Here is a 57671-nt window from a genome sequence, read left to right on the forward strand (position 1 = left end):
GCTCCCCCGACCGGAGTGGAGGCGGAGCCGCGCCCGCGACGGCGCAGGGGGCCTCCCGTCCGGGGGTCACGCCGGAGGGGTTCACCGCCCCCACGGGGAACGCGCCCCGTGCCCGGACCCCGTTCCTCCGTCCGAGCCGGTCCGAACCCCGCCCGGCGAAACCGGGCGGGGCGCGCGTGGAAGGGGTCGTGCCGGCTAGCCACGGGGTCCCGTGCGCCACCGGCCCGTCCGGTCCCCGCCGGTTCCGCCACGGCTCCGCTGCGCCGGGTCGGCCCCCGCCACGGTCCCGGCCCCCTTCCCCGCGGTCGGCCGCAGGCGGGCGCGGACGGCCGTCGCCGCGCAGGCGACCACCGCCACCCCTCCGAGGACCGTGGGCCAGGTGAGCTGTTCGTGCAGGAGCAGGGCGGCCCAGCCGATGGTCATGACCGGCTGGACGAGTTGGACCTGGCTGACCTGCGCCATCGGGCCGATCGCCAGTCCCCGGTACCAGGCGAAGAAGCCGAGGAACATGCTCACCACCGCCAGGTAGGCGAAGGCCGCCCACTCGGCGGGGGAGCCGCTCGGCGGCCGGTCGGCCACCGCCACCCCCGTGAGGACGGCCATCAGGGGGAAGGACAGGACGAGGGCCCAGGAGACGGTCTGCCACGCGCCGAGTTCGCGCGCCAGGAGCCCGCCCTCCGCGTAGCCGACCGCGGCCGATGCCACGGCGCCGAACAGCAGGAGGTCGGACAGGTACGGTCCGCCGGGCCCGCCGCCCTGCAGCGAGGCGAACACGACGGCGGCCACCGCGCCGACGGCCGCCGTGGTCCAGAAGCGGGCCGGGGGCCTCTCGCGCCCGCGGAGCGCCGCCGTCACCGCCGTCGCCGCGGGCAGGAGGGCGATCACGACGGCACTGTGGCCCGCCGAGGCGGAGGTGAGGGCGAAGGAGGTGAGCACCGGGAAACCGACGACCACGCCTCCGGCGACGACGGCCAGGCGGCCCCACTGACTGCCGCGCGGCAGGCTCTGCCCCGTGAACGCCAGGGCGGCGGCCGCCAGGAGCGCGGCGACGACCGCACGGCCGGAGCCGGTGAACAGCGGTGACATCCCGCCGCCCTCGACGGCCACGCGCGTGAAGGGGACGGTCAGGGAGAACGCCGTGACCCCGAGCAGGCCCCACAGCAACCCGGCCCGGGAGGATAGCGCTGGTCGCGTCATCTGAGTAGCGCTACTGTTGTTCTTCATGAACAACGATAGCAGTTCGCGTATCGTCGCAGGGCTCCGCGCGTGGATCGCCACGGCCCCGCCGGGGGCGAGGCTGCCGTCCACGCGGGCCCTGGTGGCGCAGTACGGGGCGAGCCCGGTCACGGTGCAGAAGGCGCTGCGGACACTGGTCTCCCAGGGTGCCGTGGAGAGCCGCCCCGGGGTGGGGACCTTCGTCCGCGCGGCCCGGGCCGCGCGTCCGCACGACTACGGGTGGCAGACCGCCGCGCTCGGCCCGACGGACCGGCTCGCGCCCCGGTCGGCCGCCGCGCTGCGCACCGCCCCCGACGGCGCCGTCGCCCTGCACTCGGGCTACCCCGACCGCGAACTCCTCCCCGAGCGCCTGGTGCGCGGAGCGTTCACACGGGCCGCACGCGGCGCGTCGGCCGTCGCGCGGCCTCCGGCCGCCGGCCTCCCGGACCTCCGGGCGTGGTTCGCGACCGAGTTGGGGGCGGACTCCCCCGCCGGGGTCGCGCCGCCCGCCCCCGGCGACGCCGTCGTCCTGCCGGGGAGCCAGAGCGGGCTCAGCACCGCCTTCCGCGCCCTGGTCGGCGCGGGCCGCCCGCTGCTGGTGGAGTCGCCCACCTACTGGGGGGCGCTCCTGGCCGCCGCGCAGGCGGGAGCACGGGTCGTGCCGGTGCCCAGCGGCGCCGGGGGACCGGACCCGGACTCCCTGGCCCGCGCGTTCGAGCGCACCGGGGCGAGCGCCTTCTACGCCCAGCCGAACTTCGCCAACCCCACCGGGGCGCGCTGGTCCCCGGACCTGGCCGACCGGGTGCTGGACACCGTGCGCCGCTTCGGCGCGTTCCTGATCGAGGACGACTGGGCGCACGACTTCGGGATCGAGGACGGGCCGGCGCCCGTGGCCGCGCGCGACGACGGCGGGCACGTGGTGTACCTGCGCTCGCTGACCAAGAGCGTGTCCCCGGCCGTGCGCGTCGCCGGGGTGGTCGCCCGCGGCCCCGCCCGGGAGCGGATCCTCGCCGACGCCCGGGCGGGGTCCCTGTACGTCAGCGGCGTGCTGCAGGCCGTCGCGCTCGACGTCGTCACCCAGCCCGCCTGGCGCACCCACCTGCGGGGGCTGCGCCACCAGCTGGCCGCCCGGCGCGACCTCCTCGCCGGCGCCCTGCGCGAGCACGTCCCCGCCGCGCACCTGGAGACGCTGCCCCGGGGCGGGCTGAACCTCTGGGCCCGGCTCCCCGACAGCACCGACCTGCCGCGGCTCGTCGCGGACTGCGAGGACCTCGGGGTCGTGGTCGCCCCGGGCGACGAGTGGTTCCCCGCCGAACCCACCGGCCCCCACCTGCGGCTCAACTACGCCGGACCGGACCCCGGGTCCTTCCCCGACGGGGTGCGCGCGCTCGGCCGGGCGCTCGCGCGCCAGGAGCCGCGCTGATCCCGCGCCGAGGGCGCGGGGCCCACGCCTTCGGCCGCGCCCGCGGTCCCCGGTGACGCTCGCCGGTCCGGCCGGGGTTCTGCCGACCGCCGCGCCCGGGGCCGCGGCCCCGCCTGTCAGGCCCGCAGCCCCCGGTAGTGGGCGCGCCGGTCCGGCGGGAGCTTCTCGACCGCCGCGCGGAGCAGCGGCCGCGGCGCACCGGCCGCGTGGGCGTCCAGGAAGCCCAGGAGGCGGTCGCGGTCCACGTCACCGGCCGCACGCAGCATCCACCCGACCGCCTTCTGCACCAGCTCGTGGTCGTCGTGGACGAGGATCCCGGAGAGCGCGAAGGTGTCGTCCAGGTCCCGGTGGCGGATGAAGTGCGCGGTCGCCACGATCGCGGTCCGCCGCTCCCACGGGTTGTCCGAACGTGCCAGGTCGTACAGCACGTCGCGCGGGCGGCCGTTCAGGTGGCGGCCGAGGACGTGGTGCGCGGCCAGGTCGACCAGGTCCCAGTTGTCGACCCGGTCGTGGCGCCGCAGGTACAGCTCCGCCAGGGCCCCGATCTGCTCGGGGGTGGCGCCGCGGTGCCGGGCCTTCTTCTCCATGATGCTCATCGCCCCGGCGCGGGCCTCGTGGACGGGGCTCTCCATGAGCACCTCGATCTGGTCGAGGTCCATGGCCGTGAACTCCTTCGCGAGGGAGAACACGGTGCCCATGCGCACGCCCACGAAGTAGTCGTTCGGGTCCTGGTCGTCGGCGTCGAAGCGGAAGTAGCGCTGGTACTTGCGGAGTTCCCCGTCGTCGCGGTGCTCGTCCAGCCGCTTCAGGAACGCCGCCGCGGTCGGTTCGGAAGCCATGGGCGACAAGATAGCCGACGCCGTGCGCCCGGTCACGGGTCGGTCCTCCGTCCCGGACGGACCGGGTCCGTTACGGCGAGTCGCCGGTGCGGGAACGGACCGCCGCCCCGGATCCGGGGGCTCCCCGCGCCCGGCCTCAAGGGGCCAGGCGGGCGAGGCTCCCGTTCTCCAGGGCGGCCCACACCGCGCCGTCCGCGGTGACCGCGATCCCGTGGGGTTCGCTGCGGGGGGTCGGCAGGTCGACCAGGTCGATCTCCCCCTCGGCGGTGACGTGCCCGATCCGGTTCGCGCCCCACTCCGTGAACCAGCACCCCCCGGCGGGGTCGGCGGTGATCGCGTGGGGCCGCGAGTCGCGCCGGGGCAGGGGGAACTCCCGGACGTCGCCGTCCGGCGTGAGGCGTCCGACCTGTCCGGCTCCGATCTCCACGAACCACAGGGCCCCGTCGGCGCCCGCGGTGATGCCCACGGGCGCCGCGCCGCGGGTGGGGAGGGCGTGGACGGTGACGTGCCCGCCGACGGTGATCCGGCCGACCGCGTCGGCCTGGTTGAGGGTGAAGTACAGGGCCCCGTCCGGCCCCGCGGTGACGAACGACGGGAAGCCGCCCCGGGTCGGCAGGGAGAACCCGGTGATCTCCCCGTCCGGGGTGATGCGCCCGATGCGGTCGGTGTTCATCTCGGTGAACCACAGCGCCCCGTCGGGTCCCGCCGCGATGCCGAAGGGGCGTGCGCCGGGGACGGGCAGCGCGAAGGACCCCGCCTCGCCCTCCGCTGTGATGCGGCCGATCCTGTCGTCCTGGGTGCGGGTGAACCAGAGCGCGCCGTCGGGGCCCGGGGTGATGAGCGAGGGGCCGCAGGTCGCGGAGTCCAGCGGGTACAGGGTCGCCGCGCCGTCCGGCGTCAGGCGGGCGATCTGCCCGTGGTGGACGAGTGTGGCCCAGAGGGAGCCGTCGTCCGCTCCGGTGACGCCGTAGGGGCCGGCGCCCGGCGCTGCCAGCGGGCGCTCACTGAGGGTGTGGACGTGTGCGTGGTGGGTCATGTGGGGCCTCCTGTCCGGCGGACCATCGTGGTCGCGGGGCGGGGCGCGCGCAACCGCTTTTCCGCGCGCGTGCGCGCCGCGGGCCCTGGCCGCCGGTGCCGGCTCACCCGAGCGCCTTTTGCGCGCGCGTGCGCGCGCCGCAAGCGCGCGGTGGGCCGCCCCCGGTGACGCCGGGCGGGCGTGCGGCGGCCGTCGGCCCCTGGGCGCGGCAGGGCCCGTGTCACGTTGGGGAGCCGGCGCCCGTCAGAAGGGACGAGACACACCGGAGCGACACTTCCCGGAGGTGGAAGGACATGACCCCTCGAACGACCCGTTCCGACACGGGCGCTACCACGGACGCGCGGGATCGCGGCCCCCGGCCCCCGGCCGCCACGGCACCGGCGGCGGGCAGGAGGCCGTCATGACCGCCGCCTACATCGCGGTGACCGTGCTCACCGCCGCCGCGAACGGCTTCTTCGCCGTGGCGGACCTCCTCCGCGCCCGGTTCGTCCTCGCCAACTCGGCCGCCGTGGGGGTGCCCGAGTCCTGGCTGACCGCGCTGGGTCTGCTCAAGGGGGCCGGGGCCCTGGGCCTGCTCCTCGGGCTGGCCGGGGTTCCGCTCGTGGGGACGGCGGCCGCGCTCGGCCTGGTCCTGTTCTTCGTCGGCGCGGTGGCCGTGCACCTGAGGGCGCCGGACCTGTCCCTCCTCGTGCCCCTCGGATTCCTCGGAGCGGCGGCCGGCGCCCTGTTCCTGTCCCTCGCCGTGTGAGGGCGACGGGCCGCGTGCGTCCCCGGGTCCCGGGCCCCGCCGGGCGGGGTCAGGGGCTCTCCCCGTCCGGCGTCCGCTCCGGCTCCGCTTCCGGAGCCGGAGCGGGGGCGCTCCCGCGGTGGCGCAGCGACAGCAGGTAGCCCAGACCGAGCACGATGGCCGTGCCGATCGCCGTGTACCACGTGAACCCGACCAGGCCCGGCGCGAAGAGGAAGAGGCAGGCCATCGTCGCGACGGCCGCCGCGAAGGCGACGGCGGCGTCGGCCTGGCGGGCCCGGTGGACCCACAGGCCAAGGAAGAACGCGCCCAGGAGGCCGCCGTAGGTGATGCTGGCCACGGACAGGCCCAGTTCGACGACGGGGGTGTCCGTCCCGGTGAACATCGCCCCCGCGCCGACGAACACCAGCCCCCACCCGAGGGTGAACAGGCGCCCGAGCCGCAGCCCCTGGACGTCGGTGAGGGGGCGGCGGGCGAACCGCTCGTAGAGGTCGGCCATGGTGGAGGACGACAGCGCCGACAGGGACGAGGACAGGGTGCTCATCGCGGCCGCCATGATGCCGGCGAGCAGGAGCCCCGACAGGCCCGTGGGCAGCCCCTCGACGATGAACACCGGGAACAGCTCGTCGGAGTTGGCGAGGCCGAGCCGCTCGGTCGAGGCGCCCTCGAAGTAGGAGTACAGGGCCAGGCCGACCGTGAGGAACAGGGCGAACTGGAGGAAGACCACGACCGCGCTGCCGATCACCGCCTTCTGCGCGTCGCGGAGGCTGCGGCAGCCCAGCAGCCGCTGCACGATGATCTGGTCCGCGCCGTGCGAGGCGGTGGAGAGCAGGGCCCCTCCCAGTACCGCGGTGACCGTGGCGTACGGCGAGGAGACCGGGTTCGACGTGAAGTCGAGGAACCGGGTCTTGCCCTCCTCCGCGGCGACCGCGAGGAAGTTCACGTCGAGGCTCTCGACGATGACGACGAGGGCGACGACGCCTCCGAGCACGTACAGCGCCATCTGGAGGACGTCCACCCACACCACCGCCCTGATGCCGCCGATGAGGGTGTAGAGGACGGTGACCCCGCCGAGCAGGGCGATGATCGTGAAGTAGGGCAGTTCGATCCCGTAGGAGTCCAGGACGATCTTCATGGGGATGGCGGCGGCGAACATCCGCACACCGTCCGCGAGGAGCCGGGTGAACAGGAACGTCACCGAGGCCGTGCTCTGCAGGCCCCGGCCGAAGCGCAGGCCGAGGTAGGCGTAGGCCGTGGTCATCTCGCCCTGGTAGTACCGGGGCAGCAGCACGAACGCGACGACGACGCGCCCGATGAGGTAGCCGACCGCCACCTGGAGGAAGGTCACGTCCCCCAGGTAGGCCACGCCGGGGAGGCTGATGACGGTCAGGGCGCTGGTCTCGGTGGCCACGACGGACAGGCAGACCGCCCACCAGGGCAGGTTGCGGCCGCCGATGAAGTAGTCGCGTGTGTTGCGCTGGCGGCCGGACAGCCTCAGGCCGAGCCATGCCGAGCACAGCAGGTACACCACGATGACCGCGAGATCGACGGCGTGCACGGGGCGGCTCCGGGAGGTGGGGGGCGGGTGCGGGCGGGGCGGGCGGGTCACGGCGCCGGGGTCGGTGCGGCATGTGCGGGGCGGGGGCGGGCTCAGGGCGCCGGCGCGTCGACCCTCAGGCGCGCGGGTGCGACGGCCGCCGGTTCGGGCAGCCGGAGCGGTCCGGCCCCCGGGGTGAGGCGGCCGGCGAGCGACGGGCGGCGCGCGCCCGTGCAGCCGGGGAGGGACCCGGCGATCCCGTGCCAGGTGAGGAAGCCGATCAGCGCGAACAGGTAGGCCTCCTTGGCGTCGCTGTCCAGCCCGAGGGCGTCGAACGGCCGGAGCCGCGCCGGTGCGAGCCGGGCGGCGATCCGGTCCATCAGCACCGGGTTGCGCGTGCCGCCGCCGGACGCGAACACGTCGGCGGTCCCGTAGGGCCGCAGCGCGTCCGCGACGGTGACGGCGGTGAGCTCGGCCAGGGTGGCCAGCAGGTCGGCGGCCTCCGGTGTTCCCGAGCGCCGCAGCGCCGCGTCGAGGTGGCCGGGGCCGAACAGCTCCGGACCGGTGGACTTGGGCGGGGCCAGCCCGTAGTACGGCTCGGCGAGCAGGAGTTCGAGCAGGGCGGGGTCGGGGCGGCCGGCCCCGGCCAGGGCGCCGTCGGCGTCGAGGTCGGCGCGCCCGCCGGTCACCCGGCGCACCGCGGCGTCCATCAGGGCGTTGCCCGGACCGGTGTCGAAGGCCACGGGCGGGGTCCCGTCCCGGACGACGGTGACGTTGGCGATGCCGCCGAGGTTCAGTGCGGCCGCGGGTTCGGCGCGCCCGCCGAGGAGGAGGACGTCCAGCAGTGCGGCCAGCGGCGCGCCCTGGCCCCCGGCCGCCACGTCGGCCGTGCGCAGGTCCGACACGACCGGCAGGCCGGTGGCCCCGGCGATCCACGCGGGCTGGCCGAGTTGGAGGGTCCCGTGCACCGAGGCCCCCTCGGCCCAGTGGAAGAGGGTCTGGCCGTGCGAGGCCACCAGGTCCGCGCGTCCTCCGGCGAGCTCGTCCGCGCCCAGGCGCGCGGCCTCGGCGAACGCCTGCCCGATGCGGGTGTCGAGCCGGCACACGGCCTGCATGGTGGTCGCCGCGGGCGGGAGGGCGTCGCGGAGCTCCTTGCGCAGGTCGGCCGGGTAGGGGACGATGCGGTGGCCCAGCGGCGCCAGGCGGACCAGGTCCGCGTCCAGTTCCAGGCGTGCGGCGGCGACGTCGATCCCGTCGGCCGAGGTTCCGGAGGACAGCCCGAGGACGATCACGGGGCCTCCGCTCCGGGGACGGCGGTGCCCCGGCGGCGCCTCCCGGGCTCCGCCCGGCGCGTTCGGACACGTCCGGCTACCATCCGCACCTCCGGTCGCTGTCTGCCCACCAGGCTTATACCGTGTGTGACGCCCGCGTCAATCCCCCTTGTCCGTCCTGTGGAAGCGGCCGGGGGCAGCCGACCGCGTCGCGCGACCGGGACGCCCGGCGCTCAGGTGGGGGTGGGCGGCGGCGGGGTCCAGGGGTGGACCCGGGGGGCGGTGGAGGTGACCCCGTACTCGCCCTTGAGGCGCTCGGGTATCGCGTACTGCATGATCCGGCCGCGGGTGAGGGAGCTGAGCTCCAGGTGGGTGGTGAGGTGGCCGAGGCGGTCCAGGGCCCACGCGCCCAGGGGTGAGCGGTCCTCGATGCGCTCGAGGATCCCGAGCAGGGCGGGCGAGGCCTTGACGGCCGTGTCCCAGCCGGTGCGCGGGACCTGGAGCCAGTCGGCGCAGGTGTCGCCCATGAGGTAGCGGATGAGGGCGGCGACGACCGGGTCCAGGACGGTCCCCGGGACGACCTCCTCGTAGAGCTCGATGAGCCTGCGGGTCAGCAGGGCCCCCTCCTCGGAGGGGCCCATGTGCCGGGTCATGTAGAGGTCGGAGAACCGGCGGCCGGCCGCCGCGTCGGCCGGGGCGTGTTCGGGGCTGATGCCGAGCATCGCGCCGACGACGCGCCAGGCGTAGAAGTAGGACTCCGCGCCGTCGGTGGACATGTGGATGCCCAGCCGGTGGAGCGCGTCCAGGACCTGGATGGAGAACATCATCTGGCCGCCGATCATGTCCTCCTGGCAGATCGGCGTGCCGAGGGCCGCCTCGTCCCAGCGCCCCTCGCGGCGCATGTGGTGGCGGATCGAGGCGTGCAGCAGGCGCACCTTCTGCGCGGCGGGGACGAACCGGCTCCCCGCCTCGAACGCGTCGGGCTGCATGAGGTAGACGGTGAACTGCCCCGTCTCCGCCATCCTCCGGGAGGGGTACTCCAGGGCATGGGTCGCGCTGAGCAGCCTGGCCACGTGCGGCACGACGTAGCAGGCGGGCATCGAGGCGAAGGCCAGGGCGGTCGAGATGTGCACGTTGTTGTCGATGAAGAACAGCCGGGCCTTCTCCATCTCGCCCCAGTCGACCCAGTCCGGCGGTGCGGCGGTGGTGTGCAGGTACTCGCGGGCGACGTCGGGGAGCCCGTCGGGGAGCTCCTGGCCGACCGTGGTGAAGTAGCGCATGAGGGTGTTGAACTTGCCGACCTCGCCGCGCTCGAAGAGCGCGGCCACCGTCGCGTCCGCGAGTTCGTCCCCCATGAGCCGCATCGCGTCCATGGTTTCGTGGGTGTAGGGCATGGGGGCCTTGCCTTTCGACGGTTCAGGACTGGCGGGCCGCGGCCGAGGCGACCATCAGGGACAGGGCCTCGGCGGCCCCGTGCGGGAGGTCCGCGCGGGCGAGGGCGTCGTTCGCGGCCCGCACGCGCAGGGTGATCATCTCCTCGATCCGCTCGGGGGCCCCGGTGCGCAGCATGATCGTCCGCACCCTCTCCAGGCCCTCGCCGTCCAGGCCGCGGCGGCCGAGCAGGCCGCGCAGCTCCCGGCGCTCGGCCGCGGTGGAGGCCGACCAGGTCTCGGCGAGCAGGACGGTCGGCCGGTTGCCCCGGACGTCGTCGAGGTTCGACTTGCCCGTGCGCTCCGGGTCGCCGAACAGCCCGAGCAGGTCGTCGCGCAGCTGGAACGCCTCGCCCAGGGGGAGGCCGTAGGAGGTGAAGGCCTCCATCAGCGTCCCCGGCGCGCCGGCCAGGGCGCCGCCGATGTGCAGCGGGTGCTCGACCGTGTACTTGGCCGTCTTGTACCGGATCACCTGGAGCGAGCGGGCCGTGTCGGGCGGGGCCCCCGTGCGCAGGACCTCCAGGCACTCCCCGGCGATCAGCTCCCGGGCCATGACCGCCCACAGGTCGCGGGCACGGGACAGGTAGGCGGAGGGCAGGCCGCAGGAGAGGAACATCTGCGCCGCCCAGCCGATCAGCAGGTCCCCGGTCAGCATGGCGAGGGCGCGGCCGCCCGCCTGGGGGCGCGCCCGGCCGCCGAGGGCGGCCCCCAGTGCGGCGTGGGCGCTCGGCACGCCGTGCCGCGTCGGGCTCTCGTCGATCAGGTCGTCGTGGACGACGGCCGCGGCGTGCAGCAGCTCCATCGCGGCGGCGGCGCGGACGAGCGCGTCGCTGTCCGGCTGGCCGGCCGCGCGCCACCCCCAGTAGCAGAACGCGGCGCGCAGGCGCTTGCCGCCGGCCACCGCCACGGACAACTGCTCGGCCACCGGCAGCAGGTCGGCGTCGACGGCGGCGAACCGGTCCGCCTCCTCCCGCACGAACTCCCGGAGCACCGCGTCCACCCTGGTCCGGAGCAGTGCCTGCTCCGGGGTCTCAGGCATCGCCCTGTCCGGTGCGGGAGGCGACCCGCCGTGCGAGCACCTCCATGTGGCACTCGGGCGTCCGCCCGTACCTTCGCAGGGCGAGCCGTCCCCGCTCCCGCAGGTCGTCCCGGCCGTCCCGGGCGAGGTCGGCCAGGTCGGACCGGCCCAGCAGCGATTTCGCCTGCCGCAGGGCCGCGCCCATGCGGTCGAGCGCGAGGTCGGCCACCCCTGCCGCGACGAGCAGCGGCTCGCCCACGTCCCGGGTCTCCCCGCCGTCACCGGTGCGCGCCACGGTGCTCCCCCATCTCCAGACGACACGAAAGGGACGAGGGACCGCAATGGAGAACGTACCGGAAATCCAGGGAAAGAGGAGTCCGGACGGACGGATATCAAATGCGCTTCCCTTGTCGAGCGATCATCTTCCGCCATCGTCGACTTTGTCAACACAATGGTGTTTCCGGACCGAGTACAAGGCGACCGAAACAAGAAGAGAGACCCTGATCAGTCGGGATGGCCTGGAATCCAACAAACACACCCGGAACCCGGCACCGCCCCACCGGCCCCCTTGATGCCATTGACGGAGCCCGCGTCGCTTTTATGCGAAATAAGATAAATGTGAATTACGGGGATCATCGCTGTCCGGCGGAGAAACCCCGTGGGCCGCCCGGCGCGTCACACGGGAAGCGGTGCGACCGGCTCCGGCCCGGGAGCGCCCCCACCGCTCACGACAGGACCCTGTCCAGTTCGGCCCGCAGGGCCTCCTCGGCCTCCGACGCGGAGAGGCCGCCGATCAGCACGCGCATGGACAGGCCGTCGGCGGTGGCGATCAGCGAGCGGGCCGCCGCGCGGGGGTCGGCGAGGCCGGGGGCGATCCCGGCGAGCAGCCGGGCCGCCTCGGCCTCCGCCCCGTCCTTGGCCCCGGCCAGGACTCGGGCCAGCTCCGGGTGGTGGAAACCGGCGGCGACGTACTGGTGGAACACCGAGACCCCGACCCGGTCCGTCTCCGCCCGGGGAACGGCATGGCCGACCAGCCGCCACAGCGCCTCGCGGTCGTCGGCGCCGCGGGTGGCCTCGGCGTGGAGTCGCGCGGCCTCCGAGAGCATCTCCTCCAGGCCGGCCCGCAGGAGCTCGTCCTTGCTCGGGAACCAGTACTGGATCCGCCCGACCGACGCCCCGGCGGCCGAGGCCACGTTGCGGATGGACACCGCGCCCATGCCGCCCTCCGCCATCACCCGCCACACCGCCCGGAGGATGGCGGTCCTTCGTTCGTCCGGCCCGGAGCTGTCCATGCCGCCATCATAACCAAGGACAATACGAACGTATTGCCGGGGTGTACACTCGGAGCACGGTCCAATACGACTGTATTTCCGGGGGTTCCCATGAGTGACAGGCCCGAGCGCCGGACCCGGCGCCGCCGCGTGCTGCAGGTCCTGGCGGCACTGGTGGTGGCGTGGCTGGTGGTGGACAAGGCCGCCTCCGTCGCGGCGCCCGAACCGAAGGTGGGCCACTGGCTCAGCCGCGAGGGGTTCGAGTCCTACCGGGCCGCCTACGACGACGTGATGGCGGCCCTGCCCGTGCCGACCCGCACCCACGACGTCGCCACCGGGTACGGCGCCGTGCGGGTGTACGAGTGGGCCGCCCCGGGGGACGGGGCGGAGGGCGGGCTGCCGGTGGTGCTCCTGCCGGGGACCCGCTCCGGCGCACCGATGTGGGGCGAGAACCTCACCCACTGGATCGGCCGGCGCACCGTCTACGCCATGGACGCGGTCGGCGACGCGGGCATGTCGACCCAGTCGGTGCCCTTCTCCTCCTTCGACGAGCAGGCCGCGTGGGTGGAGCAGACCCTCGCGGGACTCGGCCTCGAACGGGCGCACGTGGTCGGGCACTCCTTCGGCGGGGCGATCGCGGCCACCCACGCGCTCGCCCACCCCGGCCGCGTGGCCTCCCTGACCCTGCTCGAACCGGTGATGGTGCTGCACGGGCTGCCCGCCTCGACCTACCTGTGGTCGGTCCTGCTCTTCCTGCCGGGGCCGCAGTCGTGGAAGGACCGCGCGCTGGCGGGGATCGGGGGCGTCTCGGTCGAGGAGGTCCGCGAGCGCACGCCGATGTCGGTGATGATCGACGAGGGGTCGCGGCACTACTCCGCCGTCTCCCTGACGCCCCGGACGCTCACCGACGGGGAGTGGCGGTCGCTGTCCGTGCCGGTGCGGGTCGACCTGGCCGCCGACAAGTCCCTGGCGGGCGGCCGGGAGGCCGCGGACCGCGCCCGGGCCCTGGGCCTGGAACCGGTCACCGTCTGGCCGGACACCACCCACTCCCTCCCCATGCAGGCCGCCGAACGGCTCGGCACGGAGCTGGAGGGGCACTGGGCCGCCCACGACCGGTGATGAGGGCGTGGCCGCGGCCCCCGGCGGCAGGGGCGGTCAGAGCACCTTCCGGGCGCCCGCGGTCCCCTTGCGGTCGTGGGATCCGGGGACGAAGAGCCCCGAGACGAGGAAGAAGGTCCCCATGAAGAACGCCTGGTTGAGCAGGAGCAGGACGTCCAGGAGCGTTCCCGACGGGTCGGCCGCCGTCTCCACGTAGTACCAGCGCGGGATGTTGCTGTAGGCGATGGCGGCGTGGTGGAGCACCACGAGCAGTGTCAGCGCGGTGCGCAGGTTGTCGACGTAGAGGAGCCGCGGACGGGCGGTGGGCGGCACGGCGGCCGCCCTGTCCATGGGCCGGGTCACCGGTTCGCCCCTTCTCCGGGGTGCCCGGCGCGGGTGGCGTGCTCGAACAGGTCGGCCAGCTCCTCGGCGTGCGCTTCCAGGTCGTGCTCCGGGCGTTTCACCCAGTAGCCGAACATGCCGTCGATCGCGGACTGCACGGTGACGCCCATGACGCGGGGGTCGAACGCGCGGAACTCCCCGGCCTCCTGGCCGCGGCGGAATATCGCCTCCCGCCCCTCGTAGACCTGTTCGTCGAAGGGGGCGTCGTAGCGCCGCTCGCCCTCGGAGCCGCGGAGGTTCCTGAGGACCTCCCCGAGGGCGAGCAGTTGGGCGCGGTGGTCCCGCATGTACTCGGCGACCGAGCGGATGCTCGCCCGCAGCGCGCCGGTCGCCGTGGGCTCCTCCTCGGTCCGCGGCAGGACGAACCGGGCGATGTCGAGGTAGACCTCCTCGACGATCTGCTCCATCAGCTCGGTCTTCCCGGCGAAGTGGTAGGAGATCACGCTCTTGCTGATGCCGGCGCGTTCGGCGACGCGCGCCAGCGAGGTGTTGGCGTAGCCCAGCTCCGAGAGGCTCTCGACGGCGCTCTCGACGATCTGTGCGCGGCGGGCCTCCTCGATGAAGGACGCCCTTTTCTGAACGACCGGCCTGTTTTTCGGCTGAATCGCCTGAAAGTAGCACAAGCGGCCTATGGTGATGGTGCTGAAGTTTCGTGAGGGAAAGAAGTTGTCCGCGATGACGGCCCGGTGGGGCGGCGGACCGGTCCGGGCACAGAGGGGCCGGGTGGCGCACCCGGCGGGGTTCCGCGCCTGCGGCCCGGCCCGGGCCCCGAGGGAAGGCCCGCGCCGCCGCGAAACCCGGTACCGGCGGGGGCGGGGGGTTTGCTACCGTCGGCGCGGGCGGGCCGTGGGACTTGACCGCGACTTCCGAGAACTGCCTTTCAAGCACCCTTCACGCCGATCGCGCCGCCGCTCCCCGGCCCGTCCTCCCCCCTGCCGCGCCGGAGACCCCATGACCGACACCTACGCCGACCTGCTCGCCTGCGAGGACCTGCTGCTGTTCGCGAGCGCGGCGATCTCCTCGACGGGGCAGCGCGAGTTCCACTCGGGCGCGGCGGAGCAGCGGCTGTCCCTGGAGTTCCTGCACGAGTACGTCCACGGGACCCACCCGGACCTGTACGCGCTGGCGCTGGCGCTGCACGTCAACGATCACAACGCCGCCGCCATCGTCCACCGGCTGCTGTCGAACCCGCGCACCGGCGCGTCCGCCGGGGAGCGGGCGCGGGAGAACGCCCTGATCCGGCGCCGCCTCGCGGAGATGCCGCCCCAGCGCGTGTACCGCCTGTTCGCCCGCCTGGCCCGGGAGCGGGTCAACAACCGGCGCACCCGGGCCACGATGCGCGCGTGGATCGCCGCACGCCCGAACCTGGACCTGGACGCGGTCAAGTACCGGCCGGGGCTGCGCGCTGCGGCCCGGCACGCCCGTGTCGCCCTGCCCGAGGAGGTGGGCGTGTTCCTGTTCTCCCCGCCCGGGGAGCGCAGGCGGCACCGCTACGGCTCCCCGCTGCTGCGGGCGCACGGGAGGGCCCACTACTCGGCGTCGGACCTGTACGACCTGCCGTACACGGTGGCCGAGGGGTTCGCGGCCCGCCACCGGGTGCCCCGGGGCGTGTTCCTGGAGGGCGTGCGCGAGCGCGCCACCCGTGCGGAGCGGCTGCGGCTGGCGGGGACCGCGCGGCGCCACGGCGTCGGCGCGGGACCGGACCCGGCCGCCGCCCCGCTGCTGCGCCTGTGCGTGTACGTGCTCTCCCTGCCGACGGCCGAGCGCCGCGACCGCCGCGCGGAACTGGAGGGCGCGCTGGCCGCGTCGGCGCTCCGCGCCGCCGGTCCGGCGGCGGGGACGTGGCCCCGCACGGCCGCGGTGCTGGACGACAGCTACTCCTCGATCGGTTCCCCGGTGCGGCGCCACCACCCGCTGGCGGCGGCCCTGGCCTGCCACCACCTGATCCGGGCCCTGGCCCCGGACAGCACCTCCCACTGGGTGTCGGGGCACACCGACCCCCTGACGGTGCGCCCGGCGGGACCCACCCACCTGGCGGAGCGGATCCTGGACGCGCTCGACACGGGCCCCGCGCGGGTGGTCGTGGTGTCCGACGGGCACGACAGCACCCCGCCGCTGCTCGCCGACACCCTCACACTGTGGCGGCGGTACGTGGACCCGGACCGCGCCACCGCGATGGTGCACCTCAACCCGGTGTTCGACGCCGACGGGCTGGGGATGCGGCCGCTCTCCCCCGCCGTGCCCACGATCGGTCTGCGCGATCCGCGTACGCTGCCGTCCCTGGTGGAGCTGGCACGGTTCGGCGAGGGCCGCCTCGGCCTGTCCGACCTGCGCGAACACCTGCGTGCCACCGCCGACGCCTATCTGGAGGCCCCGTGAGCGAGAGGTTCCCGGGGCTGGCCCTGGGCGAGGGCGTGCGCACCGGCCCGGCCCAGCAGTGGGGGAACGTCCGGCTGGTCCCGCTGCTCCGGTCCGCGCCGGTCCCGCGGCTGCGGCTGCACCCCCTGGTGGCCGGCGACCTGGTGGACGACCCCGCCTCCCAGGACGACGGGACGTGCTGCCTCGTCCCCCACGCGTACGTGCTGACCTGGGAGGGCGACACCGCGCCCAGCGCCTCCTACGGGACCCAGATCCTCCCGCCCCGCTCCCCGGCCCCGCGCCGCGCGCACCTGGACCTGCGGTCGCGGAAGGCGCGCACGGCCGTCCGCGGCAGGGCCCGGTTCCTGCCGCTGGACCTGGCGGTGGACGGGCTGCTGTCCCTGCACGCGGGCGGCCCCTCCGTCGCCTGGGCGGAGTGGTCCCGCGCCACCGTCCACCGCGGCCTGTCCTCCCCCGCGCTGACCACGTACCTGGGCGGGGAGATCGAGGGCCTGGCCGAGGCGCTGCGGGTCTTCGAGATCCATCCGGACCAGTGCGGCGTCGTGGTCCACCTGGCCGACGTCCTGGCGTCGGCGCACCTGTACCCGCACCCGGAGGACTACCGGGCCCTGCACGCCGGCCTGCTCATGGACATGTTCGGGGAGAGCCTGTACATGTACGGGCTGCTGGCGGGCGAGGCCCGGCCGCTGTACACACCGATCCGGGAACGCGGCGTCCGCACCCTGGCGGACCTGCGCGAGCGGGTGGAGCGGAGCCGGAGCGACACGCTGCGCGCCCACGACGACCTGATGCTGTCCTCGCTGACGGGCGGCCTGCACACGTCGGGCGGCTCGCGTGACTTCGGCGGCGCCGGCGCGCCGGACCCCCGGGAGCGCCCGTTCACGGTGAGGTGGCTCGTCCCGGCCTTCGCCCACGGGGGCGTCGACCATGTCGGGGAGGTCGTCGCGGACCGGCACGGCCGCGTCGCCTACCTCAAGTCGCTCCGGCTCTCCCCCGCCCAGAGCCGCCGCGGCCGACTGCTCCGGGTGCTCGGGGAGGCCGGCTGGGAGCTGGACCGGGCGGCCCTCTCGCTGGGTACCACGCGCTCGGGCCTGGTCGACCGGTTGGAACGGGCGCGCCTGTCCCACCTGCTCTCCCCCGGCCTGCTGGCGGAGCACCGCGCGGCTACCCGGCGGCGCGCTCCCTGATCCCCTGCGCGACGCCGTCCAGGAGCCAGGCGAGCCCCGCCTCGAACACCTCCTCGGTACCGGGGGCGCCGGTGAGGCGCTCGATCGCCGGGTAGCGGCCGGGCTCCGCGTGCGCCTCCAGGAAGGCGTCCTGCACCGTGTCCCACGTGCGTCCGTCGGGGGTGGTCCACCGCGCGGCCCGGTCGGCCTCGACCGCCTTCGCGACGTGGCCGCGGGTGTAGCCGTCGACGGCCTCGACGACCGTGAGCGCCTCGTGGCCGGTCAGGCCGGTGCCGTCGAAGACGCGGAGCGCGGAGTCGGTCCAGGCGAAGGCGTGGGGGCCGACGGGCTGCGCGGCGCCCATCAGCCGGACGAGCCAGGGGTGTTCGCGGTACGCGCGCAGGTTCTCGCGCGCCCACGCCTCGACGCGCTCCCGCCAGTCCCCCGGGCGGGTGTGCGGCAGCGGCGCCTCGCCGATCATCGTGTCCACCATGAGGGCGATCAGGGCCGACTTGTCGGGGACGTAGGTGTACAGGGTGGCCGCTCCCACGCCGAGCCTGGCCGCGAGACCGCGCATGGACAGGGCGTCGACGCCCTCCTGCTCCGCGATCTCCAGGGCGGCTCCGACGAGGGCGTCGACGGTGAGGTGGTGCCGGGGCCCGCGCCGGGGCCGCGACGGCCCGTCCCACAGCAGTCCGAGGGTGGTCGTGGGGTCGTCGGCGGTCGCCACCGTTGTCTCCTCCCGAGAACTCCGTACACTGTTCGATGAGTCGAACAGTGTACGGAGTTTATCTCGGGGAGGCCCCCATGCCCGAACAGACACCCCCGCCGGAGCGGGGAGCCCGGCCCGGGCAGGAGCCCCCCGCCGAGGGAGTTGCGGCCCCCGCCCCGTCGGCGCCCCCGCCGCGGGCGGCGCCCCTGCTGAGGACGGCTGCCGTCGCGGCGGCCGCGACCGGGATCGGGGCCCTCGCCGCCGCCTCCACCGTCCTGTTCCCGGGCCCGGACGCCTCGGCGGAGGCGCCGCTCACCCTGGCCGTGCGCGCCGTCTTCACCGTGGCCGGGACCGTGCCCCTGGTGTGGGCCGCCGCCCGCTTCCTGGACCGCCGCCCCCTGGCCGCGTTCGGCCTGGGCCGGTACCCGAAGGGTTGGGCCATGCCCCTGGCCGCCCTGCTGGCGACGCTGCTCGCCACCGCGCTGTTCCTGGTGGCCGCGGTGGCGGTGGGCGCGGCCTCCGTCGACCCCGGTGCCGCGGCCGGCGCCGCCCCGGCCCTGGCCGTCGTGCTCCCGCTGCTCGTGCTGGCACAGCTGCTGCCCGAGGAACTGGTGTTCCGCGGCTACGCGCAGGGGGTCCTGGGCGAGCGGTTCTCCCCCTGGGCGGCCCTCCTGCTCCAGGCCGCGCTGTTCGCCGTGTCGGCCGTGCTGGTCGCCGGCACGTACGCGAACGCGGTCCACCTGTTCCTCCTGGGGGTGTTCACCGGCGTCCTGCGCATGACCACCGGCGAGGTGTGGACGGTGCTCGCGACACGCACGGCCCTGGCCGCCGGAGGCCTCGTGTACACCGCGCTCGACCTGCGCCTGCTCCAGGCGGTCGGGCTGTGGGAGGTGCTGCTGGTGTTCGGGCCCGCGCTGGCCGCCGTCTGGGCCGTGACCTCGCTCCGGAGCCGGCGCCCCGACCTCGCCGCGGCCACCCCGGACGCCCTGCCCGGGCCCCGCCGCGAGCTCGGGCAGAAGGGCGTCCTGTACGACGTCGGTTCCAGTTACCTGCCGGGGCAGCACTCGCGCCCCCGGTGGCGTCCCGACGTGGTGGACGAGGAGATGCGGGTGATCCGCGAGGACCTGCACTGCACGGCGGTGACCGTCTTCGGGGAGGACCTGGGGCGGCTGGAGGAGGCCGCCCGCCTCGCCCTGGCCCGCGGGCTGTACGTGTGGGTCCAGCCCCGGTTGGTCGACGGCGGCCGGGAGGAGGCCGTCGCCCGCCTCGCGCGGACGGCGGAGTTCTCCGAGCGGCTGCGCGAGAAGCACCCGGAGCGGGTCGGCGTCAACGTGGGCTGCGAGCTCAGCATGTTCGTGCGGGGCATCGTCCCCGGCCGCGACTTCGACGCGCGCACCAGGTCGCTCGGCCTGCTGTCCCCGCTGTTCCCGCTGTTCAACCACCGCCTCAACCGCCTCCTGGGCGAGCTGGCGACCACCGCCCGGGCCCGGTTCGGCGGACCGCTCACCTACGGCTCGGGAACCTGGGAGAGCGTGGACTGGACCCCGTTCGACGTCATCGGGGTGGACTACTACCTGGACCTCTTGACCCGCGCCACCTACCGGCAGGGGCTGCGGCGGCTGCGGGCGACGGGCAAACCGGTCCTGGTCACCGAGTTCGGCTGCTGCTCCTACGAGGCGGCGCGGTACCAGGGCGGGTCGGGCGGCGACATCATGGACTGGGACGACCTGGACGACCGCCGGGTCACGGGCGGCCACGTCCGGGACGAACGCGTCCAGGCCGAGGTCATCGGCGAACTGCTGGACGTGTACGAGACCGAGGACGTGATGGGCGCGTTCGTGTGCATGTTCGTCGAGGGGGACTGCCGCTACTCCCCCGACCCCGCCCGCGACCTGGACATGGCGAGCTTCGGGATCGTGCGCCCACCGCCGCTGGAGTCGGGACTGTCCCCCGACGACGGCCACTGGGAGCCGAAGGAGGCCTTCCGCACCCTCGCCGCCCGCTACGCCGCGACGGTCCCGGCCGAGGGCTCCTGAGCCTCCCCGCCCCGGTCCGGACGGGCTCACGAGCGGCCTCGGGGACGGCCGGGGCGGCGGCCGAGCGCGCCGGCCCCCGGCGGGCCGGGCCGTCAGGCGTGCGGGGCCCAGAAGCCGGACAGCCTCGCGGCTCCGTGCTCCACGCCCTTCCAGCTCCCGGTGAAGCTCAGCACCACGATCGCGGACGTCGGGAACCCGGAGCGGTTCATCCGGGGGAGCAGGTCGCCCTCGGCCTCACCGGCGAGCGCGTCGGCGAGGGCGTGCACGCCCGGGTTGTGGCCGACGACCAGCAGGTGCGCGACCTCGTCGTCGACCTCGTTGAGCAGGGCGACCAGCTCGCCCGCCGACGCCTCGTAGAGCCGGTCCTCGTAGACGGTCCTGGGGCGCTGCGCGAGTTCGGCGGCGGCGAGCTTCCAGGTCTCCCGGCAGCGCGCGGCCGTCGAGCACAGGACGAGGTCGGTCAGGAGTCCCGAGCCGGCCAGCCACCTCCCTGCGGCCGGGGCGTCCTTCCTCCCCCGTTCCGCGAGCGGGCGTTCGTGGTCCTCCCCGTCGTTCCACTCGGCCTTGCCGTGGCGGAGGAGCGTGATGGTGCGTGTGGTTTCACTCATACCCCGATGCTGTCACGGTGCGTAGTCGCGTGACGGGTGTCCGGGGAAACGGCTCCGGGTCCCCGTTCCCGCACCGGCACACCTTGCACGAGATCGTGCACGTGACGGACGGTGACGGCGGGCACCTCATCGGCCTGGCTGGCGGCGATGTCCGTTCCCCCTCCCGCCCCGGGGTCCTCACCGCCGGTCAGGCGCACCACGGGTCGGGGTGCCGGGGCTCAGGCCCCTGTCCCCCCGGAGGGGCGGAGCGTGGACTGGGCCCACTGCACCAGCACCGCGCAGGTCTGGACGAGCTCGGTGCGCAGCTCCTCGTCGGTCGCGGCGGCGCGCGCCTCGCACAGCTCCTCGAAGGCCAGGTCCCACCAGGTCGGTGCGGCACCGGCGCGGTCGACCCGGGCCCTGGCCCGCCCGGCCTGTTCCCCGTGCTCGGGCCCCGTGCCCGGGGACAGGCGCTGGACCCCGAACAGGGTCTGCTGGCGCCTCCGCTCCTCGGCGACGCCCTCCAGGAGCAGGGCGAGGGAGCCCGCCACCCCGGCGTCCCCCAGCACGGCCTCCTCCGCCCCGCCGGGTCGGCGCGCGGGGAAGGGGGTGCGGGTCCGGTGCTGGGAGAACCGTTCGCCGGTCAGGGCGTGGGCGAGGGCCTGCGCGCAGTAGCCGACCGTCCCCTCGGGAAGCCGGTGGGCGGGGAACCAGGCGACCTCCGTGTGCTTGTGGGGTTCGCGGTTGACGACAGCGCCGTCCCACCGCCTGCACACGAAGAAGAAGTGGACCCACTCCGCGCCCTCCTGGCTGTGGACGACGTGGGCGAACTCCAGGTCCGGGGGGTCGACCCGGACGCCGAGCTCCTCGTCGCACTCGCGCACCGCCGCGGACACGACGTCCTCGCCCGGGTCGACCTTGCCGGCCGCGCCGGCGTGCCACAGGCCGGGGGCGTAGGCCGCGTCGGGGGACCGCCGCGCCAGCAGGACCTTTCCGCCGCGCAGGAGGAGCACGTGGGCGCTCAGGGAGGGGGCGGCGGGGCCCGAGTTCTTCTCGAACACACGTTTGACCATGGGGCCATCCTGCCGTGGGGGCGGCCCCTGCGGGCGCCCTTTCCGGACATCGGCGCGGTGGGCCCCGCCCCCGCCCGCCGCAGGGCGTCGCGGCGGCCGGGGCGGCGGGCGCCGCCCCGGCGCCCGGATCACGCGCTGTACCGGTAGGCCGGGTAGGTGAGGTACCCCTGGTCGCCGCCCTGGTAGTAGACGGCCTCGTCGACCGGCTCGACGGGCAGTCCGGCACGGAGGCGCTCGACCAGGTCGGGGTTGGAGATGAAGGCGCGGCCGAAGCTGATCAGGTCGGCTCCCAGTCCGAGCCAGCGGTCGGCCGCGGCCCGGTCGACCTGCTCGGGTCCCATGGGCACGGACGGGTTCATGATCAGGGTCGAGGGCCAGGCACGGCGCAGGTCCAGCAGGAGCTCGTCGGGGGCGGTGGCCTCCAGGTGGACGTAGGCCACGCCGAGCCGGGCCAGCTCCCGCAGCAGAGCGGCGTAGAGCTCGGGCACGTCGGTCTCGGAGGCCCCCCAGAAGGCCGAGCCCGGCGAGAGCCGGACACCGGTCCGGTCCGCGCCCACGGCGTCGGCGGTCGCGGCCGCCGCCTCGACGGCGAACCGGATCCGGTTGGCCACCGACCCCCCGTAGACATCCGTGCGCAGGTTGGCCTCCGAGGAGAGGAACTGCGAGATGAGGTAGCCGTTGGCCCCGTGCAGCTCCACCCCGTCGAACCCGGCCCGCACGGCGCGCCGGGCCGCCTCCGCGTAGGAGTGCGCCTGCGGGGCCACCTCCTCCGTCTCCAGCGCGCGCGGCACCGGCGCCGGCTGCGGACCGGCCGGGGTGAACACGTCGCCCACGGCGGCGACGGCCGAGGGGCCCACCGGCCGCGTTCCGGTGGTGTCGGGGTGCGAGACCCGGCCGCCGTGCATGATCTGGGCGAAGATCCGCCCGCCGTTGGCGTGGACCGCGTCGGTCACCGGCCTCCAGGAGGCCGCGGCCTCCTCGGTGTGGAGACCCGGCGTGCCGGGATTGGACCGGCCGACCGCGTTGGGGTGCGCCCCCTCGCCGATGATGAGGCCGGCGGTGGCCCGCTGGGCGTAGTACGCGGCCATGGAGGGGGTCGCCGTCCCGTCGGCGGCGGCGCGCACGCGGCTCATCGGGGCCATCACCACCCGGTTGGGCAGGGTCAGGCCGCCGAGCCGGTACGGCTGGAGAAGTGCGGTCACGGGAGGACTCCTTCGCGTTCTGTGGAGCGGGGTGGGTACGGTGGCTACGCTAAAACCTGACATCTATGTGAGGGGCAAGTGCTGTGTCACAGGTCACGACAAGGGGAGCCATGAGGATCGGGGAGCTCGCGGCACGGAGCGGTGTGAGCATCCGGCTGCTGCGCTACTACGAGGAGCAGGGGCTGCTCAGGAGCACGCGCAGCGCCGCCGGGCAGCGGCACTACACCGACGACGCCGTCGAGCGCGTGGCGTTCATCCGCAGGCTGCTGGCCGCCGGGGTCTCCAGCCGGGTGATCGCCGAGGTGCTGCCCTGCGCCGAGACGCCCGGCGAGGAGACCTTCGACAGCGCGATGCGGCGCATGGAGCTGGAGCGCGCCCGGATCACCGGGGAGATCGGCGACCTGGTGCGCAGACGGGAGGCGCTCGACGCACTGGTGGCCGAGGCGCACGAGTACCGGAGGCGGCTCGTCGCGAGCGGCCCGGTCTGAACCGTCGGCCCCCCTCGGCGCCCCGGCCGCGCCGGCCGCGCCGACCGGGGCGCCGGTGCGCGCAGCGCCCCGGCCGCACCGGCTCCGGAACGCGGCAGCGGCCCGGAACCGCCCTGTAGCGTGGAGAGCCGGCGGCGGCGACCGCCGCCCCGGCCGCCGCGCCGGGCCCCGGCCGGACCGACCAGGCCCTCCACCGCCACCGGGACCGCACGCCCCCGACCCGAGGAACCGGACGCCCCATGATCGCCCAGACCCCCGTCGCCCTGAACGGGCGCGCCTTCAGCTACCTCGACTTCGGCGGGGGCGGCGTCCCGCTGATCGCCCTGCACGGGACGTTCGGCCGCGCCGCCTCCTTCGCCGGCCTCGCGCCGTACCTGGCCCCGGACTTCCGGGTCATCGCCCTCGACCAGCGCGGCCACGGGCTCTCCGAGCACGGCGGCGACCTCGGCCGCGACGCCTTCGTCGGGGACGCGGCCGCGTTCCTGGAACACCTCGGCGCCGGCCCGGCGATCGTCCTCGGCCACTCCCTCGGCGGGGTGACCGCCTACCAGCTGGCGGCACGCCGCCCCGAGCTGGTGCGCGCCCTGGTGGTGGAGGACATCGGGGCCGTCACGGACGCCTCCGAGGTCGAGAACCCGGTGTTCGACACCACCTCGTGGCCGACGGCCTTTCCGGACCGGGAGGCGCTGGCGGAGTTCCTCACCCGTCAGGGCGTGCCCGCGCTCGGGTACTTCACGGACAGCGCCTACGAGCACGACGGGACCTGGCGCCTGCGGTTCGACCACCGGGACATGCTGGCGGCCCAGCAAGGCAACACCGGGGACTTCTGGGCCGACTGGCTGGGCTCGGACTGTCCCGCCCTGCTCCTCCGCGGCGGCCTGAGCCCGCTGCTGTCGGCCCGGCAGGCCGGTGAGATGGCCGAGCGCCGGCCCGGTACCCGGCTGCGGGTGCTGCCGGGATGCGGGCACTGGGTGCACCGCGACGACCCGTCGGGCTACGCCCTGGCCGTGCGGGACTTCCTGCGCACGGTCCCCGCCGCCTGACCCCCGGATCCGTCCGGTCCCGGTCGCCGGAGCCGGCGGCGGGGCCACGGCGGCGGGGCCGCGCGCCTCGCACCAGTCCCCCGGCCGCGGTCCGCTCGCGCCCGTCCGCCACCCCTCCGTCTCCTCCGTCCAGGCCGGTACGGGGACGCCGGTGCGCACCCCGCCGCCCTCGGAGCGAAGGAGCGGGGCGGGCCGGGCCGCCGGGTGGACTCCGGGTCCGGGGCGTGCCCCGGGCGCGTTCGCAAAGGAGTGGGCGCGCGCGTCCCCGTTCCCTGAGCGCCGCCTCTATTGGACGTCCGGACCCTACCTATTGAGACCTGCACTGACAACTTCTGCTTGACGATCGACATAAGACCGACGTACGGTTCGAGGCAGCCAGGTGAGGCAGATCACAAACCCGGGTGATGTGGTGTCTCCGGACCGTCGGCATGGCCTTCACCGGTCACGAAGAGCTGTACCCCCTGCACCAAGCGGAGTCCGGCGGGGACCACCCGCCGGAACCCCCCTCCACGACGTGGACGGGGCGCCGGTGGACCGGGTCCCCGACGCCCGGCCACCGCGCCGCCCGACCACGACGAGGTCTGCGAGGAAAGGAGCCGGTATGGGCTGAGGCCGATGAGGCGGCACACCCCCGCTTCCCGCACCTGATAGCAGGAACTCCCCGTCAGCCCACCGGTCACAGCCACACGGCCCCCACCGGGCCGCGCGACCGCCGGGCCGCCCCTGCCGTCGGCGCCGGCACGCCGCACGGACTCATCGATTCGCTCCCACCCCCAGGTGAGGTTCCGTATGAAGAAGAGACCCCTGCTGACACTGGGCGCACTCGCGGTCGGCGTCACCATGGCGCTGACCGTGACCGCACCGGTCGCGCACGCGGACGAGACCGGCGAGGACGCGTTCTCCACGCTGATCTTCTCCAAGACCACCGGCTTCCGTCACGACTCGATCCCCCACGGCGTCGCGCTCGTCGAGGCGCTCGGCGAGGAGCACGGCTTCAGCACCGAGCACACCGAGGACTCCTCGGTGTTCAACGACGAGGACCTGGCCGCCTACGACGCGGTGATCTGGCTCTCCACCACGGGCGACGTGCTCGACGAGGACGAGCAGGCCGCCTTCGAGCGCTACGTCCAGGACGGGGGCGGCTTCGTCGGCGTCCACTCCGCCTCCGACACCCACTACGACTGGGAGTGGTACGGCGACCTCGTCGGCGGCTACTTCTCCAGCCACCCGCCGGGCACGCAGGACGCCCGGGTCGTGGTCAACGACAGGGTCCACCCCTCCACCGAGCACCTCCCGGCCAGCTGGGAACGCCACGACGAGTGGTACGACTTCGACCTGTCCCCCCGCGGCGACGTGCACGTCCTGGCCGGACTCGACGAGGACTCCTACGCGGACCAGGTCGATCCCGGGGGCCAGATGGGATGGGACCACCCGATCGCCTGGTGTCAGGCCTACGACGGCGGCAGGTCCTGGTACACCGGCGGCGGCCACACCGTCGAGTCCTACTCCGAGCCGGAATTCACCGAGCACCTGCTCGGCGGCCTGCGGTGGGCGGCCGGGGCCGCCGAGGGCGACTGCGGCGCCACGCAGTGGGACAACTTCGAGAAGGTCACCCTCGCGCAGGGCGAGGGCGCCGTGGGCGAGCCCATGGGCCTGGCGGTCCTGCCCGACGGCCGCGTCATGCACATCACCCGCGACGGCGAGGTGCGGCTGTGGTCCCCGGACACCTACACCACCGAGCTGATCGCCCAGGTGCCGGTGTACAACCACGACGAGGACGGGCTACAGGGCATCGCCCTGGATCCGGGCTTCGAGGAGAACGGGTGGGTGTACCTGTACTACGCGCCCGTGATCGAGGGCATCCCGCCGGGTGAGGCGCCCGCGGACGGCTCGCCGGAGGACTTCGAGCCCTACGAGGGCCACAACAACCTCTCCCGCTTCCAGTTCGCCGACGGGGACTCCCCCACCCTGGAGCTGGACAGCGAGCAGGTCCTGCTGGAGGTCGGGACCGACCGGGGCATGTGCTGCCACGTCGGCGGCCACATCGACTTCGACTCCGAGGGCAACCTCTACCTGGCCACCGGCGACGACACCAGCGCGTTCGGGTCGGACGGCTACACGCCGATCGACGAGCGCGAGTCGCGCAACCCCGCCTTCGACGCCCAGCGCAGTTCGGCCAACACCGCCGACCTGCGCGGCAAGCTGCTGCGGATCACGCCCACCGACGACGGCGGCTACGAGATCCCCGAGGGCAACCTCTTCCCGCCGGAGGAGTACAGCGGCGAGCAGACCCGGCCCGAGATCTACGCCATGGGCCTGCGCAACCCGTTCCGGTTCACGGTGGACGAGGAGGACGGCACCGTCTACCTGGGCGACTACGGGCCCGACGCCAACGAGCCCGACCCGGACCGGGGGCCGCAGAACACGGTCTCCTGGCACGCCATCTCCGAGCCCGCCAACATCGGCTGGCCCTACTGCATCGGTAACAACAGCGCGTTCGTCGACCACGACTTCGCGTCGGGGACCTCCGGGGAGGCGTTCGACTGCGCCGCTCCGGTCAACGACTCCCCGCGCAACACCGGGCTGGAGGAGCTTCCCCCGGTCACGCCCGCCTCGATCTGGTACAGCTACGAGGAGTCGGAGGAGTTCCCGCAGCTGGGCACGGGCGGCGGCGCCCCGATGGGCGGTCCGGCCTACCGGTTCGACCCCGAACTGGAGTCGGACACCAAGTGGCCCGAGTACTACGACGGCATCCCGCTGTTCTACGAGTGGGACCGCGACTGGATCAAGCAGGTGCACCTGGGCGACGACGGCGACGTCCTGGACATCACCGAGACCGTCCCCGACATCAGCCTGGCCAACCCCATGGACATGGAGTTCGGCCCGGACGGCTCCCTGTACGTGCTGGAGTACGGGTCCGGCTACTTCGGCGGGGCCGCGGACTCGGCGCTGTCGCGCATCGACTACACCGGCGGCGGGACCACCCCGGTCGCCGACATCAGCGCCTCCGCGACCTCGGGACCGGCCCCGCTGGAGGTGGAGTTCTCCGCGGAGGGCTCCCACCACCCCGGCGGCCTGCCCATGGAGTACGCGTGGTCGTTCGGCGACGGCGGGACCTCCGGCGAGGTCTCGCCCACCCACACCTTCGAGGAGGCGGGCCAGTACACGGTCGTGCTGACCGCGACCGACGCCGAGGGGCGCACCGGGACGGCCACCACGACCGTCACCGCGGGCAACACCGCGCCCGACGTCTCCTTCCGGACCCCGCAGGACGGCCAGTACTTCCACTGGGGCGACGAGATCCCCTTCACCGTGGACGTGGAGGACGCCGAGGACGGCTCGGTCGGCGCGGGCATCGACTGCGGCGACGTGGCGGTCACGGCCTCGCTCGGCCACGACCGGCACGCCCACCCGTGGACCCAGTACGACAGCTGCGAGGACGTCAGCCTCACCGAGGTCGACGGCGGCCACGGGCACGACATGAACATCTTCTGGGCGTTGCAGGCCGAGTACACCGACTCCGGCGGGGACGGGGCGCCCGCCCTCACCGGAAGCGACGGGATCACGCTCAAGCCCGCACGGACGCAGGCCCAGTACTTCACCGACAGCCAGGGGGTCCGGACCGAGCCCACCGAGGACGCCGAGGGCGGCCTGGTCAACGTCAGCCACATCGGCTACGGCGACTGGACCTCCTACGACACGACCAATCTGGTCGGGGTCGAGCAGATGGAGTTCCGGGTCGCCTCCGCGGGGGCGGGCGGAGCGATCGAGGCACGCATGAACGCTCCCGACGGTGAGCTGCTCGGCAGCGTCGACGTGCCCTCCACCGGCGGCTGGCAGGAGTGGACCGACGTGACCATGGACGTCGCCGACCCCGGCGAGACCTTCACGCTGTACCTGGTCTTCACCGGTGAGGACACCTCCGCCGAGGACAGCCTGTTCAACCTCAACTACTTCGAGGCGGTCCTGGACGGCCACGGGGGGCACGGCCCTCAGACCGAGCTGACCAGCCCGCAGGACGGCGCGGTCTTCGAGGAGGGCGAGGACGTCCCCCTCTCCGCCGAGGTCGCCGACCACTCCGGGTCCGGGGTCGAGAAGGTGGAGTTCCTCGTGGACGGCGAGGTCGTCGCCACGGTGGCCGAGGACCCCTACCAGGCAGTCTGGCAGGGGGCCGCCGAGGGCGAGTACGAGGTCAGCGCCGTGGCCACGGACGGCGACGGCAACACCGGCGCCTCCGGCACCGCCACCGTCACGGTCGAGGCGGGCGGCGCCGAGCCGCCGGAGTGCGCCCCGCCCGAGGCCGAGGACGGCTACACCCCCCTGTGGGACGGCGCGTCGCTCGACGGGTGGGCCATGGCGGGCCCGGGCGGCTTCGGTGTCGTCGACGACGGCGACGGCTGCGCCCTGGAGACCCGGGGCGGCATGGGGCTGCTCCGGCACGAGACGGAGTGGGAGTCCTACCGGCTGAAGCTGGACTTCCTCGCCTCCGAGGAGTCGGACAACTCCGGTGTCTTCGTCGGCTTCCCCGACCCCGGGGACGACCCCTGGGTCGCCGTCGAGGAGGGCTACGAGATCCAGATCGACGGCTACGGCGCGCCCGACGGCGACCCGGTCCACCGGACCGGTGCCGTCTACGGCTTCCAGGCGGCCGACTCCCACCCCGCGCGGGTCGGCGAGTGGAACGAGATGGAGATCGAGGTGGCCGACCCGGTGATCCGCGTGTGGATCAACGGGGAGCTGGTGAACGAGTTCGAGAGCACCGACCCGGCACGTGACCTGTCCTCGGGCCACATCGGGTTGCAGAACCACGGCGAGGCCGACCGGGTGCTCTTCCGCGACGTCCTGGTCCAGGAACTGGACGCGGTCGAACCGGTCACGTTCGCCGAGGTCCACGAGCGCATCGACGCCCTGGAGGACGACGGCGCGCTGACCAGGTCCGAGGCGCGCCGGCTGATCCCCCAGCTGGAGCTGGCCGAGCACCACCTGAACGTCGGCCGTAACGGGCAGGCCGCACACGCCCTGAACCGGTTCGTCGAGGTGGCCGAGGCGGTCGCCGACGGCGCCGCCAGGGAGGAGCTGCTGGAGCTGGCCGACAGGCTGCGTCCCCTCATCGACGACGAGTGACGGGACGCCTCCGGCGGACGCCGCCCCCTCCCCCGGGGGACGGGCGTCCGCCGAAGGCCCCCTGACCACGGCGGGGCCGGTTCCGGCCGGCCCCGCCACCCCCGCGGTGGCGCCCCGACGGCGAGAACCACGACGTCGCGGCGCCGGGCCCACACGTACGACGAGAAGAAGGTGCCACGGTGTCCGCCAAGAAGGACCGCTCCTCCCCCGACACGCACCGCGAGGCGGCCGAGGCCCCCTCGCCCAAGCTCACCTGGGGGCTGACCGCCGGATCCGTCCTGGTGGTCGCCGCCCTGGTCGCCGTCCTCGTCCTCTCCTTCACCGGGGACGACCGCACCGGCCCCGACCCGGCGCGCGTCGCCGAGCTCCAGGCCTCCGCGCAGGAGCGCGACCGCGCACAGGTCGATCAGCTCGTCGAGCGCGCCGGAGCCGCGCACGAGGTGCTGGTGCCCGTGGTGGAGAGCCTGGACGCGGCCGTCCCGCCCGACGGTTCCACCCCCGTCGGGGACGCCCCCGACGACGGGGAGATCGACTCCTGGCTGACCACCGTCCACGACGCGGCCGGGCACTTCGAGGACGCCCCCTCCGGGAACACCGGCCACAACGTCGCGTACGCGGGGCTGTCCAACGCCGTGGACCTGCTGGGCTCCGCGGTCGTGGCCTACTCCAACGCGGAGCGCGCGCAGGACGCGCAGCAGGCGGAGCTGCTGGAGCTGGCCGGGGACCTGCGCACCCAGGCGGTCCGCGGCTGGTCGGTGGCGGCCACCCAGCTGGACATGGTCAGTGTGGAGTCCGGCCACGGCCACGTCCACCTGTACCTGCCCGCGGCGCCCGGCAGCGGCGCGCTCGGCCCCGACGGCGCACAGCCCGGCGAGGGCGGCGGCGCGCCCGGGGAGGGCGACGGCGACAGCGGCGACCGGTGACCACACCGTTCCCGGAACGCTCGAAGGCACGGAGAAGGGAGCATGCGTTGACGCGAGTCGGAGTATGGCTGATCGGGGCACGGGGGTCGGTGGCGACCACCGCCGTCCTGGGGGCCCTCGCGGTGCGGTCCGGCGCCGCCGGGCGGACGGGGTGCGTGACCGAGCGGCCCGAATTCGCCGGGGCGCGCCTGCCCGGGATCGGTGACCTGGTCTTCGGCGGCCACGACGTGTCCGAGACCGGCCTGCGCGAGAGCGCCGAGCGGCTGGCCGGTGCGGGGGTGCTGCCCGCCCACCTGCCGCCGGCCCTCGCCGACGGGTTGGACCGGACCGAGCGCGGTCTGCGCCGGGGCCTGGACGACGTCTCCGGCGGCGTCCGGCGCGGGGACGTGGACCGCCTGGAGGCGGACCTGCGGGAGTTCTCCGAGCGGGAGGCGCTCGAACGCGTCGTGGTGGTGGACCTGTCCAGCACCGAGCCCCGGCCCGGCGCGTACGCCGAACACACCGACGCCGACGCGCTGGAGGCGGCCCTGGACACCGGGACCGCGCGGATCCCGGCCAGCTCCGCGTACGCGTACGCGGCCCTGCGCGCGGGCTGCGCGTTCGTGGAGTTCACGCCCAACACCGGACCCCGGCTGCCCGCCCTGGCGCGGCTCGCCGACCGCTCGGGCGTGCCGTGGGCCGGCTCCGACGGCAAGACCGGGGAGACCCTGGTCAAGAGCGCGCTCGCGCCGATGTTCGCCGCCCGGGCGCTGCACGTGCGCTCGTGGTCGTCGGTCAACCTGCTCGGCGGCGGCGACGGCGCCACCCTGGCCGACCCGGCCAACGCCGAGAGCAAGCTCGCGTCCAAGGCCCGGGGGCTGGAGCACATGCTCGGGCACGGGCCGGACGGGCCCCTGCACATCGACTACGTCCCCGACCTGGGGGACGCCAAGGTCGCTTGGGACCACGTCTCGTTCGAGGGGTTCCTGGGGGCGCGGATGTCCCTGCAGTTCACCTGGTCGGGCTACGACTCCGCGCTGGCGGCGCCCCTGGTGCTGGACCTGGCGCGGCTGGCCGCCCACGCCCACCGGCAGGGCCGGAGCGGCCCCCTGCCGGAGCTGGCGTTCTTCTTCAAGGACCCCGTGGGCACCCGTGAACACGGCCTCGCCGAACAGTGGCGGGCCCTGACGTCCTGGTGCGCGGCACCGGCGGAGGAGGCCGAATGAGAGCACGCGACCTGGCGAGGCTGGTACGCCTGCCCGCGGCGCTGAGCGTTCCCGGAGACACCCTGGCCGGCGCCGCGGCGGCGGGGGGCCTGCGCGGACCCGGGGCCTGGGCGCTGCCCGCGGCCTCGGTCTGCCTGTACTGGGCGGGCATGGCCCTCAACGACTACGCGGACCGGGAGGTGGACGCGGTCGAGCGCCCCGAACGCCCCATCCCCTCCGGGGCCGTGCTCCCCGGCGAGGCCCTGGCCGTCGCCTCGGGGCTGACCGTCACGGGCGTGGGCCTGGCCGCGGCGGCGGGCGGACGCCGGGCCGCGGGGGTGGCCACGGCCCTGGCCGCCACCGTGTGGGGCTACGACCTCCTCCTCAAGCAGACCCCGCTGGCCCCGCTGGGCATGGCGGCGGCCCGGGGGCTGGACGTGCTGCTGGGCGCGGGTGCGCGTCCCGCCGACGCGGCCGGGCCCGCGCTGGCGCTGGCCGTCCACACGCTCGGGGTGACCGCCCTGAGCCGGGGCGAGGTGCACGGGACACGGCCCGCCGTCGCGGCGGGGTCGCTGCTGTGCACCCTGGCCGCCGCCGCGCTCGCCGCCGCGCCCGCCCGGCCCGCCCGCAGGCGTGCGGCGGGCGGTACCCCGGAGAGGGCCCTGGCGGGTGCGCTCGCGGGGCTCTTCGCGGTGAGGGTGGGCTCAGCCCAGGTCAGAGCGCTGGTCGAGCCCGAGGCGCACAACGCCCGCTCGGCGACGGGTGAGGGGATCCGGGGCATGATCCCGCTCCAGGCGGCCCTGCTGGCCGGGCACGGCGCGCCGGGCACCGCGTGCGCGCTCGTCCTCGGCGCGCCCGTGGCGGCGCGGGCGTCCGAGGCGGTGTCGTTCACTTGAGGTTCGGATACGGCACCAACGGCTTCCGGGACCACCGGCTGGACGACGCGCTCGCCCTCCTCGCCGACCTCGGCTACGAGGGGGTGGGGCTGACGCTGGACCACCCGCACCTGGACCCCTTCGCCCCGGACGCCTTCGCGCGCACGGCCCGGATCGGCCGGCGGCTGTCCGAGCTGGGCCTGGCGGTGGTCGTGGAGACCGGCGCCCGCTACCTGATGGACCCGCGCCGCAAGCACGAACCCACCCTGGTCTCCGACGAGGGCGCCGAACGGCGTGTGGACCTGCTGTGCCGCGCCGTGCGCATCGCCGAGGACCTGGGGGCCGAGGCCGTCTCCTTCTGGTCGGGCGTCCTGCCCGCGGGGGTGGACCGGGCGCAGGGCTGGTCGCGGCTGACCTCGGGCGTGGAACGGGTCCTGGCCGCCGCCGACGACCACGGTGTGGACTGCGCGTTCGAGCCCGAGCCCGGCATGTTCGCCGAACGGGTGGCCGACGCGCTGGAGCTGCGCGGCAGGCTCGGCAACCCGCCGCGCCTGCGGCTGACCGTCGACGTCGGGCACGGCGTGTGCAACGAACCGGACGGCCCCGAGGGCGCCGTCCGGCGCGCCGGGGCCCTGATCGCCAACGTCCAGCTGGACGACATGCGGCCGAACGTCCACGAGCACCTGGAGTTCGGCGACGGGGAGATCGACCTGCCCGGCGTCCTGGGAGCCCTGGAGGCGGTCGGCTACCGGGGCCTGGCGTCGGTGGAGCTGCCCCGACACGGGCACGCCGCCCCCGTGGTGGCCGAGCGGTCGATCCGCGCGCTCTCCCTGGCGCTGGCCGCCTCCCGGGCCCGGAGGGCGGAGGTGTGAGCGGGCGGTACGCCTTCCTGGGCACGGCCGAGGCGCGCGAGGCCCTCGCCTCCCGGGTCGCACAGGTACGGGAGCGGCCCGCCCTGATCGCCGTGCTCTTCCCCGCTGCTGCCCGGAGCGTGGCGCGGGGGCCGGGCCCGTCCGGCGACCCCGACGGGGTGGCCGGGCCGACCCTGGAGGACATGGTGCGCGTGGAGCTGCTGGCCGCGCTGGCCGGGGCCCTGGCCCCGCCGGAGCTCGCCCAGGAGGTCCGCGACCTGTACCACCACGGTGACGCGGGTGAGCGGCGCGCCGTCCTGCGGGGCCTGGACGTGCTCGACACCGGCCGGGAGGAGCTGGCCGGCGCGGCGCGCGAACTGCTGGCCGACGCGATGCGCACCAACGACACCCGGCTGATCGCGGCGGCGGCCTCCAGCGCGGCGACGGCCCTGCTCGACGCGGACTCCTGGCGCCAGGGCGTCCTCAAGTGCCTGTTCACCGGGGTGCCGCTGGGGTCGGCGGCCGGGGTGCCCGAGCGGGCCGACGCCGAGCTGGCGCGCATGTGCGCCGACCACGCCGAGGAGCGGGCGCTGGCGGGCCGGGAGGTCCCCGCCGACGTCCACCTCGTGCTGCGCCACTTCCCCGACCAGGCAGCCCGTCTGGACACCCGACGAACGGAGGCGTGATGCGTATCTTCGACCCGCACATCCACATGACCTCACGGACCACCGACGACTACGAGGCGATGCACGCCGCAGGGGTTCGCGCCCTGGTGGAGCCGGCGTTCTGGCTGGGCCAGCCCCGGACCGGGGTGAGCTCCTTCCGCGACTACTTCGACGGCCTCGTGGGCTGGGAGCGCTTCCGGGCCGAGCGGTTCGGGATCCGCCACCACTGCGCGATCGCGCTCAACCCGAAGGAGGCCAACGACCCCCGCCTGCACGGGGTGCTGGACCTCCTCCCCCGCTACCTGGCCAAGGACGGCGTCGTGGCGGTCGGGGAGGTGGGCTTCGACTCCCGGACCTCGGAGGAGGAGAAGGCCTTCCGCCACCAACTGGAGCTGGCCGCAGAGTTCGGGCTGCCCGTCCTGGTGCACACCCCGCACCGCGACAAGGTGGCCGGGACCCGCCGCACCCTGCAACTGGTCGCCGAGTCCGGCATCCCGGCCGAGCGGGTGCTCGTGGACCACCTCAACGAGGCCACCGTGGCGATGGTGCACGATTCGGGGTGCACGCTGGGCTTCTCCATCTACCCCGACACCAAGATGAGCCCGGAGCGCATGGTCCGCGTCCTGTCCGAGTGGGGTCCGGAACGGATGGTGGTCAACTCGGCCGCCGACTGGGGCCGCAGCGACCCGCTCGCCACCCTGCGCACCGGCGAGGCCATGCTCGCCGCGGGCTTCACCGACCGGGACGTCGAACGCGTCCTGTGGGACAACCCCGTCGAGTTCTACGGACGCAGCGGTCGCCTGCTGCTGGACGACGTGCCCGGGGCCGACCGCACCGCGACCTACTCCGGCAACTCCGTCCTTCGCGGCGAGCGTGCGGACGGGGGTGCCGCGTGAGGCTGCGCCACCCCGACGGCACGGTCGTCCACCTCGCCTACTGCACCAACGTGCACCCGGCCGAGGACCTGGACGGCGTCCTGCGCCAGATCCGCGTCCACGGCGGCGGCGTGCGCGAGGCCCTGGGCGCGGACCGGCTCGGCCTGGGGCTGTGGCTGCCCGCCCCGCTGGCCCGGGAGCTGGCGGCGGATCCGGGGCTGACCGACCGGCTGCGCGCGGAGCTGGCGTCCGCGGGGCTGGAGACGGTGACCCTCAACGCCTTTCCCTACACCGGGTTCCACGCGCCCGTGGTCAAGCACGCCGTGTACCGCCCCGACTGGACCGACCGGGCCAGGCTGGACTACACGGTGGACTGCGCCCGGGTGCTGGCACGGCTGCTCCCCGACGACGCCGCACGGGGCAGCGTCTCCACCCTCCCCCTGGCCTGGCGCACACCGTGGGACCCCGGACGCCTCGCCACCGCCCGCGCGCACCTGGACGAGCTCTCCGCGGCGCTGGAGGACCTGGCGCGGCGGGAGCGCCCGGTACGGGTGGGGCTGGAACCCGAGCCCGGGTGCGTCGTCGAGTCCACCCGTGACGCGGCCCGGCTCCTGGCGGACCCGCCGCCGCACCTGGGCGTGTGCCTGGACACCTGCCACCTCGCGACGGCCTTCGAGGAACCGGGGGCGGCCCTGGACAGGCTCTCCGCCGCGGGCCTGCCCGTGGTCAAGGCCCAGGCGTCGGCGGCGGTGGAGGTCCCCGACCCCGCCGACCCGGCCGCCCGCGAGGCCCTCGCCGCCTTCACCGAGGACCGCTTCCTGCACCAGACGCGCGTCCGCGGCGAGGACGGGGCGCGGGAGGGCCGCGACGACCTGCACGAGGCCCTGGGCGGCGCCGACCCCCTGCCCGGGGACGCGCCCTGGCGCACCCACTTCCACGTGCCCCTGCACGCCCCTGCCGCCGCCCCGCTGCGCGGGACCACCGACCACCTCACCGACACCCTGCGCCGCCTCCTGGGCCCCGGCGGCGCGCGCACCGACCACGTGGAGGTGGAGACCTACACCTGGTCGGTGCTGCCCGAGGCGTCGCGCCCCACCGACGGAAAGGGGCTCACCGAGGGCATCGCGGCCGAGGTGGCCTGGGCCCGCGACCGCATGACCGACCTCGGCCTGACCGTCCTCTGACCCCCGCGAGACGAAGGGACACCCGCATGCCGACGGAGGAACCGCGCCTGCTCGTCGTCAACGCGGTCGGGCTCACGCCCCGGCTGCTGCGACACGCGCCCCGACTGCGCGCCATGGCCGAGAAGGGCTGGCAGGCCCCGCTGGAGACCGTCCTGCCCGCCGTCACCTGCACCGTCCAGTCCACGTTCCTGACCGGCCTGACCCCGGCCGGGCACGGCGCCGTCGGCAACGGCTGGTACTTCCGGGACCTGGGCGAGGTGTACCTGTGGCGCCAGCACAACCGCCTGGTCCGGGGCGAGAAGGTGTGGGAGACCGCCCGGCGCCGCCGGCCGGGTTTTCGCACCGCGAACGTGTGCTGGTGGTACGCCATGGGCGCCACCACCGACTGGACCGTCACCCCCAGGCCGGTCTACCACGCCGACGGGCGCAAGTCCCCCGACTGCTACACCCGTCCCCCCGCCCTCCACGACGAGCTGACCGCGGAGCTGGGACCCTTCCCGCTCTTCCACTACTGGGGGCCGACCGCGTCGATCCGCTCCACCGAGTGGATCGTGGCCGCGACCCGCAGACTGATGCCGCGGGCCGACCTGACCCTGTGCTACGTCCCCCACCTGGACTACGACCTGCAGCGGTACGGCCCCGGCTCGGAGCAGGCCCGTCGGGCGGTGGGCGACCTGGACGCGGCCCTGGCGCCCCTGTTGGACGACGCCGAGCGCTCGGGCGCCGCCGTGATGGTCCTCAGCGAGTACGGCATCACCCCCGCGGACAGGCCGGTGCACGTCAACCGGGTGCTGCGGGAGGCCGGACTGCTGGAGGTCCACACCCAGCACGGGATGGAGTACCTGGACCCGTGGGAGTCGCGCGCCTTCGCGGTGGCCGACCACCAGTGCGCCCACGTGTACGTCCGCGACCCCGGCGACGTGTCCGCGGTCGCCGGCCTCCTCGCCGGGGTGGAGGGGGTGGACCTCGTCCTGGACCGCGACGGGCAGGCGGAGCACGGGCTGGACCACGAGCGCTCGGGCGAGCTCGTCCTCGTGGCCGACCCGGGCGCCTGGTTCACCTACTACTACTGGCTGCACGACGGGGCGGCGCCGGACTTCGCGCGGGGCGTGGACATCCACCGCAAGCCGGGCTACGACCCGGCCGAGCTCTTCCTCGATCCCGGGGACCCGTTCGTCAAAGCGCGCGCGGCGGCCAACCTCGTGCGCAAGAAGGCCGGTCTGCGCTACGCCATGAACGTGGTCCCGCTCGACCCGGGCTGTGTGCGCGGCACCCACGGGCGCGCGCACGAGGACCCCGACGACGGCCCCCTGGTGCTGTGCACCGATCCCGGCTTCGCCCGGGAACGCGTCGCGGCCACCGAGGTCCGCGACCTCATACTCGGTCTCGCCGGTGTGCCGGCACCGGCGGGACCGTCCACCCTCCCCTGACCCCCGACCGCCGACGGCCACGGGGTCCGGCCTCCGGCTTCGTGGGCGGTGTCGGCGGCTCCGAGCGCCCGGCCCTGCCGCTCGGCCACGGTGGTCTCCCCATGCGGGGGGACCACCGGCCGGGCTGCCTCCGCCGGTGGACGCGGGGAAGTGGCCGGACATGTCCGTTCCCGGGTCTAGGGTTGGCGCATGACCGAATCGCAGGACATCCAGGCCCAGGCACGCGAAGCACTCCTCAAGAAGATCGTGGAGCTCGCTCCCGTGTCCGAGGAGGCCGAAGACGTGAAGGACCTCGCCGAGGCCTACGCGCTGATCGTCAGCACCGACGAGGAGCACGCGGGGCACTAGGGCGGACCACTGCCCTTCGGGCGCCGACGACTCGTCGTCGGCGCCTTCGTCGTCCCCGGGGTCGTGACCGCCGACGAGAACGGCCGCGGCCGGAGGCTCGTCCTTGAGCAGGTCGGATTCCTCGTCCACCCGGGACGGTCCGTCCCTACGTGCGTAGGGCTCACAAGAGCACGCCAAGAACCGCGGCCGGGATGGGCGTCTCCGCCACCGTCGCCCCTCCCCTTGGTTCACTGCGACCTCGTGTCCGCACGATGTCGAAGAGCAGGGGGGACAACAGGCAGAGATCGTGATCGCTCCCGTGCGGGAGGCCCTGGTGGGAAGCGGTCCTCTCGGTGAGGCCGACGAGGCAGGATTGGAGCTCTGGGCCTCCGCCCCCTGCACGGCGGCAAGTTCGTCCACCTGGTGAACGAACGCCTCGCGCACCACATTCGCGAGGGCGCGTCACCTGCTGAAGCGGCCCTCTTGGTGACAGCGTCGGCTCCCGGTCTGACCGGGGTGCTGATCAGCTCATCGAGTGCACGGCACTGGGCGAGCGCAGCGAAGGTAGTGGGCGGCCCGCTCCTGTCGAGACCCGACTGAAGGACATCAGTGACCTCCTCCTTTCCCGACAAAACGCCTGACCTGGAACAGGCGTGGCATCACGCGGTCGCGGCCCTGGACCTGGCCGCGCCGCCTGACCTCCCGCTGCACCACGGGGTGGGAGGCCGGACCCTGAGCGGCCCCGTCATTCGCGTCGACGGGGAGCCAGCGTGGTTGCGTGTGGAATCTGCAACGAAGGCGGGAGGTCGGATGTGGGAAGGCAACCGCCTTGCCGAGAAGGCCCTCCCCCCGCACATTCGCCGACCTCGTCTGATGGCCGACTACTCGTGGGGACAGGAACCGGTGTTCCAGGCCCTGCTGTTCTCCCGTGTCGACACACCTCCCGTGTCAGCGACACCGGATCTCCAAATGCCGCTCACCATCGGCTCCAGGTGGTGGAGGGATCTGCGCACCATGCTCCACCGGCTGCGGCAGGTGCCCGCGCCACAAGGCCGACGGTCCCACACCCCGGGGTTCATCGAGCGCATCCCCCACCACCTGCCCGAGGTCGCTCAGGCCGGGGTGGACCTGACCGTCCGAAACTGGGTCACCTCCCACGCAGACCTGCACTGGGCCAACGTGACCCGCGATCCGCTCGCTCTCCTCGACTGGGAGGGTTGGGGGGCGGCACCGGCCGGATACGACGCCGCTGTCCTTCACGCCTACAGCCTCGCCGTCCCCGAGACGGCCGCGAAGGTCCGTGAGGTCTTCGCTGACGTGCTCGACAACCAGGACGGGCGACTGGCACACCTGGTGATCTGCGCCGAGATCGTCCAGGCCGCCGAGCGGGACCCCCTCCACGCGCGCCTCGCTCCTTACGCGCGCCGCTTCGCGAGCGAGGTATTGACTCCGCAGTAGTCGCACACCGCAGGGCCTCGCTCGGCAATCCGGGTGAGGCCCGGTCCATCCCCACATGCGTGGGGCTCACAACCCCCGAGGGGGCGTTGAGTGACACGGTGACGGTCCATCCCCACATGCGTGGGGCTCACCTGTCGCGTGTACCCCGTGGCCTCAGCGATGTCCGGTCCATCCCCACATGCGTGGGGCTCACGGCCTCCAGCCGGGCAATGCGGTCCAGATCAGCGGTCCATCCCCACATGCGTGGGGCTCACGGGCCTCGGCTTGGGGGAGCCGGGGCCCTCATCGGTCCATCCCCACATGCGTGGGGCTCACACTTAACGACCTGCAACAACGCGGGACGTTATCTCCGCGAGTCCTACTGGCCAGTCAAGAAAATGGCCGGCCTCGGCTCCCACCAGGATCGGCGGCACGCCGAACAACTAGCAGATGAGCGCTTCCGCGACGGTGCGCAGGTCCGGGAACTCCGACTTCTCGCGGGCGAGCCCGAGGACCTTGACGTCCATATCCTGCCGCAGCACCGCCGGTCCGCCGCGGCGACCACTGCCGAACTTCTGCTTCCACTCGGTGATGAGCCGGTCGGCAACTTCCTCGTCGAGCTCCTGCTGGACGGATATCTCTCGCGCGCCCCGTTTCATCGGCCCTCGGAGAACGAGCTGCCCATCTCGTAGACATCTCCTGTCACTCCAGGCGGTCCGAGGCACTTGGGCAAGCGTGACGAACAGGCCCTGCCCCGCAGGGGTCCGTCCGCGTCTTCTCCACAGGGCGGGCTTGGAGTCCCCGCGGCGGGACGCGCGGAACGCGGCTCCCCCCGGCCCCCCCCCCCGGCCCCGGGCCCCCGGGCCCCCGCCGGGGGCCCCCCACCGCCCCGCCGCAGCGCCCCGCCCCCCCCGGGGCGGCTCCCGGGGACACGTCCCGGTCACCGGTTCCGCGCGTCCCGGCGCGGTCAGCCCTCCTGCGCGGCGATCAGGCTCGCCGGACGCAGGTCGGTCCACTCGCGCTCCACGTACTCCAGCGCCTCGGCCCGGGAGGTCTCGCCCTGGGCCACCCGCCACCCCCGGGGCACCTCGGCGAAGGCGGGCCACAGGGAGTGCTGTCCCTCGTCGTTGACCAGCACCAGGAAACGGCCGTCCTCGTCGTCGAAGGGGTTGCTCACGTCGATCGCTCTCCTTTGTCGTCGTGGGTCTCGCGCGCCGTTCGCGCGACACCGTCAGCGCGCGCGGCGGTCCCGCGCGCGTCCGCGTCCGGCCTCGCGCACGAGTGCGCGCAACCGCTCGGCGTACTCGTCGGCCAGGGCCCGGACCGTCTCGGTCCGGTGCCGGTGGACCGAGTAGGTCCAGGAGAGCTCCAGTCGCTCCCCGACCACCGCGCCGGTCACGTCGAACAGGCTGGTGCGCTCCTCGTCCGGGGCGTGGTCGCACGGCGGCAGGGGCAGCGGACGGCCCACCGGCCCCTCACCCCGGTCGCCGAAGCGCCCCAGGTAGTTGAAGGTCACCGGCGGCTCGGGCATCGCGACCAGTGCCGCGGGGGCCCGCCGCCCGGCCAGCTCCCGCAGCGCCCCGAAGCCGATCCCGTCCGGGGCGGCCCGACGCCGCCCGCGCGCGACGGCGATCGCCCCGGCGGTGTCGGCGTCCGCGGGGACCTCCAACAGCACCGGGTGGATCGCGGTGAACCAGCCCACCGTGCGGGACAGGTCCACGTCGTCGAACAGGTCCTCGCGCCCGTGCCCCTCCTTGGCCACCAGCAGGCGGGGGGAGCCGCTCCAGCCGGTCAGCACCTTCGCCAGCGCGCCGAGCAGGACGTCGTCGATGCTGCTGCGCAGGTTGCCGGGCACCCGGCGCAGCAGGACCGCGGTCTCCTCGGCCGACAGGGAGGCCGTGAGGACCCGCTCCGAGGCCACGTCGTTGGGTCCGGAGTCCGACTCCACGGGAAGGAGCGCGTCCGCGGCCCGGGCCGCCAGGTCGGACCAGTGGTCGGCGTCCCCGTCGAAGGACCCCTGGGCGGTGTGCTCCCCGAGCCGGCGGGCCCACTCCGGGAAGGGCGTGGTGGGCGCGCCCAGGTCCACCTTCTCGCCCCGGTCCAGTTGTCCGTAGGCGGTGGCCAGGTCCTCCAGCAACACCCGCCAGGACACGGCGTCGACCACCAGGTGGTGCGCCGACAGCAACACCCGCGGGGCCCGGCGGGGACCGGCGTCGAACACCACGGCCTCGAACAGCGGCCCCCGTGCGAGGCGTTCGGGGTGGCGTGCGCGCAGCGCCTCGCGCTCCACCGCCCGCTCCAGCTCCTCGCCGCCCACCCGCACCACCCGGGCACGGTGGGGCGTGTCGGCGTCCAGGTGCCCGTGCGGGCCGTCCCCGGCGTCGACGACCCTCAGGCGCAGCATGTCGTGGTGGGCGGGCAGGCTGTCGGCGGCCCGCGCCCACAGGTCGGGATCGGTGCCCTCGGCGACCTCGAACAGCAGCGACATGTCGAAGTGCTCGGGGCGGCGGGTACGGGTGCGGAAGAACCAGCGGTCCACGGGGGTGGGCGGGACGGGGCCGGTGACCGGGGTCCGCGCGCCGGCGCCGCCGGCGGTCCCGCTCCGGTCGGCCGCGGCGGCCAGGCCGGCGACCGTCTGGTGCAGGAAGGCGTCGCGGGTGGTGACGTTCCACCCCGCCTCGCGCACGCGCGAGACCAGCTGGATGCTCAGGATCGAGTCGCCGCCCAGGGCGAAGAAGTTGTCGTGGCGGCCCACGTCCGCCACGTGCAGCAGCTCCGACCAGATCCGCGCCAGCGCCTGCTCGGTGGCGCCGCGCGGTGCCGTGCCCTCCCGCGCCCGCTCGGCGGGCTCGTCCGGTTCGGGCAGCGCCGCCCGGTCCACCTTGCCGTTGGCGTTGAGGGGGATGGCCCGCAGGGGCACCACGGCCCCCGGGACCATGTAGTCGGGCAGGGTCTCGCGCAACCGCTCGCGCACGTCCGGCAGGTCCGTCCTCCCCCCCTCCCGGGGAACCACGTAGGCGACCAGACCGCGCGCCCCCGAGGCGGCGCGACGGACCTGGACGGTGGCCTGCTCCACGTCGGGCAGACGCAGCAGGGCCGCCTCCACCTCACCCGGCTCGATGCGGAACCCGCGCAGTTTGACCTGGGAGTCGGCGCGACCGGTGTACTCCAGCTCCCCGGAGTTGTTCCAGCGGACCAGGTCGCCGGTGCGGTAGAGCCGACCGCCGTCGCCGAAGGGGTCGGCCACGTACCGTTCGGCGGTCGGGGCCGGTCGGCCGTGGTAGCCGCGCGTGACCCGCCCGCCCACGTACAGCTCGCCGATCGCGCCCACCGGCACCGGCCGCAGGCGCTCGTCCAGCACGTGCAGCCGCGTGCCGTCCAGGGGACGGCCGATCGGCACCGGGTCGGGGGTGGAGCCCTCGCGGGGCAGCGCGTGGTGGGCGGCGAAGGTGGTGGTCTCGGTGGGTCCGTACCCGTTGGCCACCGTCGTGTCCGGGCAGGCGCGCCGCACCAGTTCCACCGCGTGCGGGCTCGCCGCCTCGCCACCGGTGACGACCTGCTCCATCCCCGCGAAGCAGGAGGGGTCCTGGGCGGCGTAGAGGTTGAACAGCGCCGCGGTGACGAAGGTGGCGCTGACCCCGTGCCCGGAGACCAGCGCGGCGAAGCCGTCCGCGTCCAGCCGGCCCGGCGGGGCCACCACGACGGTGCCGCCGGTCAGCAGGGCCGCCCAGATCTCGTAGGTGGCGGCGTCGAAGGCGTGCGAGGAGTGGAAGAGCGTGCGCCGGGCGTGCCCGCCCGACCAGCGCCGGTCCGCCGCCAGGCGCACCACGTCGGTGTGGGTCACCGCCACGCCCTTGGGCGTCCCGGTGGAACCCGAGGTGTACATGACGTAGGCGAGCTGGTCGGGGTGGGCCCGGTCCAGACCCTCGACGGGGGCGCCGGCGTCCGGCACGGGGTCGAGGGCGTCGACCGGCACCGCCGGGACCGCGGAGGGCGCCCGGGAGGCGCAGGCCGCGTCGGTGACCACGCACGGGGCCCCGGTCCCGGAGACCAGGAGGCGCACCCGTTCGGCGGGGTCGTCGGGGTGCACGGGGACGTAGGCGCCCCCGGCGCGCAGCACGGCGAGCATCGCGGTGACCACGTGCGGACCCCGCTCCAGGAGCAGGGGCACGGGGGTCTCGGGCCCCACCCCCAGCGAGCGCAGCCGTCCGGCCAGGGCCGCCGAGGCCCGGTCGAGTTCGGCGTAGGTCATCGCCACGCCGGGTCCCGCCAGGGCGGGTGCGTCGGGCAGGGCGCGCACCCGCTCGCCGAACACCGCGGGCACCGACGCCGGCGGGCGCCCGGGGGCGCCCGTGCTCCAGGAGCGCAGGGCCTCGGCCTCGTCCGGCGCGGGTGCGGGGTCCAGCTCCCGCACGGGCGCCTGCGGGGCACGGGAGAGCAGGTCCAGGGTGGCGGCCAGGTGGTGGGCGATCCGGTCGGCCGTGCGGGCGTCGAACAGGTCGGTGTCGTACTCCACCGCGCCCAGCAGCCGCCCGTCCTCCTCGGCGAACTCCACCGTCAGGTCGAACTGGGTGTGCCGGTGGGCGACGGCGTGGGGGCGCGCGTCGAGGCCGTCCGCCTTCCAGGGGGCGCCCGGTGTGTTCCGCAGCGTCACCAGGGCCTGGACCAGGGTGGGGCGGGAGGGGTCGCGCTCCTGCCCGGTCGCGTCCACGACCGTGTCGAAGGGGACCTCGCCGTGCTCGAACGCGGCCAGGACGGTCGCGCGCACGTGGGCCAGCAGCGCGGAGGCGGACGCGTCGGGGTCCACCCGCAGGCGCAGGGCCACGGTGTCGACGAAGAACCCCACCACGTTCTCCAGGTCGGCGCCGTCGCGTCCGGAGGTCACCGTGCCCATCACCACGTCGTGCCGGCCGCTGTGGCGCGCGAGCGTCAGTGCGGTGGCCGCGACCAGCACCATGAACAGCGTCAGGCCGTGGTCGGACTCCAGCTCGCGCACGCGCCCGCGCACCCGTGCGGGGACCTCGAAGGAGCGCGCGGCGCCGCGGCCGCGCCGTTGGGCGGGCCGGGGCCGGTCGGTCGGCAGCTCCAGGGGCTCGACCCCTGCCAGGTGGTCGCGCCAGTACCGCAGGTGTTCCCCGAAGGCCCCCGAGCGCGCCCGTTCCTCCTGCCACACGGCCACGTCGGTGGAGCGCAGGAGCACCGGCTCCAGACCCGCGGCCCCGGGCAGTTCCCCGGCCGGGACGTGGGGCCGTTCCCGGGCGGCCCGGTAGAGCTCTCCCAGTTCCCCGACGAGCACCGACATGGACCAGGCGTCGGTGACGATGTGGTGCATCGTGATCGCCAGGACGTTGTCGTCCTCGTCCACGCGGACCAGTACCGCCCGGGTCAGGGGGCCGCGGGCCAGGTCGAAGGGCCGGGAGGCGAACTCCTCCAGCAGCGCGTCCAGCCGTTCCTCGCGCCCGCCCCCGGGTGCGCCGCCCAGCTCGACGGCGGCCAGGGGCAGGCCGGTGGCGTCGAGCACGACCTGGCAGGGCGCGCCGTCCCGGGAGGGGAAGACCGTGCGCAGCGCCTCGTGGCGCGCGGCCAGGGCGTCCAGGGCGCGCTCCAGCGCCGGGACGTCCAACGCGCCGGACAGGCGCAGCGCGCCGCCGGAGTTGTACCCGGCCCCTCCCGGCGAGTACTGGTCCAGGAACCACATCCGGCGCTGCGCGGCGGACAGGGGCGCCGGCCCCTCGTGCTCCACGCGCACGGGTGCGGAGCGGTGCTCGCCGGGGCCCTCGTAGAGCTCGGCCAGCGCGGCGACGGTGGGCCGCTCGAACAGCGCCCGCAGCGGGGGGCGGGCGCCGAGCCGGTCGGCGGCGCGGGCGAGCATGCGCACCCCGCTGACGGAGTCGCCGCCCACGCGGAAGAAGTCGTCGTGCACGCCGACGCGCTCCAGGCCGAGCAGGGAGCACCACACCGCGGCCAGCTCCCGCTCCGCGGTGGTGCGCGGGGCCGTGTACCCGTTCCCGGAGCGCCCGGTCCAGTCCACGGCGGGCAGCGCGCGCCGGTCGGTCTTGCCGTTGGCGGTCATCGGGATGTCGTCCAGGACGACGAAAGCCGCCGGGACCAGGTAGGAGGGCAGCGACCGGGCGGCCCGCTCCAGGGCCTCGGGGCTCGTGGCGCACCCGGGGGCGGGGACGGCGTAGGCGACCAGACGGCGCGAGGCGCCGGTGCCGTCGGCCACCACCACGGCCCGTTCCACCTCGGGAAGGCGGGTGAGCACGTGCTCGACCTCGCCCGGTTCGACGCGGTGGCCGCGGATCTTGACCTGGTCGTCGGTGCGGCCCAGGAACTCCAGCCGTCCGCCGCGGCGCACGACCAGGTCGCCGGAGCGGTACATGCGTCCGCCCTCGGCGTCCGGGTCGGCGACGAAGCGTTCCGCGGTGGTGCCGGGCAGCCCGAGGTAACCGTGGGCCAGCCCGTCGCCGCTGATGTAGAGCTCGCCGGGGACGCCGTCGGGCACCGGGCGCAGCCACCGGTCCAGGATCCGGACACGGGTGCCCGCCACCGGGGCGCCCAGGGCGGGGGCGCCCGCCCCCGAGAGCGGGGCGCTGATGGTGGTGCACACGGTGGACTCGGTGGGCCCGTAGCCGTTGTACACGGCCCGGTCGTCGCAGAAGCGGGCGATCTGCTCGCCGGGGCAGGCCTCGCCCGCCACGAGCAGGTGTTCCACCGGTCCCAGTTCCTCGGGGGACAGGCCGGGCAGGAGCGCCGGGGGCAGCGTCACGTGGGTGACGCGGTGCTCGCGCAGGGCACGGGGCAGTCCCTCGCCCATCAGGGAGGGGCGTGGCAGCAGTACCGCCGCGGCCCCGTTGAGCAGTGCCACCGTCATCTCGGCGACGGCCGCGTCGAAGCTGGGGGAGGCGAACTGGAGCACCCGGCATCCGGGGCCCACACGCATGCGCTCGCCCTGGGTGGCGGCCAGGGCGGCCAGGCCGCGGTGCGCCACCAGCACGCCCTTGGGCCTGCCGGTGGAGCCGGAGGTGTGGATGAGGTAGGCGGGGTCCTCGGGGTGCAGCGCCTCGCGCAGCGGCTCCGCCCGGGCCACGGCGGGGTCCGCCGCGTCCAGCGTCGGGAGGCCCGCGGGCAGCCGGGGGGCGGACGCGGCGTCGACGATCACGGCGCGCGGCGCGGCGTCCTCCAGGACGGTGGCCAACCGCTCGGTCGGATACTCCGGGTCCAGGGGCACGTAGACCGCTCCCGCGTACACCGCGCCCAGCAGCGCCTCGCCCAGGGCCGTGCCCCGCTCCACGCACACCCCGACGCGGTCGCCCCGCCGCACGCCCAGCTCCCGCAGGCGACGGGCCGTGCGCGCGGCCCGGTCGTCGGCCTCGGCGAAGGAGACGGTGCGGTCCGCGTCGACCAGCGCGGGGTCCACGGGGCGCAGTCGGGCCTGCTCCGCGAACAGGTCGGGCAGGGGCCGCGGGCGCGGGCCGGGCGCCCCGGTCCAGGCGCGTTCCGATTCCTGTGTCCGCTCGCGGTCCGTCAGGGGCAGGGCCCGCAGGGGGCGGGGGTCCTCGGCGCCCTCCAGCACCCGCACCAGGTCCGCGACCAGGCGCTCCACGGTGGAACGGTCGAACAGGGCGGTGTCGAACTCGGCCGACCCCGCGACACCGTCGGGACCGGGGCGGAACTCCAGGGTCAGGTCGAAGACCGACTGGCCGCGCCGCACCTGCACCGGTTCCGCGTCCAGGTCGCCCAGGCCCGCCTCCCCGGAGGTCCGGGCGCTCTGGAAGACCACCGCGGCCTGCACCAGCGGCGGCACCGCGGGGTCGCGTTCGGTCAGGACGGCGTCCACGACCGTGTCGAAGGGGACCTCGCCGTGGTCGAGGTCGGCGAGGAACCCGGCACGCGTCCGGTCGAGCAGTTCCGCGAAGGACAGCTCCTCGTCCACCTGTTGGCGCACGGCCAGGGTGTTGACGAAGAAGCCCGTCATCCGGTGCAGCCGCCGGTCCTCGCGCCCGGAGGTGACGGTGCCCAGCACCACGTCGGGGTTGCGGCTCCAGCGGGCGGCGGTCACCTGGGCCGCGGTCAGCAGCACCGTGGACAGGTGGGCGCCGCGTCCGGAGGCCAGGCGTTCCAGGCGTTCCACCAGCGGAGCGGGCAGGGAGAAGGGCAGGGTGTCGCCCGCGCCGTCGCGCACGGCCGGCCGCGGCCGGTCGGTGGGCAGCTCCAGCACGGGGGGGTCGGCGAGTCTGCGGCGCCAGTGGTCCAGCGAGCGGGTCAGGGCGGCCCCGTCCAGGCGCGAGCGCTGCCAGGAGGCGTAGTCGGCGTACTGGGCGGGCAGCGGGTCCAGGTCGGCGGCCAGGGCGTCCGGCGCGCGGCCGGGGTCGGCGGTGGCGGCGCGGTAGAGGGTGTCCAGCTCGCCGCGCAGCAGGTCCAGGGACCAGCCGTCGGTGACGATGTGGTGCAGGCACAGCACCAGCACGTGGCTGTCGGGTCCCTCCACCAGGAGCCGGCTCCGCAGCAGGGGGCCGCGCTCCAGGTCGAAGGGCAGGGCGTACTCCTGGGCCGCCCTCTCGGCGGACTCCTCGCGTCCCCCGGTCGCGGTCGTGGGGAGGTCCACCTCGTAGGGGGCGCCGACGACCTGCCGCCCCTCGCCGTCCACCTCGGTGAAGGTGGTGCGCAGGGACTCGTGCCGGTGCACCAGCGCGGTCAGGGAGCGTCGCAGCGCCCCGGCGTCCAGGTCCCCGGTCAGTCTCAGGACCAGGGCGGAGTTGTAGTCGGTGCGCCCCGGCCGCATCTGGTCCAGGACCCAGAGCCGCTGCTGGGCGAAGGACAGCGCGACCGGGCGGTCACGGGGGACGCGGGGGATGTCCTGGCCGCTCCCGTCACGCGCGCGCAGGCGGCGCAGGACCTCCTCGCGGGCCCTGGCGCGGTCGAGCTCGGAAGTGTGGTCAACGGGGGCGTCGCTCATGGTCGCTGTGCCGGTCCTCGTGTGCGCAGGGGTGGTGGATCAGGCGTTGGGGCCCACGGCGAGCCCGCTCAGACGCAGGGTGCGCCCGTTGTACTGCAGGGCCGTGGCACGTCCGGGGGCGGCGGGGTCGGTGAGGAAGCGTCCGCTGAGGGCGATCCCGCCGTGGCGCTCGGAGACCACCCGGAAGGCTCCGCCCGGCCCGGTGGTCAGCTCGCCCTCGAAGCCGTTGGACATGACCAGCCGGTGGCCGCCGCGGTCGTGGACGACCTCGGCGCTCAGGCCGCCGTTGCCGTAGCGCCCGGTGACCCGGTCGGGGGCGGTCGCGGTGGCGGCGGCGCCCTCGGCCGCGGCGTCGGGCTGGCGGTAGTGGCCCACGTCCACCCCCAGCTCGCGCAGACCGCGGACCAGGTGCTCCCAGGTGGTCACACCGGTGGTGGAGTTGGTGGTCAGGGCGACCACCGTCCCGCCCTCGGGGTCCACGCGCAGGTTGCAGGTGGCCCCGTCCAGGGTCCCGTCGTGGCCGTACCACAGGCGGTCGCCCGCCAGGTGCAGGGACCAGCCGGCGCCCCAGCCGTCGGCCAGGCCGAAGGGGTCGGCCACGCTCACCGAGCGGCCCATCTCTCCCAGCACCTCCGGGGAGGCGACCTCGCCGTCCAGGGCCGCGTGCCCGGGGTCGAGGAAGGCCCTGCCGAAGGCCGCCAGGGTGGCGGCGCTCGCGGCCAGTCCCCCGGCCGGGGCGAGGGCGGGCTCGATGTGGAAGCCCACCGGGTGGGCCCGGCCCGCGCCGTCGACGGCGTGACCGGTGACCAGACCGGGGGCGGGGGGCCGCGGCGCCGGGACCGGCGCCAGTTCCATGCCGGTGGACCAGCACAGGTGCGACTCCACGGTCTCCCACCAGTCCTGTCCGGTGACGGCCTCCACGAGCCGGCCCGCCACGGCGTAGCCGGTGTTGGAGTAGGAGAACACCGTCCCCGGCGGCGCGATGCGGTCCTCGGGGGTCAGCGAGGAGACGTAACGGCGCAGGGAGGTGGCGGGGGCGTCCGCGGGCCGCTCCGAGACCAGGCCGGCGGTGTGGCTGAGCAGTTGGCGGGCGGTGACCCCCCGCAGCGGGTGGTCGGGCGCGCCGCCCCCCAGGTGGTGCAGCACGGGGGCGTCGAGGTCGACGTCGCCGTCCTCCACCAGTTGCATGACCAGGGCGGCGGTGACGGGCTTGGTCACCGAGCCCAGGGGGAAGAGGGAGGCGTCTTCCACGGGACGCCCCGTCGCGGAGTCCTCCACGCCGGTGACACAGGTGTGCAGCTCCCCGCGGTGGTAGACCGCGAGTTGGGCTCCGGGGACGCCGGTCCGGCGGGCGGACCGCAGGAGCAGGTCGGACAGGGCCTCGCGCACGATGGTTCTCCTCATGGAGCTCGGAGGGCACCCGAAAGGCCGGCGCTCGGGACGGGAGCAGCCGGTCGCTTCGGTGGGGACAGGGCGGTTCGCCGCACCTGTCACGGATACTCACATATCGCTTCGAACCTTGGCAAGGGATTCGGATATGCCGTGAACCAGGTGAGGGGGAATGCGGTCGGGCGTACGCGGAGATTTCCGTGGTGTGAAGGCATTGCGCCCTCATCGGCGGTCGTCAGGTTTTTTCGTATGCTCCCCGGTTTTAGCAGGGCGTTCACCTCGCGGCCGTGGGAGCGACCCTCGGAGGGGGTGCATCACGTGCCGTTCCGGACACCGCTCGGGAACACCGGTGGTTTACCCGTGACCCTGTGGTGCTTCTCACTCGTTTGCGCTGCTGGAAGGGCGTGGGAGGGGAAAAGATGTTCCGGTTCGCACACCTGCTCCACGATCGTCGGAACGGATGCCTCCCTCCTCACGCGGGAACGGAAAGTTCGTCCAAACCACAAAAAAAGGCCATTTGCGGCGAAACGCCTGCGCTGACCCGGGCGCTGTGCTATGGGCTGAACATGGGCCCTGACCACTGGTTATGGCGGGATCGCATCGCCCCCGGGAGGGAGGGGCGGCAGTGGGGGTCCGCGGCGCGGGAGGGGGCGCCCCTCGGTGGAGTGCGCGCCGGTTCCCGCCTCGTGGACGGGGGCGATAGGGGCGAGAGGCGCACCTCGTAGCCGCATCCGGTCAAACATTGAATTCTGATTACTCTAGGTGTTTGAACGACTCCGGAATGTGTTCGCGTTTCGTGGTCGTGCGTGCCTCTCACACATGGGAGGTCTTTGTTCTTGGCCTTTATAGAATATAATATATTTTGCGTTGTTTTGTCTGATTTGTGGCGTTAAGTATTGCATGTGGCGCAAGTTGTTCCGAGTGTGATTTTCAGCCCGTGGAGGGAATTTCAGGACGAAGATGATTTTGGTAAAGTGCCCGGTTGGATAAGGCGATGTGGCACGCTCTGTTGTCGTACGGCGGCCATGGGGGGAATGGCGGATCGATCGGCGTCCGCCGACCCCGCCGGACGGCCACGCCGTCGCGGCGACGGATCACGGCCCCCCGCACCCGTCCGCCCGTCCGCCGTCCTCCCTCCCCGAACGCGCACCAGGAGCCACCACGTGCTGTCCCCCCAGGAGTCGAACCGCCCCGAGCCCGTCCCCGTGGACGCGGTCCCGCACGCCTCGGTACCGGAGGTCTTCGCCGCGCAGGCGGCGCGCACCCCCGGCGCCCCGGCCCTGCTCGGTGACTTCCCCGAGGTGTCCTACGCCGAGCTCGACGCCAGGTCCGCCGACCTGGCCCGCCTCCTGCTCCTCCGGGGGCTGCCCCGCGAGGGCACCGTGCTGCTCGCCCTGGAGCGGGGTCCGCACGTGGTCACCGCGATGCTCGCCGTGCTGCGCGCCGGGGGCGCCTACGTCCCCGTGCACCCCGACGACCCCGCCGAACGGGTGCTGGCCGCCGCCGAGCGCACCGGCGCCCGCCTGGTCCTCACCGACCGCTCGCTCGGCCACCGCCTGCCCGAACGCCTGAGGGGGACCGCCCGGGTCGTCGACCTGGACGGGACGGACGTCCTCGTGGCGTGGCGGGGCGCGGACACGGCACTGCCCGTGGTCGACGCGCGCGCGGCGGCCTACGTCATGCACACCTCCGGGTCGACAGGGGTCCCCAAGGGGGTGGCCGTGACCCATGCCGACGTGGTGGCCCTGGCCCTGGATCGGCGCTGGGGCGGCGGTCGCGACCGCCGGGTGCTCTTCCACTCCTCGCACGCCTTCGACGCCGCCACCTACGAGATCTGGGTGCCGCTGCTGCGCGGCGGGGCCGTGGTCGTCGCACCCCCCGAACGGCTCAGCACCCCCGCCTTCGGCGCGCTGGCGCGCCGGCACGGGGTCACCTCCACCTTCGTCACCGCCGCCCTCTTCGACCTGTTCGCCGCCCAGGACCCCTCCTGCTTCGCCCCCCTGCGCGAGGTGATCGCCGGGGGCGAGGCCGTCCCTCCCGCAGCGGTCCGCACCGTGCTGGAGGCCTGCCCCGACACGGTCGTGGCCAACGGGTACGGGCCCACCGAGACCACCACCTTCGCCACCCACTTCGCCGTGGACCGGGCCCGGCCCCCGCACCTGTCGGTCCCCGTCGGCACGCCCCTGGACGGCATGTGCGCCCGCGTGCTCGACGCCCGGCTGCGCACCGTGCCCCGGGGGCGGGTCGGGGAGCTCTACGTCGGCGGCGCCGGGGTCGCGCGCGGCTACCACGGGCGCCCGGCCCTGACCGCCGAGCGCTTCGTGGCCGACCCCCTCGGCGACGGCGGACGGCTCTACCGCACCGGCGACCTCGTGCGCGAGGGCGCCGACGGGACGCTGGAGTACGTGGGCCGCGCCGACTCCCAGGTCAAGATCCGGGGCTTTCGGATCGAACCCGGGGAGGTCGAGGCCGCCCTCCTCGCCCAGGAGGGGGTCGCCCAGGCCCTGGTCACCGTCCGCGAGGACGCGCCGGGCGCGCGCACCCTGGTCGGCTACGTGGTCGGCCCGGTCACGGACACCGCGGCCCTGCGCGACAGGCTCTCCGCCCGCCTGCCCGGCTACATGGTCCCCTCCGCCGTCGTGGTCCTGGAGGCGCTGCCCCTGACCGCCAACGGCAAGGTCGACCACCGCGCCCTGCCCGCGCCCCCCGCCCGCACCGTCGACTACGTCCGGCCGCGCGAGGGCGCCGAACACGCCGCCGCCGAGGAGTTCGCCGCGGCCCTGGGGCTGGAACGCGTGGGCGCGCGCGACGACTTCTTCGCCCTGGGCGGCGACTCCATCCTCGCCGCCCGCGTGGCCTGGCGTCTGGGCGAACGCCTGGGGACCGGCCTCGACCCCCGCGCCCTGTTCCGCCACCCCACCCCGGAGGGCATCGCCGCCGCGGGCGGCGCAGGACCCCGCGAGGAGCCCATCGCCCCCGTGGGACGCGGGCGCCCGCTGCCGCTGTCGGCGGCCCAACGCCGCCTGTGGTTCCTGCACCAGCTCGACGGCGACAGCTCCGAGTACCACACCGGCAGCGCCTTCCGCCTGCGCGGCCCGCTCGACGTGTCCGCGCTCGGCCGCGCCCTGGAACTGCTCCAGGAACGCCACGAGTCCCTGCGCACCACCTACGACACCGTCGACGGCGAGCCCTTCCAGTACGTGGGCTCCCCCCGCCGCGACCTGCTCACGGTGCGCGAGGTGGCCGCCGGGGACCGGACCGCCCTCCGGGAGGAACTGCACGCACACCTGCGGCGCGAGGTCGACACCCCCTTCGACCTGGTCACGGGGCCACCCACCCGTGCCCTGCTGCTGCGCCTGGAGGCCGAGGACCACGTCCTGGTCCTGAGCACCCACCACATCGCCTGCGACGGCTGGTCGGTCGACCTCCTGCACCGCGACCTCGCCGCCTTCCACCGGGCCGTCGTGCGCGGGGAGGACGCCGACACCGGTGCGGAACTCGACTACGCCGACTTCGCCGTCTGGGAGCAGGGCCGCTGGGAGGGCCCCGAGGCCCGGCGCCGCCTGGAGTACTGGGCGCGCACCCTGGAGGACGTGCCCCCGCTGGCCGTGCCCACCGACCGGCCCCGGCCCGCCCGGCGCACCACGGCCGGGGCCGTGCACCGCACCACCCTGGACGCCGGCCTGCTCCGGGGGCTGCGGGCCCTGGGCGCGGAACGCGGCGCCACGCTCTTCGCGACCCTGGCGGCCCTGACCCAGGCGGTGCTCTCCGCGGCCTCCGGCTCCGCCGACGTCGCCCTGGGGGCCGCCTCCGCCGGACGCGACCACCCCCGGCTGGAGGACGTGGTCGGCTTCTTCGTCAACCCGGTCGTGCTCCGCTCCCGCCTGCGCCCGGGCACCACCGCGGCCGAGTTCGTCGAGCAGGTGCGCGCCGAGGCCGACGCCGCCCTCGCCCACGAGATGCCCTTCGACCGCGTCGTCGACGCCCTGGTCACCGAACGCGACCCCTCCCGCGGCCCCCTGTTCCAGGCGCTGATGGTCCTGCAGAACGCCCACACCGGCGGGCTGGAGCTGGAGGGGCTGCGCACCGAGGAGCTCGACCTGCCGCGCACCGCCGCCCTGGCCGACCTGGTCTTCGAGTACGCCGAGCGCGACGGCGTCCTGCGCCTGGCCGTCGAGTACAACACCGACCTGTACGACGCCGGGCGCGTGGAGGCCCTGGCCGACGCCCTGTCCCGCCTGGCCGGCGCCGTCGTCGCCGACCCCGGCCTGGACCTGACCGCCCTGGACCTGCGCCCCGCGTCCGAACGGGCCCTCCTGGAGACCTGGGAACGGGGTCGCGCCCAGGCCGGGCCCGTCTCCGTGACGGCCGCGTTCGCCGCGCAGGCGGCGCGCACCCCCGACGCCCCGGCCCTGCTCGGCGACTTCCCCGAGGTGTCCTACGCCGAGCTCGACGCCAGGTCCGCCGACCTGGCCCGCCTCCTGCGCGCCCGGGGGGTGGGCGCCGAGGAGGCCGTCCCGCTGCTGCTGGAGCGGGGTCCGCACGTGGTCACCGCGATGCTCGCCGTGCTGCGCGCCGGGGGCGCCTACGTTCCCGTGCACCCCGACGACCCCGCCGAACGCGTGGCCTGGACGGTCGAACACACCGGGGCCCGCGTCGTCGTCACCGACACCGCCTCACGCTCCCGCCTGCCCGAGGGCCTCGACGCCCGCGTGCTGGTCCTGGACGGGACCGAACCGTACCCGCCCGCCCGTGCCGGGGACCCCCTTCCCGTGGTGGACGCGCGCGCGGTGGCCTACGTCATGCACACCTCCGGGTCGACGGGTGTGCCCAAGGGGGTGGCCGTGACCCATGCCGACGTGGTCGCCCTGGCCCGGGACTCACGATGGGACGGCGGTCGCGACCGCCGGGTGCTCTTCCACTCCTCGCACGCCTTCGACGCCGCCACCTACGAGATCTGGGTGCCGCTGCTGCGCGGCGGGGCCGTGGTCGTCGCACCCCCCGGGCGCGCGGGCGCGGAGGAGTTCGGCGCGCTGGCGCGTCGGCACGGGGTCACCTCCACCTTCGTCACCGCCGCCCTCTTCAACCTCTACGCGGCCCAGGACCCCTCCTGCTTCGCCCCGCTGCGCGAGGTGATCACCGGGGGCGAGGCCGCCAACCCCACGAGCGTCCACCGTGTCCTGGAGGCCTGCCCCGACACGGTCGTGGCCAACGGGTACGGGCCCACCGAGACCACCACCTTCGCCACCCACCACCCCGCCGCGCGCACCCGCGAACCGGTGCGCGCCGTCCCCATCGGCACGCCCCTGGACGGCATGCGCCTGCGGGTGCTCGACAGCCTCCTGCGTCCCGTCCCCCTGGGCGCGGTGGGAGAACTGCACATCGGCGGCGCCGGGGTCGCGCGCGGCTACCACGGGCGTCCGGCCCTGACCGCCGAGCGCTTCGTGGCCGACCCCCTCGGCGACGGCGGACGGCTCTACCGCACCGGCGACCTGGTGCGATGGAACCGCTCCGGGGAACTGGAGTACGTGGGCCGCGCCGACTCCCAGGTCAAGATCCGGGGCTTTCGGATCGAACCCGGCGAGGTCGAGGCCGCCCTCCTCGCCCAGGAGGGCGTCGCCGAGGCCGTCGCCCTGGTGCGGGCCGCCCCCGGCGGCGGGCGACGGCTCCTCTCCTACGTCGTCGCCTCGAAGCAGGGCACGGGGCAGGAGGAGGCCGAGGGGTGGCGCCGCGCCCTGGCCGCCCGCCTGCCCGGCTACATGGTCCCCTCCGCCGTCGTGGTCCTGGAGGCGCTGCCCCTGACCGCCAACGGCAAGCTCGACCACCGCGCCCTGCCCGAACCCGGGAACGACCGGGAACACGCCGCCCCCCGGACCGACGCCGAACGCCTCCTGGCCGAGGTGTTCGCCTCCGTCCTGGCCGTGGAGCGGGTGGGGGTCCACGACGACTTCTTCGCCCTGGGCGGCGACTCCATCCTCAGCATCCAGGCGGTCTCCCGCGCTCGCGCGGCCGGGGTGGAGCTGACCAGCCGCGACGTCTTCTCCCACCCCAGCGTCGCCGCCCTGGCCGAGGTGGCGCGCGTGCGGCCGACCGGGCCGGCCGGGACGGGACCGGTGAGCGGCCCGGTCACCCCCACACCCGTCATGGGCTGGTTCGACCGCACGCACCCGGTGGCGCCCGACCACTTCGCCATGTCCGTGCTCCTGGACCTGGCCCGCCCCCTGCGACCGCGCGCCCTGCGCACCGCCCTGGCGGCCCTGGCCGACCACCACGACATGCTCCGCCTGCGCCGCGACGGCGACGGCCCGCGTGTGGCCGAACCCGGCACCGCGGCCCCGCCCCTGGACGTGGTCGACCTGACCGGGCACCCGCCCGAGAGGACGCACGACCCGGCCTCGGAGAGCATCCGCGCCGCCCACGCCGGTCTCGACCTGGCCCGCGGGCCGGTCTTCGCCGCCGTCCTCCTCGACTCCGGCGCCGCCGGCTCCCGCCTGTTGCTGACCGCCCACCACCTCGTCGTGGACGGGGTGTCCTGGCGGGTGCTGCTGGAGGACCTGGCCACCGCCTACCACCAGGCGCTCCGGGGGGAGCCGGTGGACCCGGGGCCGCGCACCACGCCCTTCCCCGTGTGGGCGGACCGTCTGGCCCGCCACACCGCGGAGGGGGCCTTCGACGCCGAACTCGACACCTGGGCGGCCGTCGCCGCCACCCGCGTCGAACTGCCCCGCGACCACCCCGGCCGGGGCAACGGCCTGGTGGGGGACCAACGGGTGGTCACCGCCGGGCTGTCCGAGGAGGACACCCGCCGCCTGCTGCGCGAGGCCCCCTCGGCCTTCCGCACCCGGGTCAACGACCTGCTGCTGGCCGCCCTGGGCCGCGTGCTGTGCGACTGGTCCGGGGCCCGGAGCGTCCCCGTGGACCTGGAGGGCCACGGCCGCGAGGACCTGTTCGAGGACGTGGACACCTCCCGCACCGTGGGCTGGTTCACCACCGTCTTCCCCGTCGTGCTCACCTCGGCCCCCCGCTGGGCCGACCAGATCCGCACCACCAAGGAGACACTGCGCGCGGTCCCCGGCAACGGTGTGGGCTACGGGGCCCTGCGCCACCTGGGCACACCCCGGCAGCGCGCCCGCCTGGAACAGGATCCCGCGCCCGGCGTGAGCTTCAACTACCTGGGCCGCTTCGACACCGTGCCGGGCCGGGACGCCCTGCACACCGGCCTGCGGATCAACCCCGGCGGCGAGCACTCCCCGGACGAGGAACGCGCCCACCTGGTCGAGGTGGTGGGCCGTTTCGAGGGCGAACGCCTGGTCTTCGACTGGCACCACGCCGCCACCGTCCACGACACGGCCACCGTGCGCCGCCTCGCCGACCGCCTGGCCGCCGAACTCGCCGACCTGGCCGGCTTCTGCCTCGACCCCTCCCAGGGAGGGGCCACCCCCTCCGACTTCCCCCTGGTGCGCCTGGACCAGGCCCAGGTCGACCGCCTCGTCGGCGACGGCCGCGACGTCCAGGACGTGTGGCCGCTCACCCCCATGCAGCAGGGCATGTTCTTCCACTCCGTCCTGGAACCCGGCTCCGGCTCCTACCTGGAGCAGGTCGTCGTCGACCTGACCGGGGTCGGGGACCCCGGCTCCCTGGACCGCGCCTGGCGGGAGGTGGTCGCGGCCACCCCCGTCCTGCGCGCCCGGGTGGCCTGGGAGGGGCTCGGCGAACCGGTCCTGCTGGTGCACCGCGACGTCCCCGTCGAGGTGGTCCACCGCGACCTGCGCGGTGCGCAGGAGGAGGAACGCGAACGGGCACTGGCCGACCACCTGGCCCGGGACGCCTCCCTGGGCCTGGACCCCGCCCGCGACCCGCTCCTGCGCGTGGCCCTGCTGCGCACCGGCGAGGCCTCCGTGCGCATGGTGTGGACCTTCCACCACATCGTCCTCGACGGGTGGAGCCTGCCCCTGGTCCTGGAGGACCTCCTCACCGCCCACCGGGGCCACGCCCCGGCCCCGCGCCCCGACTTCCGCGAACACCTGCGCCGCCTGGCCGGGCGGGACGCCGAGGAGGCGCACGCCTTCTGGCGGGAGGCTCTGGAGGGGGTGGCCGAACCCACCCCGCTGCCCTACGACCGGCCCCCGGCCGCGCTGCGCGCCGCACGCTCCTCCGCCCGCGTCCAGGTCTCGCCGGCCCCCGCGCGGGCCGAGGCCGTGCACGCCTTCGCGCGCGCCCACGGACTGACCGTCAACGCCCTGGTGCAGGGGGCCTGGGCCCTGCTGCTGTCCGCGTACTCGGGCCGCACCGACGTGGTCTTCGGCGCCACCACCTCCGGCCGGCCCGACGACATGCCCGGCGTGGAGGCCGCGGTGGGGCTGTTCATCAACACCCTGCCGGTACGCGTCGCCGTCGACCCCGCCGTGCCCGTGGTCCGGTGGCTGCGCCGCCTCCAGGAGGACCAGGCGCTCTCGCGCACCCGGGACCACGTGTCC

At 74.9% G+C, this 57671-nt stretch carries 39 protein-coding genes and 1 CRISPR repeat array (1 of these 40 running past the window's edge); of the genes, 20 read left to right on the plus strand and 19 right to left on the minus strand.

Going from position 1 to position 57671, the window contains the following annotated elements:
• Window positions 1-195: 195 nt before the first annotated feature.
• Complete coding sequence (locus ACWGL3_RS06505; RefSeq protein WP_452460983.1) at window positions 196-1197, minus strand: DMT family transporter; 1002 nt, start codon at window positions 1195-1197, stop codon at window positions 196-198.
• Between the two features lie 25 nt (window positions 1198-1222).
• Here ACWGL3_RS06505 and ACWGL3_RS06510 point away from each other — a divergent pair, with 25 nt between their 5' ends.
• Window positions 1223-2638: an aminotransferase-like domain-containing protein gene (locus ACWGL3_RS06510; protein ID WP_452460984.1), complete on the plus strand. Its 1416-nt coding sequence runs from the start codon at window positions 1223-1225 to the stop codon at window positions 2636-2638.
• Window positions 2639-2754: 116 nt separating this feature from the next.
• Here ACWGL3_RS06510 and ACWGL3_RS06515 read toward each other — a convergent pair whose 3' ends face one another.
• A complete protein-coding gene (locus tag ACWGL3_RS06515) occupies window positions 2755-3477 on the minus strand; it encodes a DNA alkylation repair protein (RefSeq protein WP_267949810.1) in 723 nt (240 codons plus the stop codon).
• Window positions 3478-3613: 136 nt separating this feature from the next.
• Window positions 3614-4513 (minus strand): Vgb family protein, encoded by a 900-nt coding sequence (locus ACWGL3_RS06520; RefSeq protein ID WP_452460985.1) that lies wholly within the window; start codon window positions 4511-4513, stop codon window positions 3614-3616.
• A 400-nt stretch (window positions 4514-4913) separates the two neighbouring features.
• On the opposite strand from ACWGL3_RS06520, the gene ACWGL3_RS06525 reads away from it, so the two are divergent.
• Entirely contained in the window at window positions 4914-5261 is a 348-nt protein-coding gene (locus ACWGL3_RS06525; RefSeq protein WP_267949808.1) for a DoxX family protein, read from the plus strand.
• A gap of 49 nt (window positions 5262-5310) precedes the next feature.
• Here ACWGL3_RS06525 and ACWGL3_RS06530 read toward each other — a convergent pair whose 3' ends face one another.
• From ACWGL3_RS06530 to ACWGL3_RS06555, 6 genes are all read right to left on the minus strand, one after another.
• Window positions 5311-6816, minus strand: a complete 1506-nt coding sequence (locus tag ACWGL3_RS06530; protein ID WP_452460986.1) for a sodium:solute symporter — start codon at window positions 6814-6816, stop codon at window positions 5311-5313.
• 92 nt (window positions 6817-6908) lie between these two features.
• Window positions 6909-8087, minus strand: coding sequence for an anhydro-N-acetylmuramic acid kinase (locus ACWGL3_RS06535; protein WP_452460987.1), 1179 nt, complete (start codon window positions 8085-8087; stop codon window positions 6909-6911).
• A gap of 212 nt (window positions 8088-8299) precedes the next feature.
• Window positions 8300-9460: an oxygenase MpaB family protein gene (locus tag ACWGL3_RS06540; protein ID WP_267949805.1), complete on the minus strand. Its 1161-nt coding sequence runs from the start codon at window positions 9458-9460 to the stop codon at window positions 8300-8302.
• Between the two features lie 22 nt (window positions 9461-9482).
• Window positions 9483-10535, minus strand: a complete 1053-nt coding sequence (locus ACWGL3_RS06545; RefSeq protein WP_267949804.1) for a polyprenyl synthetase family protein — start codon at window positions 10533-10535, stop codon at window positions 9483-9485.
• Window positions 10528-10809, minus strand: a complete 282-nt coding sequence (locus ACWGL3_RS06550; RefSeq protein WP_267949803.1) for a hypothetical protein — start codon at window positions 10807-10809, stop codon at window positions 10528-10530. Before ACWGL3_RS06550 ends, ACWGL3_RS06545 begins: the two co-directional genes overlap by 8 nt.
• Window positions 10810-11239: 430 nt before the next feature.
• Window positions 11240-11806 carry a TetR/AcrR family transcriptional regulator gene (locus ACWGL3_RS06555; protein WP_267949802.1) on the minus strand — a complete coding sequence of 189 codons (567 nt, stop codon included), beginning with the start codon at window positions 11804-11806 and terminating at the stop codon, window positions 11240-11242.
• A gap of 90 nt (window positions 11807-11896) precedes the next feature.
• On the opposite strand from ACWGL3_RS06555, the gene ACWGL3_RS06560 reads away from it, so the two are divergent.
• A complete protein-coding gene (locus ACWGL3_RS06560) occupies window positions 11897-12904 on the plus strand; it encodes an alpha/beta fold hydrolase (RefSeq protein WP_267949801.1) in 1008 nt (335 codons plus the stop codon).
• Between the two features lie 36 nt (window positions 12905-12940).
• Here ACWGL3_RS06560 and ACWGL3_RS06565 read toward each other — a convergent pair whose 3' ends face one another.
• Both ACWGL3_RS06565 and ACWGL3_RS06570 read right to left on the minus strand, forming a co-directional pair.
• Window positions 12941-13246 (minus strand): acyltransferase family protein, encoded by a 306-nt coding sequence (locus ACWGL3_RS06565; protein WP_267949800.1) that lies wholly within the window; start codon window positions 13244-13246, stop codon window positions 12941-12943.
• Window positions 13243-13908, minus strand: a complete 666-nt coding sequence (locus ACWGL3_RS06570) for a TetR/AcrR family transcriptional regulator (protein ID WP_452460988.1) — start codon at window positions 13906-13908, stop codon at window positions 13243-13245. Before ACWGL3_RS06570 ends, ACWGL3_RS06565 begins: the two co-directional genes overlap by 4 nt.
• A gap of 328 nt (window positions 13909-14236) precedes the next feature.
• Between ACWGL3_RS06570 and ACWGL3_RS06575 the strand changes: the two genes are divergently transcribed.
• A complete protein-coding gene (locus ACWGL3_RS06575; protein WP_267949798.1) occupies window positions 14237-15664 on the plus strand; it encodes a hypothetical protein in 1428 nt (475 codons plus the stop codon).
• A complete protein-coding gene (locus ACWGL3_RS06580; RefSeq protein WP_452460989.1) occupies window positions 15661-16851 on the plus strand; it encodes an ARPP-2 domain-containing protein in 1191 nt (396 codons plus the stop codon). The genes ACWGL3_RS06575 and ACWGL3_RS06580 overlap by 4 nt, the downstream gene beginning before the upstream one ends.
• Here the strand turns inward: ACWGL3_RS06580 and ACWGL3_RS06585 are convergent.
• Window positions 16829-17560, minus strand: coding sequence for a TetR/AcrR family transcriptional regulator (locus ACWGL3_RS06585; RefSeq protein WP_267949796.1), 732 nt, complete (start codon window positions 17558-17560; stop codon window positions 16829-16831). The genes ACWGL3_RS06580 and ACWGL3_RS06585 overlap by 23 nt on opposite strands.
• Before the next feature lie 77 nt (window positions 17561-17637).
• Here ACWGL3_RS06585 and ACWGL3_RS06590 point away from each other — a divergent pair, with 77 nt between their 5' ends.
• Entirely contained in the window at window positions 17638-19578 is a 1941-nt protein-coding gene (locus ACWGL3_RS06590) for a CPBP family glutamic-type intramembrane protease (RefSeq protein WP_452460990.1), read from the plus strand.
• Between the two features lie 92 nt (window positions 19579-19670).
• On the opposite strand, the gene ACWGL3_RS06595 is transcribed toward ACWGL3_RS06590, so the two are convergent.
• From ACWGL3_RS06595 to ACWGL3_RS06605, 3 genes are all read right to left on the minus strand, one after another.
• Complete coding sequence (locus tag ACWGL3_RS06595; RefSeq protein ID WP_452460991.1) at window positions 19671-20186, minus strand: SixA phosphatase family protein; 516 nt, start codon at window positions 20184-20186, stop codon at window positions 19671-19673.
• Window positions 20187-20404: 218 nt separating this feature from the next.
• Window positions 20405-21238 (minus strand): NUDIX hydrolase, encoded by an 834-nt coding sequence (locus tag ACWGL3_RS06600; protein WP_267949793.1) that lies wholly within the window; start codon window positions 21236-21238, stop codon window positions 20405-20407.
• Between the two features lie 128 nt (window positions 21239-21366).
• Window positions 21367-22440, minus strand: coding sequence for an alkene reductase (locus ACWGL3_RS06605; protein WP_267949792.1), 1074 nt, complete (start codon window positions 22438-22440; stop codon window positions 21367-21369).
• A gap of 110 nt (window positions 22441-22550) precedes the next feature.
• Here ACWGL3_RS06605 and ACWGL3_RS06610 point away from each other — a divergent pair, with 110 nt between their 5' ends.
• From ACWGL3_RS06610 to ACWGL3_RS06670, 13 genes are all read left to right on the plus strand, one after another.
• Complete coding sequence (locus tag ACWGL3_RS06610; RefSeq protein WP_267949791.1) at window positions 22551-22928, plus strand: MerR family transcriptional regulator; 378 nt, start codon at window positions 22551-22553, stop codon at window positions 22926-22928.
• Window positions 22929-23167: 239 nt separating this feature from the next.
• Complete coding sequence (locus ACWGL3_RS06615) at window positions 23168-23971, plus strand: alpha/beta fold hydrolase (protein WP_267949790.1); 804 nt, start codon at window positions 23168-23170, stop codon at window positions 23969-23971.
• 789 nt (window positions 23972-24760) lie between these two features.
• The gene (locus ACWGL3_RS06620) at window positions 24761-29095 is read left to right on the plus strand and encodes a ThuA domain-containing protein (RefSeq protein WP_452460992.1); all 4335 of its coding nucleotides are present in this window, start codon (window positions 24761-24763) and stop codon (window positions 29093-29095) included.
• Between the two features lie 179 nt (window positions 29096-29274).
• Window positions 29275-30018: a hypothetical protein gene (locus ACWGL3_RS06625; protein WP_452460993.1), complete on the plus strand. Its 744-nt coding sequence runs from the start codon at window positions 29275-29277 to the stop codon at window positions 30016-30018.
• Window positions 30019-30065: 47 nt separating this feature from the next.
• On the plus strand, window positions 30066-31223 hold the full coding sequence (locus tag ACWGL3_RS06630) for an inositol-3-phosphate synthase (RefSeq protein ID WP_267949787.1): 1158 nt from the start codon (window positions 30066-30068) through the stop codon (window positions 31221-31223).
• Complete coding sequence (locus ACWGL3_RS06635) at window positions 31220-32098, plus strand: SCO3242 family prenyltransferase (protein WP_267949786.1); 879 nt, start codon at window positions 31220-31222, stop codon at window positions 32096-32098. Before ACWGL3_RS06630 ends, ACWGL3_RS06635 begins: the two co-directional genes overlap by 4 nt.
• Entirely contained in the window at window positions 32095-32949 is an 855-nt protein-coding gene (locus tag ACWGL3_RS06640) for a sugar phosphate isomerase/epimerase family protein (RefSeq protein ID WP_452460994.1), read from the plus strand. Before ACWGL3_RS06635 ends, ACWGL3_RS06640 begins: the two co-directional genes overlap by 4 nt.
• Window positions 32946-33614 carry an EboA domain-containing protein gene (locus ACWGL3_RS06645; RefSeq protein WP_267949784.1) on the plus strand — a complete coding sequence of 223 codons (669 nt, stop codon included), beginning with the start codon at window positions 32946-32948 and terminating at the stop codon, window positions 33612-33614. Before ACWGL3_RS06640 ends, ACWGL3_RS06645 begins: the two co-directional genes overlap by 4 nt.
• The gene (locus ACWGL3_RS06650; RefSeq protein ID WP_267949783.1) at window positions 33614-34489 is read left to right on the plus strand and encodes a TatD family hydrolase; all 876 of its coding nucleotides are present in this window, start codon (window positions 33614-33616) and stop codon (window positions 34487-34489) included. The genes ACWGL3_RS06645 and ACWGL3_RS06650 overlap by 1 nt, the downstream gene beginning before the upstream one ends.
• The gene (gene eboE / locus ACWGL3_RS06655) at window positions 34486-35652 is read left to right on the plus strand and encodes a metabolite traffic protein EboE (RefSeq protein ID WP_452460995.1); all 1167 of its coding nucleotides are present in this window, start codon (window positions 34486-34488) and stop codon (window positions 35650-35652) included. Before ACWGL3_RS06650 ends, eboE begins: the two co-directional genes overlap by 4 nt.
• A 26-nt stretch (window positions 35653-35678) precedes the next feature.
• Complete coding sequence (locus tag ACWGL3_RS06660) at window positions 35679-37082, plus strand: alkaline phosphatase family protein (RefSeq protein WP_452460996.1); 1404 nt, start codon at window positions 35679-35681, stop codon at window positions 37080-37082.
• 189 nt (window positions 37083-37271) lie between these two features.
• Window positions 37272-37430 carry a hypothetical protein gene (locus ACWGL3_RS06665; protein WP_267949780.1) on the plus strand — a complete coding sequence of 53 codons (159 nt, stop codon included), beginning with the start codon at window positions 37272-37274 and terminating at the stop codon, window positions 37428-37430.
• An 852-nt stretch (window positions 37431-38282) separates the two neighbouring features.
• A complete protein-coding gene (locus ACWGL3_RS06670; RefSeq protein ID WP_452460997.1) occupies window positions 38283-38867 on the plus strand; it encodes a phosphotransferase in 585 nt (194 codons plus the stop codon).
• Window positions 38868-38908: 41 nt separating this feature from the next.
• Window positions 38909-39182: a CRISPR direct-repeat array (repeat unit 29 nt; unit sequence CGGTCCATCCCCACATGCGTGGGGCTCAC).
• 107 nt (window positions 39183-39289) lie between these two features.
• Here ACWGL3_RS06670 and ACWGL3_RS06675 read toward each other — a convergent pair.
• From ACWGL3_RS06675 to ACWGL3_RS06690, 4 genes are all read right to left on the minus strand, one after another.
• Window positions 39290-39505: a hypothetical protein gene (locus ACWGL3_RS06675; RefSeq protein ID WP_452460998.1), complete on the minus strand. Its 216-nt coding sequence runs from the start codon at window positions 39503-39505 to the stop codon at window positions 39290-39292.
• A 308-nt stretch (window positions 39506-39813) separates the two neighbouring features.
• Entirely contained in the window at window positions 39814-40023 is a 210-nt protein-coding gene (locus ACWGL3_RS06680) for an MbtH family protein (protein ID WP_267949778.1), read from the minus strand.
• Between the two features lie 54 nt (window positions 40024-40077).
• Window positions 40078-47805, minus strand: a complete 7728-nt coding sequence (locus tag ACWGL3_RS06685; RefSeq protein ID WP_452460999.1) for an amino acid adenylation domain-containing protein — start codon at window positions 47803-47805, stop codon at window positions 40078-40080.
• A gap of 39 nt (window positions 47806-47844) precedes the next feature.
• Entirely contained in the window at window positions 47845-49209 is a 1365-nt protein-coding gene (locus ACWGL3_RS06690; protein WP_452461000.1) for a serine hydrolase domain-containing protein, read from the minus strand.
• A 1148-nt stretch (window positions 49210-50357) separates the two neighbouring features.
• Between ACWGL3_RS06690 and ACWGL3_RS06695 the strand changes: the two genes are divergently transcribed.
• Window positions 50358-57671, plus strand: partial view of an amino acid adenylation domain-containing protein gene (locus tag ACWGL3_RS06695; RefSeq protein ID WP_452461001.1) — the 5' portion only. 2133 nt of this gene lie beyond the right edge of the window; only the first 7314 of its 9447 coding nucleotides appear in the window; it begins with the start codon at window positions 50358-50360; its stop codon lies beyond the right edge, outside the window.

Source organism: Nocardiopsis sp. NPDC055824, assembly GCF_053616335.1.

Bases quoted from the DNA above. Each gene is read 5' to 3' on its own strand.
- ACWGL3_RS06505 (WP_452460983.1), bottom strand. From the start codon at position 1,197: ATGACGCGACCAGCGCTATCCTCCCGGGCCGGGTTGCTGTGGGGCCTG.
- ACWGL3_RS06510 (WP_452460984.1), top strand. From the start codon at position 1,223: ATGAACAACGATAGCAGTTCGCGTATCGTCGCAGGGCTCCGCGCGTGG.
- ACWGL3_RS06515 (WP_267949810.1), bottom strand. From the start codon at position 3,477: ATGGCTTCCGAACCGACCGCGGCGGCGTTCCTGAAGCGGCTGGACGAG.
- ACWGL3_RS06520 (WP_452460985.1), bottom strand. From the start codon at position 4,513: ATGACCCACCACGCACACGTCCACACCCTCAGTGAGCGCCCGCTGGCA.
- ACWGL3_RS06525 (WP_267949808.1), top strand. From the start codon at position 4,914: ATGACCGCCGCCTACATCGCGGTGACCGTGCTCACCGCCGCCGCGAAC.
- ACWGL3_RS06540 (WP_267949805.1), bottom strand. From the start codon at position 9,460: ATGCCCTACACCCACGAAACCATGGACGCGATGCGGCTCATGGGGGAC.
- ACWGL3_RS06545 (WP_267949804.1), bottom strand. From the start codon at position 10,535: ATGCCTGAGACCCCGGAGCAGGCACTGCTCCGGACCAGGGTGGACGCG.
- ACWGL3_RS06555 (WP_267949802.1), bottom strand. From the start codon at position 11,806: ATGGACAGCTCCGGGCCGGACGAACGAAGGACCGCCATCCTCCGGGCG.
- ACWGL3_RS06560 (WP_267949801.1), top strand. From the start codon at position 11,897: ATGAGTGACAGGCCCGAGCGCCGGACCCGGCGCCGCCGCGTGCTGCAG.
- ACWGL3_RS06575 (WP_267949798.1), top strand. From the start codon at position 14,237: ATGACCGACACCTACGCCGACCTGCTCGCCTGCGAGGACCTGCTGCTG.
- ACWGL3_RS06590 (WP_452460990.1), top strand. From the start codon at position 17,638: ATGCCCGAACAGACACCCCCGCCGGAGCGGGGAGCCCGGCCCGGGCAG.
- ACWGL3_RS06595 (WP_452460991.1), bottom strand. From the start codon at position 20,186: ATGAGTGAAACCACACGCACCATCACGCTCCTCCGCCACGGCAAGGCC.
- ACWGL3_RS06600 (WP_267949793.1), bottom strand. From the start codon at position 21,238: ATGGTCAAACGTGTGTTCGAGAAGAACTCGGGCCCCGCCGCCCCCTCC.
- ACWGL3_RS06610 (WP_267949791.1), top strand. From the start codon at position 22,551: ATGAGGATCGGGGAGCTCGCGGCACGGAGCGGTGTGAGCATCCGGCTG.
- ACWGL3_RS06615 (WP_267949790.1), top strand. From the start codon at position 23,168: ATGATCGCCCAGACCCCCGTCGCCCTGAACGGGCGCGCCTTCAGCTAC.
- ACWGL3_RS06620 (WP_452460992.1), top strand. From the start codon at position 24,761: ATGAAGAAGAGACCCCTGCTGACACTGGGCGCACTCGCGGTCGGCGTC.
- ACWGL3_RS06635 (WP_267949786.1), top strand. From the start codon at position 31,220: ATGAGAGCACGCGACCTGGCGAGGCTGGTACGCCTGCCCGCGGCGCTG.
- ACWGL3_RS06650 (WP_267949783.1), top strand. From the start codon at position 33,614: ATGCGTATCTTCGACCCGCACATCCACATGACCTCACGGACCACCGAC.
- ACWGL3_RS06660 (WP_452460996.1), top strand. From the start codon at position 35,679: ATGCCGACGGAGGAACCGCGCCTGCTCGTCGTCAACGCGGTCGGGCTC.
- ACWGL3_RS06665 (WP_267949780.1), top strand. From the start codon at position 37,272: ATGACCGAATCGCAGGACATCCAGGCCCAGGCACGCGAAGCACTCCTC.
- ACWGL3_RS06670 (WP_452460997.1), top strand. From the start codon at position 38,283: ATGGCCGACTACTCGTGGGGACAGGAACCGGTGTTCCAGGCCCTGCTG.
- ACWGL3_RS06675 (WP_452460998.1), bottom strand. From the start codon at position 39,505: ATGAAACGGGGCGCGCGAGAGATATCCGTCCAGCAGGAGCTCGACGAG.
- ACWGL3_RS06685 (WP_452460999.1), bottom strand. From the start codon at position 47,805: ATGAGCGACGCCCCCGTTGACCACACTTCCGAGCTCGACCGCGCCAGG.
- ACWGL3_RS06690 (WP_452461000.1), bottom strand. From the start codon at position 49,209: ATGAGGAGAACCATCGTGCGCGAGGCCCTGTCCGACCTGCTCCTGCGG.